The organism is Bradyrhizobium arachidis (assembly GCF_024758505.1).
Lineage (GTDB): Bacteria > Pseudomonadota > Alphaproteobacteria > Rhizobiales > Xanthobacteraceae > Bradyrhizobium > Bradyrhizobium manausense_C.
Genome location: NZ_CP077970.1, coordinates 6,987,343 through 7,045,013 on the forward strand (window position 1 = coordinate 6,987,343; position 57,671 = coordinate 7,045,013).

48 protein-coding genes and 7 pseudogenes (2 of these 55 only partly in view) are annotated in these 57,671 nt (G+C 58.1%); 20 read left to right on the top strand and 35 right to left on the bottom strand.

Annotated features, from left to right (window positions below):
- Positions 1-539: the 3' portion of a non-homologous end joining protein Ku gene (gene ku, locus KUF59_RS32435; RefSeq protein WP_212458695.1), read on the top strand. Its footprint begins 388 nt before the window's first position; the window shows 539 of its 927 coding nt (coding positions 389-927); its start codon lies beyond the left edge, outside the window; its stop codon occupies positions 537-539.
- Positions 540-571: 32 nt separating this feature from the next.
- Entirely contained in the window at positions 572-1,189 is a 618-nt protein-coding gene (locus KUF59_RS32440) for a cell envelope biogenesis protein TolA (protein ID WP_212458696.1), read from the top strand.
- A gap of 809 nt (positions 1,190-1,998) precedes the next feature.
- Here the strand turns inward: KUF59_RS32440 and KUF59_RS32445 are convergent.
- Both KUF59_RS32445 and KUF59_RS32450 read right to left on the bottom strand, forming a co-directional pair.
- Positions 1,999-2,247, bottom strand: a complete 249-nt coding sequence (locus KUF59_RS32445; protein WP_212458697.1) for a DUF6894 family protein — start codon at positions 2,245-2,247, stop codon at positions 1,999-2,001.
- An 825-nt stretch (positions 2,248-3,072) separates the two neighbouring features.
- Positions 3,073-3,279, bottom strand: a pseudogene (locus tag KUF59_RS32450) (ISL3 family transposase); the annotation flags it as partial.
- 118 nt (positions 3,280-3,397) lie between these two features.
- Between KUF59_RS32450 and KUF59_RS32455 the strand changes: the two are divergent.
- Together KUF59_RS32455 and KUF59_RS32460 are read left to right on the top strand one after the other, a co-directional pair.
- Positions 3,398-3,721: pseudogene (locus KUF59_RS32455) on the top strand (transposase); the annotation flags it as partial.
- A 61-nt stretch (positions 3,722-3,782) separates the two neighbouring features.
- Positions 3,783-5,126, top strand: coding sequence for an IS701 family transposase (locus KUF59_RS32460; protein ID WP_212458698.1), 1,344 nt, complete (start codon positions 3,783-3,785; stop codon positions 5,124-5,126).
- Between the two features lie 303 nt (positions 5,127-5,429).
- Here the strand turns inward: KUF59_RS32460 and KUF59_RS32465 are convergent, their stop codons facing one another.
- The 4 genes from KUF59_RS32465 to KUF59_RS32480 form a co-directional block, all read right to left on the bottom strand.
- Positions 5,430-5,591 (bottom strand): hypothetical protein, encoded by a 162-nt coding sequence (locus KUF59_RS32465; protein ID WP_258767429.1) that lies wholly within the window; start codon positions 5,589-5,591, stop codon positions 5,430-5,432.
- An 82-nt stretch (positions 5,592-5,673) separates the two neighbouring features.
- The gene (gene nhaA / locus KUF59_RS32470; RefSeq protein ID WP_212458700.1) at positions 5,674-7,014 is read right to left on the bottom strand and encodes a Na+/H+ antiporter NhaA; all 1,341 of its coding nucleotides are present in this window, start codon (positions 7,012-7,014) and stop codon (positions 5,674-5,676) included.
- Positions 7,015-8,453: 1,439 nt separating this feature from the next.
- Positions 8,454-8,771, bottom strand: a complete 318-nt coding sequence (locus tag KUF59_RS32475; protein WP_212458701.1) for a PilZ domain-containing protein — start codon at positions 8,769-8,771, stop codon at positions 8,454-8,456.
- Between the two features lie 17 nt (positions 8,772-8,788).
- Complete coding sequence (locus KUF59_RS32480; RefSeq protein WP_212458702.1) at positions 8,789-9,106, bottom strand: hypothetical protein; 318 nt, start codon at positions 9,104-9,106, stop codon at positions 8,789-8,791.
- A 590-nt stretch (positions 9,107-9,696) separates the two neighbouring features.
- Between KUF59_RS32480 and KUF59_RS32485 the strand changes: the two genes are divergently transcribed.
- Positions 9,697-10,401, top strand: a complete 705-nt coding sequence (locus KUF59_RS32485) for a helix-turn-helix domain-containing protein (RefSeq protein WP_249140358.1) — start codon at positions 9,697-9,699, stop codon at positions 10,399-10,401.
- Between the two features lie 103 nt (positions 10,402-10,504).
- On the opposite strand, the gene KUF59_RS32490 is transcribed toward KUF59_RS32485, so the two are convergent.
- Both KUF59_RS32490 and KUF59_RS44410 read right to left on the bottom strand, forming a co-directional pair.
- Entirely contained in the window at positions 10,505-11,422 is a 918-nt protein-coding gene (locus tag KUF59_RS32490; RefSeq protein ID WP_258767430.1) for an FAD-binding oxidoreductase, read from the bottom strand.
- A gap of 71 nt (positions 11,423-11,493) precedes the next feature.
- Positions 11,494-11,880: pseudogene (locus KUF59_RS44410) on the bottom strand (FAD-binding oxidoreductase); the annotation flags it as partial.
- Here KUF59_RS44410 and KUF59_RS32500 point away from each other — a divergent pair.
- Entirely contained in the window at positions 11,879-12,901 is a 1,023-nt protein-coding gene (locus KUF59_RS32500; RefSeq protein WP_258767432.1) for a LysR substrate-binding domain-containing protein, read from the top strand. The pseudogene KUF59_RS44410 and the gene KUF59_RS32500 sit on opposite strands and share 2 nt — an antisense overlap.
- A gap of 158 nt (positions 12,902-13,059) precedes the next feature.
- On the opposite strand, the pseudogene KUF59_RS32505 reads toward KUF59_RS32500, so the two are convergent.
- From KUF59_RS32505 to KUF59_RS32520, 4 genes and pseudogenes are all read right to left on the bottom strand, one after another.
- Positions 13,060-14,381 (bottom strand): annotated as a pseudogene (locus KUF59_RS32505) (IS1182 family transposase); the annotation flags it as partial.
- Between the two features lie 175 nt (positions 14,382-14,556).
- Entirely contained in the window at positions 14,557-16,419 is a 1,863-nt protein-coding gene (locus tag KUF59_RS32510; protein WP_212458705.1) for a caspase family protein, read from the bottom strand.
- Between the two features lie 368 nt (positions 16,420-16,787).
- Positions 16,788-17,075 (bottom strand): hypothetical protein, encoded by a 288-nt coding sequence (locus KUF59_RS32515; RefSeq protein ID WP_212458706.1) that lies wholly within the window; start codon positions 17,073-17,075, stop codon positions 16,788-16,790.
- Between the two features lie 713 nt (positions 17,076-17,788).
- On the bottom strand, positions 17,789-18,259 hold the full coding sequence (locus tag KUF59_RS32520; protein ID WP_212458707.1) for a primase-like DNA-binding domain-containing protein: 471 nt from the start codon (positions 18,257-18,259) through the stop codon (positions 17,789-17,791).
- Positions 18,260-18,394: 135 nt separating this feature from the next.
- Here KUF59_RS32520 and KUF59_RS32525 point away from each other — a divergent pair, with 135 nt between their 5' ends.
- Complete coding sequence (locus KUF59_RS32525) at positions 18,395-19,252, top strand: DNA primase family protein (protein ID WP_212458708.1); 858 nt, start codon at positions 18,395-18,397, stop codon at positions 19,250-19,252.
- A gap of 10 nt (positions 19,253-19,262) precedes the next feature.
- Here KUF59_RS32525 and KUF59_RS32530 read toward each other — a convergent pair whose 3' ends face one another.
- Together KUF59_RS32530 and KUF59_RS32535 are read right to left on the bottom strand one after the other, a co-directional pair.
- The gene (locus tag KUF59_RS32530) at positions 19,263-20,045 is read right to left on the bottom strand and encodes a hypothetical protein (protein WP_212458709.1); all 783 of its coding nucleotides are present in this window, start codon (positions 20,043-20,045) and stop codon (positions 19,263-19,265) included.
- A 733-nt stretch (positions 20,046-20,778) separates the two neighbouring features.
- Complete coding sequence (locus tag KUF59_RS32535) at positions 20,779-22,779, bottom strand: DUF6538 domain-containing protein (RefSeq protein WP_258767434.1); 2,001 nt, start codon at positions 22,777-22,779, stop codon at positions 20,779-20,781.
- Positions 22,780-23,037: 258 nt separating this feature from the next.
- On the opposite strand from KUF59_RS32535, the pseudogene KUF59_RS32540 reads away from it, so the two are divergent.
- The 3 genes and pseudogenes from KUF59_RS32540 to KUF59_RS32550 form a co-directional block, all read left to right on the top strand.
- Positions 23,038-23,157: pseudogene (locus KUF59_RS32540) on the top strand (DUF983 domain-containing protein); the annotation flags it as partial.
- 179 nt (positions 23,158-23,336) lie between these two features.
- A complete protein-coding gene (locus KUF59_RS32545; RefSeq protein ID WP_258767435.1) occupies positions 23,337-23,981 on the top strand; it encodes a flavodoxin family protein in 645 nt (214 codons plus the stop codon).
- Positions 23,982-24,465: 484 nt separating this feature from the next.
- A complete protein-coding gene (locus KUF59_RS32550; protein ID WP_258767436.1) occupies positions 24,466-24,771 on the top strand; it encodes an isochorismatase family protein in 306 nt (101 codons plus the stop codon).
- Between the two features lie 251 nt (positions 24,772-25,022).
- Here KUF59_RS32550 and KUF59_RS32555 read toward each other — a convergent pair whose 3' ends face one another.
- From KUF59_RS32555 to KUF59_RS32580, 7 genes and pseudogenes are all read right to left on the bottom strand, one after another.
- Positions 25,023-26,309, bottom strand: coding sequence for a cytochrome c (locus KUF59_RS32555; protein ID WP_258767437.1), 1,287 nt, complete (start codon positions 26,307-26,309; stop codon positions 25,023-25,025).
- A gap of 15 nt (positions 26,310-26,324) precedes the next feature.
- Complete coding sequence (locus tag KUF59_RS32560; protein ID WP_258767438.1) at positions 26,325-26,870, bottom strand: (2Fe-2S)-binding protein; 546 nt, start codon at positions 26,868-26,870, stop codon at positions 26,325-26,327.
- On the bottom strand, positions 26,867-29,692 hold the full coding sequence (locus tag KUF59_RS32565) for a xanthine dehydrogenase family protein molybdopterin-binding subunit (RefSeq protein WP_258767439.1): 2,826 nt from the start codon (positions 29,690-29,692) through the stop codon (positions 26,867-26,869). Before KUF59_RS32565 ends, KUF59_RS32560 begins: the two co-directional genes overlap by 4 nt.
- Before the next feature lie 101 nt (positions 29,693-29,793).
- Entirely contained in the window at positions 29,794-30,087 is a 294-nt protein-coding gene (locus tag KUF59_RS32570) for an acetamidase/formamidase family protein (RefSeq protein WP_258767440.1), read from the bottom strand.
- A gap of 547 nt (positions 30,088-30,634) precedes the next feature.
- Positions 30,635-31,760: pseudogene (locus KUF59_RS32575) on the bottom strand (hypothetical protein).
- A gap of 328 nt (positions 31,761-32,088) precedes the next feature.
- Positions 32,089-32,424 (bottom strand): twin-arginine translocation signal domain-containing protein, encoded by a 336-nt coding sequence (locus KUF59_RS44415; protein WP_408918043.1) that lies wholly within the window; start codon positions 32,422-32,424, stop codon positions 32,089-32,091.
- 120 nt (positions 32,425-32,544) lie between these two features.
- A complete protein-coding gene (locus tag KUF59_RS32580) occupies positions 32,545-32,766 on the bottom strand; it encodes a Rossmann-fold NAD(P)-binding domain-containing protein (RefSeq protein WP_258767441.1) in 222 nt (73 codons plus the stop codon).
- 49 nt (positions 32,767-32,815) lie between these two features.
- Between KUF59_RS32580 and KUF59_RS32585 the strand changes: the two genes are divergently transcribed.
- Positions 32,816-33,082 carry a hypothetical protein gene (locus KUF59_RS32585; RefSeq protein WP_258767442.1) on the top strand — a complete coding sequence of 89 codons (267 nt, stop codon included), beginning with the start codon at positions 32,816-32,818 and terminating at the stop codon, positions 33,080-33,082.
- A gap of 53 nt (positions 33,083-33,135) precedes the next feature.
- On the opposite strand, the gene KUF59_RS32590 is transcribed toward KUF59_RS32585, so the two are convergent.
- Positions 33,136-34,515 (bottom strand): aminotransferase-like domain-containing protein, encoded by a 1,380-nt coding sequence (locus tag KUF59_RS32590; protein WP_258767443.1) that lies wholly within the window; start codon positions 34,513-34,515, stop codon positions 33,136-33,138.
- An 81-nt stretch (positions 34,516-34,596) separates the two neighbouring features.
- Between KUF59_RS32590 and KUF59_RS32595 the strand changes: the two genes are divergently transcribed.
- Both KUF59_RS32595 and hemA read left to right on the top strand, forming a co-directional pair.
- A complete protein-coding gene (locus tag KUF59_RS32595; protein ID WP_258767444.1) occupies positions 34,597-35,031 on the top strand; it encodes a DUF983 domain-containing protein in 435 nt (144 codons plus the stop codon).
- A 66-nt stretch (positions 35,032-35,097) separates the two neighbouring features.
- Positions 35,098-36,321: a 5-aminolevulinate synthase gene (hemA, locus tag KUF59_RS32600; RefSeq protein WP_258767445.1), complete on the top strand. Its 1,224-nt coding sequence runs from the start codon at positions 35,098-35,100 to the stop codon at positions 36,319-36,321.
- 381 nt (positions 36,322-36,702) lie between these two features.
- Here the strand turns inward: hemA and KUF59_RS32605 are convergent, their stop codons facing one another.
- From KUF59_RS32605 to KUF59_RS32615, 3 genes are all read right to left on the bottom strand, one after another.
- The gene (locus KUF59_RS32605; protein WP_258767446.1) at positions 36,703-37,167 is read right to left on the bottom strand and encodes a nuclear transport factor 2 family protein; all 465 of its coding nucleotides are present in this window, start codon (positions 37,165-37,167) and stop codon (positions 36,703-36,705) included.
- 154 nt (positions 37,168-37,321) lie between these two features.
- Positions 37,322-38,152, bottom strand: coding sequence for a helix-turn-helix domain-containing protein (locus tag KUF59_RS32610; RefSeq protein ID WP_258767447.1), 831 nt, complete (start codon positions 38,150-38,152; stop codon positions 37,322-37,324).
- Between the two features lie 1,019 nt (positions 38,153-39,171).
- Complete coding sequence (locus KUF59_RS32615; RefSeq protein ID WP_258767448.1) at positions 39,172-40,164, bottom strand: catalase family peroxidase; 993 nt, start codon at positions 40,162-40,164, stop codon at positions 39,172-39,174.
- A 192-nt stretch (positions 40,165-40,356) separates the two neighbouring features.
- Between KUF59_RS32615 and KUF59_RS32620 the strand changes: the two genes are divergently transcribed.
- From KUF59_RS32620 to KUF59_RS32630, 3 genes and pseudogenes are all read left to right on the top strand, one after another.
- Positions 40,357-40,626, top strand: coding sequence for a hypothetical protein (locus KUF59_RS32620; RefSeq protein ID WP_258767449.1), 270 nt, complete (start codon positions 40,357-40,359; stop codon positions 40,624-40,626).
- Positions 40,627-40,946: 320 nt separating this feature from the next.
- A complete protein-coding gene (locus tag KUF59_RS32625) occupies positions 40,947-41,168 on the top strand; it encodes a hypothetical protein (RefSeq protein ID WP_258767450.1) in 222 nt (73 codons plus the stop codon).
- A gap of 70 nt (positions 41,169-41,238) precedes the next feature.
- Positions 41,239-41,900: pseudogene (locus KUF59_RS32630) on the top strand (SDR family NAD(P)-dependent oxidoreductase).
- 528 nt (positions 41,901-42,428) lie between these two features.
- On the opposite strand, the gene KUF59_RS32635 reads toward KUF59_RS32630, so the two are convergent.
- The 10 genes from KUF59_RS32635 to KUF59_RS32675 form a co-directional block, all read right to left on the bottom strand.
- The gene (locus KUF59_RS32635) at positions 42,429-43,256 is read right to left on the bottom strand and encodes an ABC transporter permease (RefSeq protein WP_258767451.1); all 828 of its coding nucleotides are present in this window, start codon (positions 43,254-43,256) and stop codon (positions 42,429-42,431) included.
- Between the two features lie 32 nt (positions 43,257-43,288).
- A complete protein-coding gene (locus tag KUF59_RS32640) occupies positions 43,289-44,476 on the bottom strand; it encodes an ABC transporter substrate-binding protein (RefSeq protein ID WP_258767452.1) in 1,188 nt (395 codons plus the stop codon).
- Positions 44,477-44,491: 15 nt separating this feature from the next.
- On the bottom strand, positions 44,492-45,262 hold the full coding sequence (locus tag KUF59_RS32645) for an ABC transporter ATP-binding protein (RefSeq protein ID WP_258767453.1): 771 nt from the start codon (positions 45,260-45,262) through the stop codon (positions 44,492-44,494).
- On the bottom strand, positions 45,259-46,362 hold the full coding sequence (locus KUF59_RS32650) for an acyl-CoA dehydrogenase family protein (RefSeq protein ID WP_258767454.1): 1,104 nt from the start codon (positions 46,360-46,362) through the stop codon (positions 45,259-45,261). The genes KUF59_RS32645 and KUF59_RS32650 overlap by 4 nt, the downstream gene beginning before the upstream one ends.
- Positions 46,363-46,371: 9 nt before the next feature.
- Positions 46,372-46,944 carry a carboxymuconolactone decarboxylase family protein gene (locus KUF59_RS32655; protein ID WP_258767455.1) on the bottom strand — a complete coding sequence of 191 codons (573 nt, stop codon included), beginning with the start codon at positions 46,942-46,944 and terminating at the stop codon, positions 46,372-46,374.
- Between the two features lie 811 nt (positions 46,945-47,755).
- Complete coding sequence (locus tag KUF59_RS32660; protein WP_258767456.1) at positions 47,756-48,517, bottom strand: alpha/beta fold hydrolase; 762 nt, start codon at positions 48,515-48,517, stop codon at positions 47,756-47,758.
- Positions 48,412-48,906, bottom strand: coding sequence for a thioesterase family protein (locus KUF59_RS44420; protein ID WP_408918044.1), 495 nt, complete (start codon positions 48,904-48,906; stop codon positions 48,412-48,414). The genes KUF59_RS32660 and KUF59_RS44420 overlap by 106 nt, the downstream gene beginning before the upstream one ends.
- 140 nt (positions 48,907-49,046) lie before the next feature.
- Entirely contained in the window at positions 49,047-49,193 is a 147-nt protein-coding gene (locus KUF59_RS44425) for a DUF2474 domain-containing protein (RefSeq protein ID WP_408918045.1), read from the bottom strand.
- Entirely contained in the window at positions 49,193-50,200 is a 1,008-nt protein-coding gene (gene cydB / locus KUF59_RS32670) for a cytochrome d ubiquinol oxidase subunit II (protein ID WP_258767458.1), read from the bottom strand. Before cydB ends, KUF59_RS44425 begins: the two co-directional genes overlap by 1 nt.
- A gap of 5 nt (positions 50,201-50,205) precedes the next feature.
- Positions 50,206-51,645: a cytochrome ubiquinol oxidase subunit I gene (locus tag KUF59_RS32675; protein WP_258770051.1), complete on the bottom strand. Its 1,440-nt coding sequence runs from the start codon at positions 51,643-51,645 to the stop codon at positions 50,206-50,208.
- Between the two features lie 1,201 nt (positions 51,646-52,846).
- Here KUF59_RS32675 and KUF59_RS32685 point away from each other — a divergent pair.
- The 4 genes from KUF59_RS32685 to KUF59_RS32700 form a co-directional block, all read left to right on the top strand.
- Positions 52,847-53,302: a carboxymuconolactone decarboxylase family protein gene (locus tag KUF59_RS32685; RefSeq protein ID WP_258767459.1), complete on the top strand. Its 456-nt coding sequence runs from the start codon at positions 52,847-52,849 to the stop codon at positions 53,300-53,302.
- A 166-nt stretch (positions 53,303-53,468) separates the two neighbouring features.
- A complete protein-coding gene (locus KUF59_RS32690; RefSeq protein WP_258767460.1) occupies positions 53,469-54,635 on the top strand; it encodes a phosphoserine transaminase in 1,167 nt (388 codons plus the stop codon).
- Positions 54,636-55,151: 516 nt separating this feature from the next.
- Complete coding sequence (locus KUF59_RS32695) at positions 55,152-56,192, top strand: cytochrome ubiquinol oxidase subunit II family protein (RefSeq protein ID WP_258767461.1); 1,041 nt, start codon at positions 55,152-55,154, stop codon at positions 56,190-56,192.
- Between the two features lie 10 nt (positions 56,193-56,202).
- Positions 56,203-57,671, top strand: partial view of a cbb3-type cytochrome c oxidase subunit I gene (locus KUF59_RS32700; protein WP_258767462.1) — the 5' portion only. The gene runs 634 nt beyond the window's last position; 1,469 of the gene's 2,103 nt are visible here — the first part of the coding sequence; the start codon lies at positions 56,203-56,205; its stop codon lies off the right edge, out of view.

Consider the following 57,671-nt stretch of genomic DNA (forward strand, 5'->3'; position numbering starts at 1 on the left):
GCGAGACTATCAAGGAGATGAATAAGGTCGCCATCGGCCGCGTGGTCCTAACCAACCGCGAGCACATCATCGCGCTCGAGCCTCTGGAAAAGGGCCTCGTAGGCACGCTGCTGCGTTACCCCTACGAAGTGCGCAACGAAGACGAGTACTTTGACGAGATCCAGAACGTCAAAGTCACCAAGGATATGCTCGACCTCGCCAGGCACATTGTAAATCAAAAGGCCGGCCGTTTCGAACCCGACAAGTTTGAGGACCAATACGAAACCGCCCTGATCGACCTCATCAACCAGAAGCGCGCGGGTAAGCCAATTACGCCGAAGGAGCGGCCTCGCGGTGAGAACGTTGTCGACCTTATGGAGGCCCTTCGTCGTAGCGTCGGCGGCGCATCTGCAGAATCCAAGGCTCCGAAGAAGTCCGCAAAGAAACCGCGAAAAGCGGCAGCCGGGCAAAAGGAACTGCTGATGCCAATCTCTGGTAAGAAGCAGGCGAAGGAGGCAACGAAAAAACCCGCAGCCAAGCCGCAACGCAAGTCCGCCTAATCGAAATCCAGCGAGGCCGTTAGACCACCCAGATGGCGAGGAAACTGAAAACCTACCAAACCTCGTTAGGCTTCTTTGACCTTGTAATAGCGGCGCCTTCCATGAAGGCGGCCCTGCAAGCCTGGGGCGCCGACAGCAATCTCTTTCACCAAGGCTTCGCGAAGGAAAGCGAGGATGCCGACGTGATAGAGGCGGCCATGGCTGTGCCGGGCGTCGTCCTCAAGCGCCCCGTTGGGTCAACCGGTCCCTACAAAGAGCAAGCCGAGTTGCCCACAAATCTTGCGGACGATGGCGATGCGACAAAGGCGCAGCCCAAGTCGAGGAACCACAAGCCACCGAAGCATTCAACGAGACCCAAGGATCCGAAAGCCGAGCGAAGGGCCGCACTTGCCTTCGAGAACGAAGAAAAGCGCCGCGCACAGGAGCGAGTTAAGGAAGCTGCCGTGCAGCAGAGGGAGCGAGAGCGTCGGCAGCGCGCCATTTCTAAAGCCCAGAACGCCTTGGATGCAGCCCGTCAGAAGTACCAAACGAAAGCTGCTGAAATAAAAGCGCAGATCAATGTTCTCGAAAGGAAGTCGCAAACCCAACAAGCCCGGTGGGAAAAGGAAAGGGTTAGGCTGGAGGCGGCATTGCAAAAAGTGCGAGGGTGAAAGCCGGCAGGTTTATGCCGTTCGGATATGAGATGCTACGGAAGAAATCGTCCACGGGCCGATGTCTGCTTTGACACGGTCATCGGACCATCAAACATCTAGGTTGGACATCAGCGACGGGCCAACAGGCGACATTCCAAATGATGGAAACCGCCAACCGAGGCGGCCTTACTTTCCTTCCGATTTCACGATATCCGCAAGGTTCTCAAGCTGATGCCCTAGTGCTGTCCAGCTCCGTGAAATGCTCATGAGCACGGCAGACCGGCGTGCTGAATTTTTCGGATCAGCTCCTCGGATTTTGCATTCCGCCGCATAGGCTCTGCATTGTTCGATTGACAGCATTTGCCGCTCCTCCGCCGAGATCCAGTGGTTAGCCCTTATTGAGGTTGCTTTCTTTGCTGCCCCACGCTAGCTCGCTTTCGAGCTAACCGCTTTGTTCTCGACTTCATTGGTCCCTCTGCCAGCGCCTTGTAGGTCAGTTCGCACGTTGGACATTCAAGTGTGCGCAAATTGGGACCACCAAAGCTGGGCTCGACACCGACCAGTATCATGCGAACCTCGCACTTGGGGCAGCGAGATTGCTCGATCTTCGGGTAGGAGCGAGATTCCGGCATGTGATGAACTCCCTTGGATCAGGCGGGAGCACAACACTCTCAGTCACCGATAACAGCCGAGGGCAGAGCGATGATGAGGCGAACCGTATCACCGTAGCGTGGTTCCCGACAGGGCAAACTGGGACACTGCCAGCTTGAAACTGTCGCGATCAAATGCCCGTCGTCGACGTGGAAAGTGCGCCCACCGAGGCGGCTCTACTGCTTGTGTCGTTCAATCTCGAACGTGAAACTTGCTTGGAGCACTGGTCCGACCGCGTCGCGAACTTCGACTGCCATCTGATGGCCTAGCTGAGATTTCGCTTTCGTCCATAAGGTCTGCTTAGTCATGCTGCCCAATGCTCGTGCGGCTTCGATTTGCACTGCTTTGAGATTGGGTAGTTCAAGTCCCTCCTCATCGGGAAAGAGGTCTGCCCCATCGCGCATGTCAAAGAAATAAAGGGTCATCTCGGCGCTCCAAACGCAGGCGGGAGCGCAAGCGGTCTCTCAGCCACCGACGCCTACAGATATAGTCTTGGCCGGTGATGCCTGGATAACGATCCCATTGCCCAGGAGTTGCTAGTGAGAGCTTTGGCGGCCGAAGTCCGGGGACGACAGCCACTCGCTTACACAGTCGCCTACAAGAAAGAGGTTGTCAGATGAGAGCTCCTTACCGCCAGAATACCGCGACGATCATAATGGCGACCGGAAGCATGCTAAGTGTGATGAAAAATGCAAGGCTGATGCGATCTCTCATGTCGCGCTCCTCCTATAGGGCGGGAGCGCAACGCGCGTTCTCATCACCGATAGTGGCCACGGTCCGGGCGGTGATGTTCTCAATGTACTTCCACGGAGCCGAAGGAGCCAGTGATTTACTTGTGCTTGGAACTATCAGGTCACTCGATGATCAGAATAGGCCAGCGCGACCGTCCAATTGGAAGCGCGATGGGTCACAAGCGGCAGTCGAGGCACGTACGCTCCCGCGTCCGGTCCACCGCCGATAACCGAAATCGCAATAGCCTCAGCCCTTTTTTCGACTAAAGGCCAACAGCGGGATGGCTCGCACCCTGTATAACGGAGGCCGCCAACCGAGGCGATACTAATTCATCTTGCGGCGCAACTTCCGAATAATCTCCCGCAGGTCATCTGCGTAGTCCGAAAGGATCCGCTGAGGTTCGTCCGTGCGGGAGGGCTTCGGCTCCTTCGCTTTGTTCTGATTGTCAATCGGCTTCCAAGTTTGACCCCTCATCGGCTTCCAATTTTGGCTCTGACGCAAGTTTGGTGCAGCGCCGACTATTCTGCACCGATTAGTCTGGCTTGAAGCAGATCGATCTTGCCGCGGCCGTACATTTGACGTCGGACGAGCTTGAGGCGCGTGATCTGACCTTCAGTCTGGCCGTTGGACCATGGTGAAGTGATCGCCGCCCGTACCGCCGCCTCATCCTTCGCGACGCCGCTGGAGAACGAGGCGACGAGACTGGCGCGGGCGCGCTCGATCCATGGGATGAGGCCCGCCTCGGTCTTGCGTCGGATCATCAGGTGGAATTCGGCGATGATGGACGCCGATCCCCCGGCTTAGGGGGTCAATATTGCAGGCCGAATAACACACGATGTTTGACTTGCCGGAAAACTGCTCTCTCGTCTGAAGTCTGGGTCAATGTTGCTTGCCGACCGTGGCTACGATGCCGATTGGATCAGAGAGCTTGCGATGAAAAAAGGCGCTTGGGTAAACATCCCGCCGAAAAGCAATCGCAGCGATCCGATCTGCTTCAGTCCGTATCTCTATCGTGCTCGCAACCAGGTCGAACGGTTCTTCAACAGGATCAAACAATGTCGTCGTGTGGCGACGCGCTACGATAGGCTTGCGGGAAACTACCTTGCCTTTGTCCAACTCGCATCTATTCGGCTATGGTTGGCCGCGCGTTATGAGTCCGCGCCCTAGCACTACTTTGGCAGATTGTTGATTTTGTCGCGTTTTATAGGATTCCCGAATCCATTTTTCAATGATTCATGGGTGGTCGGCTCTTGGAGGGCTGACCATGCCGGGATGGGAAGACGAACTCGAACGCTGGCTGATGCCGTTCTTGGACCGGCTGGGTCATAAGACCCGGCAGCGGATGTGTCCTCTGTATGTTGCGGGATTGATCGGTCCTGGCGATCGCAAGAGCGTTCAGCCGATGGCGGAGCGCCTTGCCACGAGCAACTACGACCAGTTGCACCATTTCATTGCGGACGGTGTCTGGGACGCGACGCCGCTGGAGACAGAGCTGCTCAACCAGGCGGACCGACTTGTCGGCGGCAGGGATGCGGTGCTGGTTATTGATGACACCTCACTGCCGAAGAAGGGTGAGCGCTCGGTCGGTGTTGCGGCTCAATACGCGTCGGCTCTCGGTAAAACGGCAAATTGCCAAACGCTGGTGTCTTTAACGCTTGCGCGCGGCGAAGTGCCAGTGATGGTCGCGTTACGTCTCTTTCTGCCTAACAGTTGGACAAGCGACATATCTCGTTTGAAGCGCGCTCGCGTGCCAGTCGAACACCGAACGCCACGGTCCAAGCCGGAGATTGCTTTGGCCGAGATTGACCGCGCGATGGCAGCCAACGTGCGCCTTGGATGTGTGCTGGCGGATGCAGGATACGGCCTTAGCGCACCGTTTCGACAAGGGCTAACAGAGCGCGGGCTGGCCTGGGCTGTCGGTATCCCTCGGCACCTGAAAGTGTATCCGGTCGATGTGAAGCTCATTTGGCCGATTACCAAAGTCCGCGGGAAACCACGAAAGCACCACGTGCCCGATATCTTATCGATTGCGGCAGAACAAATGCTGGCCAGCGCCAGATGGAAAACCGTGAGCTGGCGTAGCGGGACGAAAGGTCGGCTCAAAGCCCAATTTGCTGCTCTCCGTGTCCGGACCGCCGACGGCCCTCCGCAGCGGATATGGGATAAAGGTCAGCAGCATCTCCCAGGCGACGAAGCCTGGCTCATTGGCGAGCAACGTGCCTCCGGGGAGAAGAAATACTATCTTGCCAATCTTCCGGCGGCGACGGATCTGCGCACGCTGGCCGCCACCATCAAGGCACGGTGGATTTGTGAGCAGGCGCATCAGCAGTTGAAGGAGGAGCTTGGACTTGATCACTTCGAAGGGCGATCATGGCAAGGTCTTCATCGCCACGCCCTGATGACAATGATTGCCTACTCCTTCCTGCAACATCGTCGCCTCGCATACGCGGGGCGGAAAAAAAAGAATCAACGGGCCTCCGCCTCAACCAACCATGCCCGCCGTACGTCACGCCATCGTCGATCTCATCCTTCGGCCGCCGTCTCAGCAGTACTGCCGAAAACAAATCCTTGAAAAACAGTGGCGCAAACACATTCTGCCAAAGTAGTGCTAGCTAGGACGCTTCACAACTAATATCAGCGTTGCGACGCTTAATTTCTGCTGCGCGGACCTCGACCGACATCTTGGTGCGGTCGAGGAAGGCGGCGATTGCCTCCCATGATGCAGCAGCAGCTCGCATTTCTAGCAGTACGGCCTCGTCCTGTTTCGTCCAAGCCTTTTGTCGGCGCACCGAAATCCTCCCGTCTGAATGAAAGTCCTTTAAGCAAAGTTCCCTTACGAGGAGCTGACGGAACCCGCGACAGATGGCCGCTTGGCTCAAATTTCGCCGCTCCGCGTCGAAACAAGCCGCACGGCGAAAGCGCCTTCGATATTGGCCTTGGCATAGTCCTGCACGGCCGCAATGAGCTGGTGGACAGCCGTGCGGTTGTATGACGGATGCTTTGGATTCAAGTGAAGGTCTGTTTCGACGATCATCACTTGAGTTATTCCTGAGGATAAAACCTCGACGGCAAATGAAACAAACGAGACGTGGGGAGCTTTGAATGGCATTGCGGTGCCTTCACGAACGTCGCTGGGAACTGAATCCCCAGCCAAGACCAAGAGTTGCGGCGACAAGCGACCCTAGGAGGACGCCCAGTTTCGCGGCCCTCAACAATCCTTCGTCGGAGAAGGCGAGCATCGCGATGAAGATCGACATGGTGAAGCCGATCCCCGCAAGCAGGCCGACCAGCCAGACGCCGCCCCACGAAACTCCAGGCGGAAGCCGACACCATCCAAGACGTACCGCGACCCAGCTAAAGGCGACGATGCCAAAGGGTTTACCCAGCGCAAGTGCGAGGGCCGTGCCGAACAGAATGAACTGTGTCCCACCGTAGAGTCCGCTCGCCGTTAAACTCACGCCGGCATTTGCGAGTGCAAATAGAGGCATCACGCCGTAAGCGACCCACGGGTGCAACACCATTTGAACCCGCGACACCGGTGGCAACAACTCACGCTGGGCCACGTGAAGCTCGCGGAGTGGCTGCCCCAGCCGGTGCGGGTCCTTTGCCTCCACTGCATCAGTTCTTCGCAATTGCTTGAGTACGCGCGAAACCACCTCCAATGGGTGCTCCCGCATGGGAATCGACCGTGCTGGCGTCATCAGACCGAGCACGACCCCAGCCAGGGTCGGATGGATGCCGGCAACAAAGAAGCCCACCCACACCAACGCGCCGGGCAGGATGTAGGCGGGTGCGGAACCGACACCGATCCGCTGAAAGCCGAGCACCAGGAGAATACCAAGTGCTGCAACAACAAAACCACCAAAATGAAGAGTGTCGGTATAGAAGAAGGCGATGACCAAAACCGCGATGATGTCATCGATAATCGCGAGAGAAAGCAGGAACACCCGTATATTGACCGGGATTGATCGCCCCAGCAAGGTGAGCACGCCAACAGCAAAAGCAATGTCGGTCGCGGTGGGCACTGCCCATCCCTGGGCACGAACAGCATCGGTGTTAAAGCCGAGATAGATGCACGCTGGGACGATCACCCCACCGCTTGCGGCAATGAGGGGAAGAAGCGCGTAGTCTACTTTACTGAGTGCCCCTTCATGGATTTCGCGGCGGATCTCCATCCCGACAACCAAGAAGAAGGCAACCATCAACGCGTCGTTGACGAAGAAGTGCAACGATCGCGAAAAAGCGAACTCACCGATGCCGATGGTAAGAGGCAGGTCCCAGAGTGTGTGATAACTGTGGGCGAAGGGCGAGTTGGCCCATATGAGCGCTGCTGCGGCCGCGGCCATAAGCGCGCCGCCACTAACGGCCTCCACGTGTAGGAAGCGTTGCAGGGTATGGATAGCCTGCTCTGCTAAGCGCTGGGAGCGGGAGATGTCCTCGAAAGGCGGTCGGTTAAGCATGGGGCGCGCGTGCTCCGCGAGGCGGCCCGACCATCGCTTGACCTGTCGCTGCGGCACGCAGCGAGCACCCGAGCGCCGTTATACATCGCGATGGTAACAATTCAAGCTTGGAGGAATGATCCGCAAGCCAACTCAGCGCTTACAAATCACGCGCGTGGTTCGATAATCGCATTTGCCGCCCATAGACTGGAACTCGGGGGCTAACATGATCTCATAGCGGCGACAGTTCTTCGCTGCCACTGCCTCTAGACCGTCGGCGCAACTCACGAAATGGGTATGATAAGGGCAGTCATCCTCTTTTTCGCCCTGGCAGACTAAAAGATCCGTCGGCCGGTAAAGGTACGTGAGTCCGATCCAGATCATCAGACCGAAAAGGCCGACAAAGAACGCCCCTAGGGCCGCCCAAATGCTTTTCAAAGATCGAACTCCAGCATGGTAGGTCCAGCTAGACGGCCAGAGCGTCATTTCTTGGTAGTTTACATGAATGCTCGTGTCCAAGATTTTGAACGGCCGCAAGTCAGCTATGGTTCCAAAGACGGACCTTGATCAGTGGTGCAGACATGTGCTTCCGCCTAAGCACCACACATCATTCGCAAATGAGATTCTATGGAATAAGTCGTCCCTTGAACGAGTCGACGACACGATGCGCGCCTCCGGCTCCCCGTCAATTTCGATGATACTCATGTGAACTGTGTCTCTCCCTCCCAACTAACTTGCTTGGATAGCAACACTTGTCATGTCTTTCCTCGAACAGAGGCCAGCATGAAAATTTACACACGCCAACAGCTCTACGAATTGATCTAGTCGGAGCCGATGCGGGACGTTTTGCGCAGACGGTCGGGATATCTGATAGCGGGGACTGCGGAAACGCCGTTTAAATGCGTTATACCGTTCCCGCCCCAGGGACGCAGGAACCGAGCACGCGCTGGACATATCATCGAAGTTATTCCACTGACACCACGGCCACCAGGCGTTCCCGATGAGAGATTGACCTCGGTGCTTGGAGCGATCGTGCACGTGACCATCGGCTCAAGACGATTGAATTTTCTGCTCCGTCGTTCGAGCCAATTGAAGCCGTCGGGGAGCGAGTGGCGCGGAAGCTGGGTTTCGCGCAGCCTTAGCTCCAATTCCGATGCCGTCAGCGCCATTTACCTGTGCCGTGCGGCAGATGTAAAGGACGCCGCGGTGATTTCGCCTTCTTACGCAGAACGATCCTTGATCCTCTGGAGGCTCGTTGAGCCATATCAGCGCCTCTCGCGGTCCTAGAAACAAGACACGCTCTTCCGTGGCCGATGATGACTCACCGCTGGAGAGGTAAAGGATAAAGCCTTTGCGATGGTCGTGCAGTAGCGCTTCTCTGGCCTGACTGATTGAGAGAGAGTGGGTATCGATGAAGGGAATAATCCTAGAAGAAATAAGCTGCATATAAGTGGCTCTTCTTATTGTGAAGGAGCAAGGGGTCTCGGTGCGTTCGCTTTGCCCTTTGTCGTTGCGGTGACAAAGTGAACGCCGACGCGTGTGCCATCAACCCAAATCAGTTCGCACCGTCGAAATGCCAGGCCGGTGGAGGATAGAACCAGGAAGAATTCCTGTGCCTTCAGCGGCTCGGTCGAGCCCTCTACCTCAAGCTGGGCACCCGTTGTAGAAATGTCGAGCAGAATGCAGCTTCGCTGCCATGTTCCATCAACACCCATGATGTTGACATTATGCTTGTGATCGAACCGGACACGGTCGGCTTTTCGCTTGTTTGCGATCATCTGCAATTCTCAAGTGACTAATCATTTTTCAAAAAGATCGGTGCCTCCTTGCGCACAGCCTCAATAAGCTGCTCGATCCTCGCAGACCGAGCCACTAATGTCGTTCTGGCTGCCTCATCCATGTTGATCTGCCTGATGATCAATCGGATGGACGTACTCGCGAGATCTAGAATGAAGATGGCCTGGCGCAGGTCTTCTGTTGTTTCAATCTGTAGAGCTTCAACTTGTGCCACCAGAGCAACGACGGTCGTTAGAATGTCAGACGGCCCTGGGCGGGAGAGGCTTGGCTCGGACTTCCGCTGGCAGGGCGGCTGAAATTTCACAAGCTTAGGCATTCTCGCTGTGCTCCAGCGCTTTGCAATCACTGCCGTTACAGTTTCGTGTTTTCAAAAGCGAAAGATGAGAATGAAAAAGCAATAACTCGACGGACCACACGCGAGGGCCGCTTTGTGACAACCGGGGCTCCGCCAACTCGCTTTGGAACGACTAAGTTTAATGATTGGATTTCACGCTCAACTGGTTAACAAAGACTTATGGAGTTGCGGCAGTCGGTATTGCGGTATTAGGGTTGCGCAAGAATACGCGATCGAAATTCGGCAAACTTTGGGAGCCGTCGTTTCGTGGTCAAATGCTCAACCCGTAATATCCCGGGGTTTCTAAATGAGAGCGATGTCTGGCACCCTGACAGGGACAAATAGCGAAGCTCTCCCACGGCTGGCGCCAAAGATATATCGCTTTACCGATCTCGATCAGTATCGAACTGCCGTGCGAAATCTGGAGGTGGAGTTTACACCTCTGGTGCGAAAGGATTTCTGCTGAGCAAATCATCCTAAATCTCCCAGGATGCGGCATCAATTTCGCCAAGTCCTTTCCACGTATCGCCAATGGTCGGCTTGCCAAAAATTGCACCGCTATCGGCTTTTCGATGGACGACGGCGTCCCTATTCGCTTCAACGGGGTGGAAAGAGACCGTTCCGCTGTCGTGATTGGAAGCAGCGGCGCCGCATACACCACAGTCGAACTGGCCGAGCGGCAATTTGCGTCGATCATCTTTACGCAAGAGATACGGGATCGCGGCTGGCCGAAACCAGGTCCAAATTGGAACGTGTTTGAAACGAGCGCCACTGCGCAGCATCACTTGCGGGAGCTAGTGAGGCAGGTCTTAACGGTTTCCCCTACGTTCGACGCCAGCGAGACAGGCGATATTTCTTTTGCGATCAGGGAGTCCTTGCTTGCCGGCGTCGATGCCGCATTCGCCCACTTGGTTGACGCAAGCTGGGCCTCTCGTGCGAACTCCGTTCGGCATTTCCAGATCTATCGGGACATCCAGGCCGTATTGTCTGCTAACATTGGGCGTCCGATCTACAGCGAAGAACTTGCGCGCCAAGTTGATGTCTCTGTACGCAGCATGCACGCTGCGGTTCAGCGATACCAAGGAATGAGTCTGCATCGATATTTGCGCCTGAGGCGTCTTTGGCTCGTTCGGCAACGGCTGCTGGCCGGAGCGGATAGCGTAAAGGCGAGTGCGCTCGCTTTCGGGTTCTGGCACCTGGGTGATTTCGCCAGGAGCTATCGCCTTCACTTCGGTGAAACGCCCTCGGCCAGTCTGGCAAAATTGCGCCAGCTCTGATCGGCGGCATCGGAGAATCTTGTGGCTTTACCGCCTCCTTCGCGCGGTTTGAAGTCTCCCGCGCTAAGTCGCGCTATCCGGCACCACTAGCACACGATTTCAGTCAGACTAATGGCCTGATGTTTTGATTCATGCGGAAGAAGTTTTTGGGATCGTATTTGCTCTTCAGCTCACGAAGACGACGGTAATTCGATCCGTAGGCAGCGGGAACGGGATCGATGCCTTCATCGTCCCCGAGATAGTTCACATATCTGCCAGTCGCGGCGAAGGGCTCCAGCTGTGCGTAGGTATCGCGGGTCCAGGCGATGCATCGATCGGTCATCGCAGCATCCAACCATTGGGTCAGGATCAGGAAATTGTAGCCCTCTTGTCGATGCGGGAAAGCCGTTTCCTCGACGCCGACCCGCACTGCGGCCCCGTGGACGTGCTCGACAAGAATCTGCCCCATAGAGGTCGGGCAGCGCGCGAAGCAGGCGATCATTGTCCCGATCGCGTCATCGCTGAGTTCTCGCAGGAAGGTAGATTTCCAGTAGTTGAACGCGCCCTTGGGATATCCTGCGTCCAGCATGCTGTTGAGCTCGCAATAGTCCATGGGACCGATCCCGTCCAATGCCGGAGTGCCGAATTGCTTAAGCCGACGCACCGCCAATTCGCCAGCTGCGAGTGGACCGCAATGACACGTCACCATCGCCGCCAGTTTCATGCCTGATCCATCAGGTGCATGAGCCAACGTGGCGACAAGAATTTGTTCATCAGGAAGCGATGATGTGCTTTCGCGGAACAGCGACAGCACATCACGGCTACGATCGAACGGATGCGCGATCAGACCGCCCGTGATGGCGGGCCCTATTGGGTGAAGCTGATATTCCAGGGTGGTGGCGATACCAAAATTGCCGCCGCCACCACGAGCAGCCCAAAACAGGTCCGGCTCCTCCGTTTTGCTGGCGCGTACCAATTCGCCTTGGGCATTGACCAACTCGAGCGACGTAAGGTTGTCGAGTGCCAGACCATATTTGCCCATGAGCCAACCGAGACCCCGCCAAGGGTCAGCCCCGCGATGCCCGTGCTCGAAACAACTCCGCCTGTGACCGCCAGGCTGTGCCGCTGGGTTTCGCGATTGAGCTCTGCCCAAGTGACGCCGCCCTGCGCGCGCACCCTTCGGCGTTCGGTGTCGACGCGGATTCCTTTCATCTGCGAGAGATCGATCATCACGCCGCCGTCGATCGTTGCGCGTCCTGCTACATTGTGACCGCCACCACGGACCGCAACCTCGAGACCAAGTCGTTGGGCGAGCCTTATCGCATCGGTTACGTCGGAGGTATCGCGACATTGCGCGATGAGCGCTGGCCGTTTGTCGACAAGTCCATTGTGGACCTTTCTTGCCTCCTCGTAGCCCGCATCGCCTGGCTGCATAAGTGAGCCTCGGAAGGTTTTGCCAAACTCCGCCGCCTCGGCGGCAACCGATCGGACTGTCGTCATGGTGCGCTATCCCTTCGTTGTGCCTCGTCACTTGTCACACCCTCTGTGCGGGGAAGGCAAATTCAAAGAATTTGGCTTGAAGATGAATATAGTTCATCTAGGCTGGGGCATGAGCAAGTTGCCGCCGCTTATCGAACTACGGGCGTTTGAAGCTGCCGCACGGCACCTTAGCTTTAAGAAGGCTGCCTCCGAACTCGGAGTAACGCCGACTGCGATCAGCCACCAAGTCCGCTTGTTGGAGCAATATTGCGGGAGGGCACTATTCCGGCGCAGACCGAGACCACTATCATTGACAGATGCCGGCGCTCGGCTCTTTCCAGTCGTGCACGCCGGTCTCGAAGCCTTCGCCACCGCTCTCGGCACGATCAGGCGCAAGGACGATCGGCAGGCCCTTCGTATCACGACAACGAACGCATTTGCCGCTCGATGGCTCGTGCCGCGCCTGCCGCACTGGAGAAAACAGCGCCCCGATGCACCGCTTGATATCATCGGCACCGACAATGTTCTTGACTTACCTGCGGGAGACGCGGATGTCGCAATCCGCTATGCCACGTCCCGCCAAGCGCCGCGAGAGGGCATTGCAGAAGAGTTTTTGAGCGATACGTATTGGCCGGTGTGCAGCCCTGACTTGCTTTCCGCCAGAGGCCGGCTGAAGAATGTGGCCGATCTTCGAAAGCAGGTCCTCGTTCATTCCTATTGGTTTCCGTCTGACATAGACCCACCTAGCTGGCAGCGATGGCTCTCAGTCGCCAGGCGCAGGTGGCGCAACCTGCCCGATTTCACGGACATGCAACATCTGAGTTTCCGAGAGGAGCTTCACGCCATCGAGGCGGTCGTCGCAGGCCAAGGCGTCGGGATTTTTAGCGATGTGCTTGTGGCGGCTGAACTCGCATCCGGCGCGCTTGTAAAGGCGTTTGATCTCAGTTTACCCGGCTACCAGTTCTACGTCGTCCGCAGGCCAAGCCATCCCCGCGAAAGGATCATTCGCGCATTCTCCGCCTGGTTGCGATCGGTTCGATAGGCTCGGATCGACACCGCACACGAAGGCGCAGAGGCAGGTTCGCTCTGGGGTCAAATACGGACCTTGAGCAATGGTTCGGACACGTCCGCTTCTGGCAGAGCACCGGACTTCATTCGCAAATGAGATGTTATGGAAGAAGCAGGCAATGGCTAGGCGAGCGTCAGGAAGTGCGTGGCACCCATCCAGGCCTTTATGGTTCCGAAGGGATGCTCGGCCGTCTGACGGCGTAAGGTCATCTTGTTGGGGTCTTGGTCGAGCCGCCGCTGAACCTTCTCCAGCACGGCCTCGTGCTCCCAGCGCGCGATGCGCCGCTCAGGGCCGGTCGTGCACTGAGCTTTGAGCGCGCAGCTTTGGCAGGCGGTCGTCCAGTAACGGCGCAGCATCTTACCATCCTCTTGGCCGGTGAAGCGGTACGTCAGCCGTTCGCCAGCAGGGCAGCGATAGACGTCCTCGGCCGCAACATAGACGAAGTCCTGCTTGCCAAAACGACCTGCGGCTTTCGCGCCTGAGGTCAGCGGTTTCGGCAATGTGACCGTGATGCCGGCCTGCTCACAGGCGCGAAGCTCTTCGCCGTCGTAGTAGCCGCGATCAGCAACGACCTCGAGCGTCTCGACAGCCATCTCGGCACGGGCCTGTCCGGCCATGTCGGCGAGCTGGTGGCGATCTGTGCCCACGTTGGTCACATCGTGAGCCACGATAAGATGATGCTGCGTATCAACGGCAATCTGCACGTTGTAGCCAACGATGCCGGTATCCTTGCCACTTGTCGCCATCGAGCGTGCGTCAGGATCGGAGAGCGAGATCTGCCTGTCCTCGCTCTTCATCATCTCCGCGTTGATCGCGTTGAGACGGACGATCTCCTCCTTGAGCTTCTCGATCTTGCCCTTCAACCGCTCAACCTTCGCCTCCGGCACCGCATCGCCATGCCGATCGGCGGTTTCAAGCTGAGAGAGGTAGCCGGCGATGCTCTCATCGATCCTCTCAAAGCGCCTCTTCATCTTGGCCTCGGTGAAGTTCTTATCCCGTGCATTGCAGCCTTGAACTTTGATCCGTCAATGGCGACGCTCGCGGTACTGAGCAGCTCAAGCTTGCGGCACAGCGCGACGAACTCGCGACAGACCTCACGAATGGCCTTGCCATTGTCCTTGCGGAAGTCCGCGATCGTCTTGAAGTCCGGCGCCAGCTGCCCGGTTAACCAGATCATCTCGATATTGCGCAGGCATTCCCGCTCCAGGCATCGGCTCGACGGAACCCGATTCAGATAGCCGTAGATGTAGAGCTTGAGCATAGTGCCCGGGTGATAGCTGGGTCGGCCCGTGTCAAATGGCTGGACCCCGATGAACCCGAGCTTGTCGAGATCGAGACCATCGACGAACACGTCGACCGCTCGCACCGGATTATCCTCGGTCACATAGTCATCGAGCGATGCCGGGAACAGCGTGCTCTGCCCGCGGTTCACCCCTTCAACAAAGCGCTTCATTAGATGCAGGGAATCTTATCGCGCGAATCACGGCAAACAGAGCGTTTTCACACAGCCTGGGCCAACAGCAGAAATCCAGGACCCGGCTTGCTATGAGGAGACCTTCGACTGAAAATCTTGATCGGGACTTCCTCGCGCTAATCCTCAGTCACAACGCCGCTTTCCCAGCGCCTCCTCAGTTGCAGACTTCGACGCTGCCAGTAGAGCCGCCCGCGTTATTAGCGCCCCGCTGGGCCGCTGCCGCTCCACTCAAGATTTCGATGTGACACCCCGGCCGGACCGGCCGACAGCCCGCATTGCTACAATAGATTTGCCCAGTCGCCTGCGGCTTCGAGGGCGCAGCTTCGGTTTTCTTCCTCTCGTCGTCCCGCGGCTTGGCATCGTCGCGGGTCGCAACCGGCTTCTTGTCCTGGACCCTCTCGCACTCGTTGTCGTCGTTGACGCGATAGCCCGCGCGGCAGGTGATTTTCACGCAAGCGTCGCCATCAGCTTTGAAGCCGCGGTCGCAGACCAGCGGGCAGACGCGTCCCTGCTTCCTCTTGATCGCATCGAGGGCGTCGAAGCTCGCGAGATTGGTGTCCAACTTCGTTCCTGCATGTTTGTTGAACAGCGTCAGCGACCGCTGCGACGTCGCATTCCACTCTCCATCCGATGCACCGGTCAGGCATCCAACGCGGCGAAGTTCCGACTGCACCAGTTTGGCCGTCTCCTGCGGCGAGAGACTGGACGGCGACTGCGTTGGAGCAACGGCTGCAACTTTCTGCTCGCCGTCACGCTGCGCCTTTTCGGCCGCCTGTCTTGCGGCAAGCTCGGCAGCCGCCTTGTCGTTCGCGATCTTGTCGGCGAGCGCCTTCTCGGCGGCCTGCTTGTCGGCCAGCGCCTTGGCCACGGCGGTCTCGGCATCCTTCCTGCGCTGTTCGGCTGCGGCGGCCTTGGCTTCCTCGATCTGCTTGGCCTTCTCGGCGGCGAGCCGCGCGTCCTCGGCAGCCTTGGCAGCGGCGGCGGCCTTGTCCTGCTCGGCCTTCTTGGCCTTCTCAGCCATAAGCCGCGCCTTCTCCTCTTCGGCTTGGCGGGCCTTCTCGACGGCGGCGGCGCGGGTCTCTTCCGCGGCGATCCGGTTCAACTGCCCCTTGGCCAAGCTGGCGTAGAATCCGTCTGCGTACTTTGCGAGGAATGCGGTCCAGACCTCGCGAGTGCCGATTTGCAGGGCCAGCTCATAGTCGCGACGGATCGCCTCATCGGGGTTCGCCTGTGGTCCCGTGGCAACCGGCTTCGCTACGACCAACGGTACGTCGTCGCCGCCGAGCGAGCCGTAGACATAGGGCTCCTGCTTGTTGCCGGTATTTTTCAAGACATCGTCGCGGACGAAGCGGAAGGCCTTCCCCAGGTCGAGCCCCGGGGTCGGGAGGCGATCGACCAAGGCCGCCGCGAACGGACTGTTTCTGGAATCGCCATCTGACGCTGTCGAGCCCGCCTTCGCTGCGAAAGCAATCATGGTGTTCGGGCTCGTCGGCTCGATCTTGGCGAGGCCGCGCCCGATGGCGCGCGAGGCGATCGTCCGCTTCATCGTCTTGGCGAACGGATTGTCACGGCAAGCATCGAGAATGATAAGGCGGAGCTTCTTCGCGGGATCGACCGCGAATAGCGCGCGGTCCAGAGCAATCGTCTCGTCGAGAACGTCGCTATCCCTCTCCAGCGTTGCGTCGGTGGGGATCAGATAGTTGATGCCATCAAGTTCGATGCCGTGACCGGCGTAATAGATCACGGCGACCTCGGCATCCCTGGTCTTGTCGCCAAAGTCACGCAGTGCCCTTCGCATCTCCGCTACATTGAGGTCGAGCTTGATGTCGACAGCATCGAAACCGGCCTTCTTGAACATGCCCCCGACCAAGGTGGCATCGTTCGCCGGGTTGGTGAGACGGGCCACGCTCTTGTAGGCCGAATTGCCGATCACCAGCGCCACGCGCCGCTCGGCCATCGCCGGTTCACATCCCAGCCACACACCAAAAATGATCAAGAGAAACCGAAGCGCGCCCATTACAGCCCCAAATCAAACGTGAGCAGCGTATTCGCAGCCTGCCCAAAGGCAAGCCTAGGTTATGTGAGGTCGGTCACAAAGACGCTGTCAGCCAACGCGATCAGGATTGGCACTTTGTCTATGTCAGCCAAGGGTCCATTCGCGTCGGTTTGGTATGCCTGCAACCGCGTCCGGATTTCCCCGAACAGCCGACTCCGAAGTGAGGGTTGCGGCTCGACGCGAAGGGCCAAGACTGACCCTGCTCCCGTCGAGCCGGCCACCTGAGTGCGAAAGGTAACCGCAAGAAGCCAGCGGATGAGGCCACCGATCAGTCTGCCGCGCAAAGGCTAGTGGGCCGCGCGGTGCGGACTGTGACGACGACAGCGACGCTACATACTGAGCGTATGTGCCTCGAACGCGGTTTCCTGCGGCGGCCCGGCCAATCCCCCTGCGATGCCTTGCTTCAAGCGCGGCATGAGAATCTGTTCGCGGAACCGTTCCCAGCTCTCCTTCGTGTCATGCACCGCGATCACGGTCCAACCACCCGGCGTGGGCCCGGCGGTGTGGAAGATCTGACCCGTCGGAAGGCCGCCCGAACTCGGATGTACAGCGGCAATCGACTTCTCGTACTGATCCTTCGTGCCGCCGGGGAAGTAATGAATGATCGCGTAGGCCATGGTTTCTCTCCAACGGATCAAGTGGCCCCCTGCTGTATCGTAGTTCGCGAATGTTGGTGCGTCACGCGAAACGTTCAATCGCTTCTAGCCCGCCGCCCCTCGGATCAACGGTCGCAACGATCATGAGCCGAGGCGATCCCGCTGGGTAGCTTCGCCTGCCCTATGGCGCTTTGGGTCAAAGACGGACTTTGGAGCACCGGTGCCGGCATGTCTGCTTCAGTCTGAGCACCGGACATTATGGCAGAGCCCGTGAAACTATCGCCGCAGGGTTCGATGCTCCGGCTTCAATCGCTGAAGGTCAAGGCGACCCAGAACCACTGCACCACCGACGTAGATAGTCCTGCTGCATATGCAGGACGGCCACGGGTCCCTCTGGCACTTGGATTCGGCTGCGGGTAATTCGCACCCCTCGATCTCGCTAGCTGGAGCACTCCAAAAGTTAGGTTGACACGGTTGACAAAGTTGACGTCGGTTGACACGCGCCCGGCCCCTTACCAGCTAGCAGACCAAACTTTCGAGGTTAACGCGGTTAACACGTCGGTTAACACCCCGACACTTCCTGTCCGAAACCAAGCCTTCCTGCGCGCGCGGGCGCGCGCCTAAGGAGTTATGTGCAAAGAAGTGTCGAAAGTGTCGCAACTGTCGGGAGGGGCCATTTTTCCCGAGCTTTTCGGCCCCCGACAGTTTCTGGGGTCTCGTAATTTCCGACACTTTCAACCGTCGTTTTCCGCCTCATCGTCCCCCAAATCGTCTTCGGCGGGGGCGGCATCTGCAAAGTCACTCACCGCCTTGGTGGCTGCGATGTCCTTCCAATAGCGTTCCTCCCCGCGAGACTGCTCGTAATCTCGCTCTTTCATCGCACTCGTCAAACTTTTCTTTTTCCACGGCCGTTCGCCGTTCTTCCTGCTCCAAACTATGAATAAGTTATGGAGTTCTCCGTTGGACATCCGCTGCCCCTCCGCCCGCGTCGTACATTCTTGGAGGAAGCGACCAAGAACGTCGCTATCGCTGCGGTATTCTTCCGTCGTCTCCTTGATCTCATCGGGGACGAGAAGGCCATGGTCGATCCAATCGCGGAGGCCATCGAGCAATCGATTCAAAATGCCCGAAGCCTCCGCCTTTAGCTTTGCCGATAACTGCCTATCAATGTCCTGCTCCGGAATCGTGATTGCCCACCGGACCATGATCAGGCGGCGCCACGTCCCCTGAGAAGCCTCACCGTCGTCGAAGTTCGATCTCCTGGTGCCAAGTGCGAGCGGGAAATCAGGTTATCCGACAAGCTAAGGGATTGGGGCCGAGAGACAGAAAACGATCGGCATTTGACGGCGCTGCGTAAGCAGGCCGAACCGATGATGGCGGTCGACCAGGCTCGGCTTGATGCTGATCCGATGAAGATCAACACAAAGAACGGGACCCTACAGGTCAATCGCAAATGCGGTGATGATGATCCGGTCAGCTTTTGCCCTCACGATCCTGCCGATCTGATCACGAAGGTCATCGATGCCGAATACGACCCTAGTTCGACGTGTCCGGTGTACGATGCCTTCCTGAAAAAAGTGCAGCCCTCATCTAAAGTACAGCGCTTCCTGCACCAATGGGCTGGACTCGGGCTGACCGGTGACACGTCAGAACAGAAGCTGGTGTTCTTTTGGGGAAAGGGACGCAACGGCAAAACCACGCTGGTCGAGGCGTGGGCCTCGATCTATGGCGACTACGCGTGCTCGCTTGCCGTTGAGACCTTCATGGACAATGGCAGGGGGCGGAGCGGAGGTCAGGCAACGCCAGATCTCGCGCTCCTGCCGGGGATCAGGTTCGTTCATACCGATGAGCCGGCGCGGAATGCGCGGTTATCGGAAAGCCATGTGAAGTTGCTGACAGGCGGCGACACCATCCAGGCCCGCGAGCTGAACAAGGGCTTTTTCAGTTTCAAGCCGCAGTTCAAGTTGACGATGTCGGGCAACTATCGGCCAAAGGTGGATGGCGGTGATTCGAACTCGCGACACGGCACTAAGCATGTTCAGGTGCGCCGATCAAAAGGCGACGCCAATTCGCAGAAAGATCGCAGATTTCAGCGTGGCGACTCGGTGGCGATTCCGGACAAACAAAAAGCCGCTCGTCAGAGTGGCTTTTTGAATTTACGCTGCAAATTCAGCGGCTTGTTTGATTGCAGGAATTGAACCTATGACCTTATGAGCCTGACGAGCTATGAGCGTATTCCTCCGGTCTCTCGGAGCTTTCAATAAGCAAAATCCTAACTCCAACAGCCGAGCGGGCGTGCCCTATAAGCCTTGCAACATCCTCTTGCCAATGAGGCGCGTAGACAAGCACCGTCTCATAAAGGCCGGCGGCGACCAGAACGTTGCGCAGGAATTCCTTGCGCTGCCTCATGAACGAGGCAGCCGTCCCCCCGACTTTCCGGCCATCCATGGCCACCATCGGCGGCTTTCCAGGAAGTCTGATGACGAGGGAAGGCTTGGTCTGGGAATCGAAGTATCGGGCGTCGCCGTCGTCATCGAAGCTCAAGATCGACAGGCCTTTGAGATCGACCTGTCTCTCCTTGAGCTCCTCGATCACCAAGTCCTCCAACCCCACGAAAGAAGTATTCCTACGCCGCTTGGCACTCTTCCTGGTCGTCTCCAGTTCGGCCGCAACTTCATCGATCGTCATGTTGCCGGCCGCGACCTTGTCGAGCAGTATCCGCCGGCGTGAGGGATCGTGGGCGGCGATGCGCGCAATATTCTCGACCGCCCCGAGCGGCAGACGGCCGCCGGGAGGAAGATCGGTGATCCCCTCCGCCTCGAGGAACTGCGCGGCCGCGATGTACCGGCGCAGGCTGTTGTCTGAGAGCTTGGTCTGCTTCGAGAGCTTCTCGATGTATTTGCGACGCTCGCCGCGGCCCAGTGCCAGATAGGGTTTGATGTGCGGCCGGATGTAGACCAGCCAGTTCGGGAGGGTGGGTTTGCCGACCATGATCGTTCATGAGGCGGGAATCGATTGCGTCATGATGCCTAACTGATGTGTTGCTTGCAATGGGCAGCAACCCGGCTATAGTTATTGACTTCAGGAAGCTACTTCCGATGCTGGGGACTCGGGGCGCGTTAGGGAGCAGAAGAAGTTCATAGCTGTCGGCGTTACCATCGGAGTAACGTGGGGCCAGCAGGGCTTTGCTTCGGAATCCGATCAGGAACGCGCAATGTCCTACGCGCAGCGGCTGGTGTCGTTCACAAAGCTGCAGACGGCTCACGTGACGTCGACGGCTCTCGTGGAAAGTTCGTGGAAATCACCTCCCCTCCGACCGACAGCACGATGGTTAAGTCGTTGGAGAAGATGACGGGCCCGAGAGGGGTCGAACCTGCGTCTCTTCCCATGTCAATGTCGGTCCAGTGGCCGAAGCTTGTATCGGGAGAAGCTTCGCTCGAACCGCAACGACCATAGCTGGTCCCTGCCTTTTTGATCTCCCATCGCAACCAGACTTGACGGCGCCTCCCAGCGCCGGGAGCGGCTCGAGCGCACGCTAAGCGCTGCTGCAATTCCCTGCATTCGATCGCAGCGCCATGCATGTCACTGCATGTCCATGCAGGAACTCGATCGCAGCATCCACTGATGTTCGCGTCTCTTCGAGCCAGTCTTGCCTCCGCTCGGAAGCGATCGGAAACTTCCTATCCTGTCACCGGCTAATTATGGACAGCCTTCAAAACGGCTCTCAGCCGCCCGCGCTGACAGTTCCGGCCGAACGCTTCGCCCGCGACGGCTGCGAAAAAGGCGCCACCTCCCTGTTTTCGACCCAGGGAATGAGGTTCGTGGCGTGCGGTTCGAGATGGCCGGTGACCACGTCGAGCTTCGTGATGAACTCGAACAAGGTATCGAGCTCGTGGGGCTCACAGTAGCGCTCGCTGGTTTCGCTGTCGCCGCCGTGTCCCAAGAGGTCCGCACGATCTTCCTTCGTTAGCAGCTTCTTTTTCAATTGCGCGCCGAAGAGATGACGCACGGCGTGGGCGCCCAACCCCTTTTCCGTGATCTTGGCGGCCGTGAGAATCGGCTTGAACAGCTTGTAGAACCGGTTGCCGAGCGGAGAGCGGCTGCTGGGGGAGTACAGGTCCGGGAAGAGCAGCTTGTATCCGAGCGCCTTGATCTTGCTGACGTAGTCGAGGAAGCCCAATCGGATCAACTCCGGATGGATGGGAATGTTGCGCTTGGATTGAGCGTTCTTGATGCGCCGCTGCTCGTTGGCCGCAATATGAATGTACGGCCTGCAGCCTTCGCGATCGAAGATGATGTCGTCCACCATCGCGCCGCAAAGCTCCTCGCGCCTCGCGCCCGTATAGTAGATGAGGATCGGAACGAAATAGAGCGCGCAGTGGAAAACCTGTGAGCCCCCCTCCATGCCCCACTCCCCCAGGTCGTCCCAGCCGGCGCAGTTGATGAACGGCGCGGTCATGAACATCGCCTTGGCGCTATCGATCGGCAGCTTCGCCCTCGCGTCGCGGGCACGCTTGTTCTTGCCGCGGCTTCTTGCACGCAGCTTCGTGAGGTTGATGCCCTCCAGGCTCTTCGAGCCCCGCGCGATGGCATAATCGAATATCTGCCCAAGGAAGGTCAGATGCCGGTTGAGGGTGTCGCCACCGATGCCGCGCTTGGCCTGTACGACAGAACGCCCCTTGTCGCGCAGCTGCTCGATCGACAGATCCTCGTCCCGCACCGATTTTCCGTAGTGCTTGTAGATGTCGAAACGGAGGAAATCGACGAACTTGCCGACGTGCTCCTGACGCAACAGGCTGAAATCAAGAATGCGCTGATCCTGGACCACGAACTTGACGAACAGACTTGCAATGCTCTTGGCCTGCCGCTGCGTCTTTGCATCCCAGTGATTGTCGGCGGCATTCTGCTGGGCCACGCGATCCGCAAACTGCGAGAAGTCGGCCATGGGAATGAATTGCGGGACGGTCGGCGCGTCGCTCCTCGGTAGCTCGTCAGAGCGATCCACCGCCGCGCTCGGCGCATGAGAAACCGGTTTCGGTGGATCGTTCTTCGCAAGCAGCAGGCGATCCACCAACCCCTCATCTTCGATCCTCACCCCACCATAGCGGCGCTCGGATTGGGCCAGCGCGAGTCTCATTCCACGGAAGTACGTGCCTTGCGCCACGTCCATGTTCATGGCGGTCGGCACGGCCTGCACGCCGTCAATCATTTGCCGAAGGACGTGGTATTTCGTCGGCACCATGTCGTTGGCCCGAAGCAGGGCCAGGTGACGCTTCACGGCCTCGATGTCGACTTCCGAGAGGCCTTCCGCGATCATACGGTCCCGATCCTCCGGACGCACGGCAGCGCCGTGTCCTTGGGCGTCCAGCAGCGTGTAGGTCCACAAGGCACGCCTGTCGTCCGACCGCGCCTGGTCGACGTCGAAACCCGGCGCGTTCTTGGCAGCGAACGCCACTCGATCGAGCTTGGCGACCTGCTTCTCGACGACAGCATGGAGCATTGTCTCAATTTGAGACCGCGTCAGATGCGGGTCGGCGCCATCGGCAAGCATCGCAACATCATCCAAGAACAGGTTGACCTGGGTAGCCAGACGCCGAGCCGCCGCGCGGTTCGTCGTGTGCAGGCTCATGGAAAGATGCTGGCGGCCAAGCACCTTGGCAAGCGCACGAGGGGTACGGCGGCGCCAGTAATAGACCGCTTGGCGGCGAAAGATGTGGAAAGCCATTGCGAGCGACACCCTGTGCAGCAGTGATGTGTCGCAGCGCTGTGCAGCAGCGCCCCAGCCAGGCCGGTTTCGTCAGCAATTTCAGGAAAAACGGAGCGTCTGGCTGGGGCGGGAGGGATCGAACGTTGCAGTAATCCGTTGCTGTACAAGGACTTTTCCTTTCCGGCCCGCCTGATTGATTCCATCTTTGATTCCAAAGCCCTCGCCGCTACCCTCCCGTCGCTTTAAAACGGCAATCGCGGGCGGATACACGCGCTGATCTGGCTACCACTGACTCTCGTGAGTTCGCTCGGCCTTCTGCAACCTACGAAGGGCGCAATCGTCGGTCTGCAGTGGCAGACAGGCATGCATGGTTTCGAAGCGGCCAGGACGCGCAGGCTGGAGCAGCTTGCCATCATCGCTTGGGTAACATCCGAGCCGGCGTTGATCGGTCCAGCACAGCAGGTCGTGCATTCTCGACATTGGTCGGACAACATGAAAGACGATCGCGCATTGTTCGGACTAAGCACTGACCGAGCCCAAAAGGCGACAAAACACATTTCCGATCGGTGTCAACCATGAACCACGAAGTACCAGCCATTCCAATAACGGTTGCCGTGCTATTTCACAGCGGCTTTGGCCACACTGCTCGGCAGGCAGAAGCCGTGCGGCGTGGTGTCGAACGGGTCGCGGGCGCATCTGTCCTCTTTTTGACGTCAGACGAGGCTCAGGGCCGCTTGGATGACCTTAAACTCGTAGACGCAATCATCTTCGGCGCCCCGACCTACATGGGAAGCGTGTCCGGACGGTTCAAAACCTTCATGGATTCGACGTCAAAACCCTACGCTACGGGCGCGTGGAAGGACAAGATCGCGGCAGGCTTCACAAACTCAGGGTCAAAGTCGGGTGACAAGCTCGCTACACTGACCCAATTCGCCATCTTCGCGGCGCAACACCGCATGCATTGGGTCAATCTCGGTCTTCCGTCCGGCAACAACAGTACGTACGGCTCAGATCACGACCTCAATCGGCTTGGCTTCTGGCTAGGCGCCGCGGCACAGTCGAACAACGATCAAGGGCCTGACTTTGCCCCACCCGAATCCGATCTTCTGACCGCCGAATACCTCGGCGAGCGCGTGGCAAGGGTCACGCAGCAATTTGTACGCGGTCGTTTGCCTGCAGTCGAAGGCTTGTTGCCAGACATCCTCGAGAGCACATCATGACCGAGTCCGGCTTCGTTGGCGAGCTCCCCGCCGAAACTGAAATATCGTGCACGCATCAAAGATTTGCTTCACTAGGTTCATCATACTGCGTTCCGTACACCTCCCGCTTTTTTTCGGCGCGAACCGGAGTTGCTGCATAGGCTCATCGTCGTGCGACAAGCCGACGTCGCATTCGTGTCACGACCTAGTGTGGTGCGATCGAGATGGCTTTCAACAAAAGCCTTTTTGTAAACCAATCTTGAAAACGAAATTTGCGGGAGAAAACGTGATGCATCGATCGTGTGTTCCGCGTCATAAGCGGACTTGGCCGATAAGCCTCAGGACGTCTGCTTCGGCCACTCGACCCAAACGAAACCGGAGGATAATGTGTCAAAGGCACTCAAGGCCCAGGATAGTGCCCTGATCCTGATCGATCATCAGATCATCTCGATGTCCATGAAAAACCCAAGCCCTTGAAATCGCCAAGCACAACAACATCGCCCTGGTGAAGGCGGCTAAAATCCTCGGCATTCCCAGTGTCTGGACCAGCAGCAACGAGGACGCCAACAAGGACTGGTGGATGCCAGGTCTGGAAGAGATCAACCGCGATGCCTATGCGCACCGGATCAAGCGCACCGGCATTATCGATTCCTGGAACGATCCGGACTTTGTCCGTGCCGTCGAGGCAACGGGACGCCATAGCTTGATCATGGCTGGGACCACCAATGACGGCTGCCTGCTCTATACCGCCCTCAGCGCTCGGCGGGCTGGCTACGAAGTTCACGCGGTCCTCGATGCTGGCGGGCGGTGAGCTGAGCTCGCCAGCCGTTGCGTCGCGACGCTGGGGCCCTCCAGGCAAAGGCCAATCTCGAGGATTCTCCGGCAGACCAGATTGGGAGGTCCCAATACTGCTCACGACGGGCGAGCACAAGCTCCCCAGCACTCCCCCCTCGCAGGCCTCAGCGATCCTTTATTCATCCCCGCAGCTGAAGAGTTGGAGCTCAACCCTGCGCAGGTTGACGTTGCGGCGATCGAGGTGAGATCGCCTTTTGGGACCGTCACCTATTTGCCCTGGCGGATCGATGCGACACCCTCCGGCTTGAACGTCGGTTCCCGACCGCCCCAAACCGCCCGCATCCAGTTGGCAAGATCGGCGACCTCTTGATCGGTAAGCTTGTCCTTGAAAGAAGGCATAGGCTCCATGCGCTCAAGCCCCGGGAATTTCTGAGCAGGAACACCGTGAAGCACCGTATGCACCAGGTTACGCGCATCGTTCAACCGAAGCGAAACATTGGTTGACAGCGGTACAACCACGTGGGGGATGCCCTGCCCTTCGGCTCCATGGCAAGCAGAACACAGATTGCGATATGTGGTATGGGCTGAGGCTGCAAGCGCCGGAGCGAGCTCGACAGGTTTCGGCGCTGGCGGCGGTACGGACGTATCGTGTGCCGCGTCCAGATCGAACAGATAGGCAGACAATGCGCTCAAATCTTCGTCGGTCATGTACTGCGTGGAAAAGTGCACGACGTCGAACATTTGGTAGGCCATTGCCCCTTGGGCGGAAATGCCGGATTTCATGAACCCTGCAAGAAGCGGGGCATCGAACCCCATGCGGACGAGCCCCTCCTTTGTGATGTCCGGCGCGATAATTCCCTCCAGCAGTGCACCCTTGAGATATTTGTTGTGCTGCATCCCCTGCATCAAGTTGCGCGGCGTATGGCACTCGCCACAATGGCCCAGCGCATCGACCAGATACTGCCCGCGAATCCAGATGGCGGACTTGGCATTGTCCGCGGCCTTTTCCTCGCCCGGCAGGCTCAGGAGGTTCCAGAACGTCAAGCTCTGGCGGATGTTGAACGGGAAAGTCAGCGCATTCTTGCGGTTCGCGATCCGCATCGGCTCGCGTGACATCAGATATGCATAGACCGCGTCCACATCGTCCGGCGTCATCTTGCGATAGGATGCATAGGGCATGGCCGGATAGAGATGCGAGCCGCCCTTGCCCACGCCATCGCGTAACGCGCGGTGGAAGTCGGCGCGCGTCCAGTTGCCGATGCCATTTTCCTTGTCGGGAGAAATATTGGTCGAATAGACCGTGCCGAACGGCGTCGCGATTGGCAGACCACCAGCCCAGGCAGCTCCGCCCTTCGCCGTATGGCAGGCATAGCAGTCCGCTGTCACCGCAACATAGGCACCTTTTGCCGCAAGCGCCTTCATCCGGTCCGGGCTCAGCGGCTGCTCGATACCTTTCGCCACCACGCTCTTTTCAAAAAGTCCGGCAAAGATGGCGCCTGCAATGAGCGCGCAACAGCCCGCCACAATCGCTACACCCCAGATCAGCTTGTGCATTCTCATGAACGACCCCTAACCGTTCAACAGGCCCGGTGTCTTCAACACCAGATCGCGCACCGCCTCGTGATATCGGACATAGCCCGTACATCGACATATGTGTTTGTCCAACGCATCGATGATTGCCTGTTCGAGTTCTGCCCTGGCGATCGGCTTGCGTTTCAACTGATCCATGAAGACAGTCGCACCCGTGACGAAGCCCGGCGTGCAATAGCCGCACTGGAACGAAAAATGTTCGATAAATGCCTGCTGGAGAGGTGAAAGCTTTGTGATGGCGCCCGATGCATCGTGGCTGCCATGCCCTTCCACGGTCCGGACCCTCTTGCCCTCGAACCAGTGTGCGCCGATGGTGCAGGTTTGCACTTCCTCAAGCGAGCCATCATCCTTTTCGACAATCACCGTGCAGGCATTGCAGATGCCCTGGCCGCAGCCCATGCGCGATCCGGTCAGGTTGAGATACTCGTAAAGGAAATCCTGCATCATCATCGTATAGGGAACATCGATCCGATCGATTACCCGGTCATTGATGGTCAACGACAATTTCTTGGTGGCAAGTGTCATGCCAGCGCCCCCCGTATTTTCTCCGGTGTTATCGGCAGTTGGTAGAAGCGTTTGCCTATCGCATGCGAAACCGCATTGGCGAGTGCCGGCACGACGGCGATCATGACGACTTCGGCGATACCTTTTGGCGGATCGGTTTCGGAAAGCGGCGCAAGAACTTCCGCGGTCTGTGACCAGACTGCGACATCCTTGCTGCGCGGCAGTTCGTAACGATTCCAGTTCCAAGTGCCATCGCCCGGACCGCCCTCGTAAAGCGGCAGATATTCTTTCAGCGCATGACCGATTCCCATGGCGATGCCGCCCTGAATCTGCCCCGAAACCAGTTCCGGCACGATCTGGGTTCCGCATTCCATGATCGAATGATGCGAGAGGATCGTCACATCACCCGTGGCCGTATCGACAGCGATTTCGGCAAGCGTGGCCATAGGTGCGTAATAAGTGACTCCGGCATTGTTTCGCTGGACCGGCGGATAGTAAACGGCTGCCCGCTCGACGAAATGCCAGCCATCCAACGTCATCAGCGACTTGCTTTCGGCGCAAGCACCATCGCCATATTTCAGCGCCAGTGCGTCGGCTGACAGCTTCACCTTGCCATATTCTGGAATGTTGAACTCGGCTTCCGTCCATTGCCAGCGATTAAAGGTATGCACCGAAACACCCGTGACGAGGCCAAGACGATGCGCCTCCGCAGCCACCTTTTCGAACGGCAATGGCGGGAGGCCACCGGCATTGACGAATCCACGCGCGAGACGGAGGTCTTCACGCCGCACCGAAAACGGCGCCATTACGCCGCCACCGATACCCTGCGACCACAGAGATCTTGCTGCTGGCCATATGGCAAGATCGCGCAGCGCGCGTGATGCCTCGCGCGTGGCGTGGCCAAGATAGTAAACGCTGTTGGTGGCGCTCATGGGAGAGGTGAACCGCGGGGTCCAGCGCGGGTCCTGCTTGCGCTTGTCCTCTTCTTCCTGCGACAGCGTATATGGCTCGTCCGTGGTTTTGAGCGGCAGTTGCGGCCAACGCACCTTGCCAAACTCGGTCTCGTCAGGAACGCGGCCGAGAATATCGCCAACCATGACCGCCTGTGACGTGGTGGTGCCCGTCCCCATCTCATGCGCCACATGGCCAAATTTGATTCGCCCCGCCGCGTCGAATTCGAGCGCGGCAAGAGCCGCTTCCGCCCCGGTCCCGTAATCCTTCTGTACATGGCCGTAGCCGACGCCGTACTTCTTGCCCGGATTGGCGGCATCGAAGGCCGCCTTCCTTTCGGTCCGCCGTGCCCAGAGAGGATGAGCCCTGGCCTTGAGAAGTATTTCCTCGTTGCGCTGGGCACCCCCAGGAATGGCGCCTTGAGAGTTCTTCATGCCTGATTTGAAGAGGTTCTTCAGCCTCAGATCTATGGCGTCCATATGCAGAAGTTCGGCCGCTTCATCGACCATCATCTCCGTTGCGGACATAGATTGCAGCGTTCCATAACCACGCGTCGAACCCGCATCGACTGCCCGCGATGCGATTGCCGCAGCGGAAAAATCGCTTCTTGGCAGATAGTAAATCGACTGGGCGGCGGTGGCCGCGACGAATCCCACGGAAAAGGAAAAATTGGCACGCCCGCCGCCATCATTCCTGAAGTGACCTGTCATGATGCGGAACAGGCCCGTCGTGCGGTCAACAACGAGCGTATTGTCCATCCAGAACGCGTGACGCTTCATCCCCATCTGGAACTGCTCATAGCGATCATTGGCCAGTCGCACCGGACGCCCCTCGCCATAGATGCCGGCAACCACGCAAAAGAATGGAAAGATCGAATGATCCTTGGTCCCGTAGCCGACGGTATATCCGACCTTGAGATCGACTTCCTTGAGCGGAAATCTGGACTTTGAAACAAGGATTGCCGTAACCTCGGCTACTTCATAGGGCGACTGCGTCGCCACCATCACATGCAAGACACCCGAGGTGGCATCGTACCAGACATTGCCATTATCGGCTTCCATGGCGGAAGCATCCACCGACTGCGAGAAGTAATCTCGCTTTAGTACAAGCGCGTCTTCGCCCGCAGCAGCGATGTCGTTCTCGATCTCGGCAGCAGCGGCCATGCCGCGCGCCATACCATCGCCCTGCCCGGCAGCGGGCCATACCGGTTCATCTCCAGCAAAACTGCCATAGATCACGCTATCCTTAAACGGCGAAAAGCGGTCTTCCGCGTCCGGCGTACCACCACCGATACGGACGTAACGCGCCGCCCCATAGTGCTGCGGATGGGTATAGGGACCCTTCTTGCCATAGCGAACGATTGTGTCATCGAAACGCAGTAGGCGTTTGGCTGCATCATAACGGGCAAAATCCCAATAGATCAGCAGTGCCACCGGCTGCCCGAGTAGCCTTGGCACTTCCCCCTTAGGAACGAGAAACACGTCGCCGTAAAAGCCGGGAACGGGAATGGCAATTCCATCTCTCAATAGATCTTCATGCAGCACGAGCCTGTCGGGCTTCAGCTCCTCGCCAAGCGCGCTTAGATCGATCCCATCATAGGTCTGATCGGCCTTGGTGGCATGTATGAGAAACGCATGAGCCTGCTGTTGTGGCCATCCGTCGAGATCGCGGGCACGGTAGTCGCGCGAAAAGGTCTTTGCCCCTGTCACCTTGGCGATGGAATCGAGTCGGTATTTCGGGCGGCCGTCGGCTTTCAGCCAATCGGGGCCAGGCAGTGGCGGAGTTTCAATCAGGCGAGCCTGGGTCGGAGAAGTCAGAAAGGATACTTTAATGCCGATTCCCGCTACAGCGCTTGCCTTCAGGAAGTCTCTGCGCGAAACACCTGGCTTCATGTTGTCCTCCCTCGAACGAACAGAGTAAGATCGCGGACGCGGACGCTACCCGAATCGCAAAAGATGCTTTCATGCTTTTGCTTCGCCGCAGTTGGCACCACTCAAACAGACCTGTTGATCGACACTATGAGACGGCGAGGCAAACGGCCTGTCAGCGGATGGCAGAGGTTCAGGTTGATGGCCGCCACATCCTGGCGCGTCGAATTGAAGTCGAGGTCAGAATCGAGCCCGTCGCGCGTCTCGAGTACGAATGGCTGCCCAGGTTTTACATGGGCGACTGGCTTGATCGCGTGATGAATCCGGTTGAAGCAGTTTGGATCATCTTTGCAGTGCTTGCCTGATTTTGCCACGATCAATGGCGTTGGACCTTTGACGTCGCTGGTATCGGCCGACACGATGCTCACGCTCCCGATAAGACACACGGCGACCACTGGCATAGTCCGAACAAATCTGGATTTCATTGGATGTCCTCTCTCAAAAACCGACTGGTGCTGGGTGCACAATGACAGTTAAGAGCGGTGGCATCCTTCAAAGACGGTCGATCTTTCTGAAACGCACGGTTGTCAACGATAGACGATTTCGCCACGTCGGCGCGTATAGGGAACTTGACGTTTGTCATCCCTTGCCTCGCCTTCCGACTATGAAGCGTTACGACCGCTGCTGCCCGGCTGAGCGCTGCGATTTCTCGCGCCATATTTGGTCGCGGCGGTCGGGCTATGTCCGATGTGGCGGATACGGCTCAGGTCAGGCATCGCACTAGATCCGAAAGGCGCCATGAGGAGACGCGCATCACCAACTTCCTAGCTCATCGACTCAATTAAACTCACCGAATAAAGTTGAAGGGCGGCGGCGATCCGCACGTAGCTCGCCGCTGCACAAAGTAAGACGGCGCCGCGAGGTTCATCGCGGCGCCGTCGCTTTCACCTGGAGACGGTCGGACCGTTAGAACTTCACAGTGACACCGGAGAAGAGCGAGGACTCGGTGCAGCTCTTGTTGCTTTGGCCCGAGATGTTAGTAAAGCAAGTCGGACTTGCATTGGCGTCGAGACCGTACTTGTTCTGCCAATAGCGATACGCAACCCAGACATCGACCAGGTGCGAATATTTGGGCCGGCGAACGCCTTACTGGCATCGAAGGTCAGACGAATCGGCTCGCTGTTTATTTCCACCTTGGTACCAGTTCCACCCGACGCGATTCCGAGAGGTGCGTGCTGGTTGCCCTTCGGCCCATAAAAGCCCGCACGACCGCTGATCGAGAGTACTGCATTTTCTCGGGCAGGAAGCCCAGGTCCATATTGTAGTTAATTTCAACCGCCCAAGTTGGCTTGTAACTTTTGTTGCCGTCGGGGCTGCAGTTCACCCCTGGAACGGTCGGAGCCGGAAGATTCCATCCGGCACCGCATTGCAGGAAGCCGCTATGGTTGGAGAATTCGTAGTACATCAACGGCGCGACGTTGAATAAACCGTTGTAAGGCAGGTCGAAGGCGAACTGCAGGCCGGCGACGACGACGCGTTTGGCAGCCGCGTTGTAGTCGTTCTCGTAGTTTGCGTCCATGCCGACTTCGAACGAAATGTCATGCAGCGGCCCCACGGTGAAGGCCTTGGTATTGAAGATCTGATTCCATCCGAAAGTCGAACGGAACAGGCCGTAAACCTCGGTTGCGCCGGGACAGTTGGCGTTTACCGTGGCAAAGGGAGGCGTGCCAAGAGGATCGGTGATTGCCCTCGGACTGGTGCAAGGCGCGGCCGGATCGTTATGGCCCGACTTGTACATCGAGATGGAGAAAAAGTTGGTGCCGTAGGCCCAAGCATCGAAATGCGTGAACGAGTGAAGCTGCTTTCCGGTCTTGCCGTTGATGCTGCCATTGGGGTTGCGCGACCAATGCCCCGGCCCTGTCCCCTGGAAGATGTAGGAAAAAGTGACCCGGTTATCGACCAACAGGAAGAATGGGAGATTGGCGATCGCCTTGGCCTTGACCGGCAGGTCGGCAGCGCTGGCGAAGCTGGCTGGAGCCAGAGTGGCAAGTGACAGCGCGGCTACTGCAAATGCTCGGCGATAGCAAAACATTGGATTGCCCCAAGAGTGACAGCCGATTCCCCGCAGTTTTGACCGGTCCCATTCTAAGGAAGAAGCCCGATGACTTTTCAGCCATCGGGCAAGTCTAGGGAGGAAACGCCCACGGGTGGGCCTCGGGACGGCGCGAGCGCCGAATTAGAAGCAACAAGCTCTTTCATCAAACACGCCTCCTTTTACTGGAAGCCGTCAGTCGCGTATTTCAACGAGACTCGCACAATTTTGAAAGTACACGAATGTCATATCCGATGGCGAGTTGAGGGGCGGAATGAGAAGCCGCCGGAATCCCGAGAACAACGGCGGTCAGATTTCGGGGGCGTCTCTAGGAGGCGCCAGTCACCGTGCAGCGCCATGCCGATGCCCCACACGACACCGGCGGGTGAACGCAGCTAATCCTAATGCGGTTTCCTGGTCGCTCGATCTTTCCGGCGGTATCCAGCGCGTGGCGATTAACTGTCGCACCCGCCGGAGGTGGCGGACCAGCCTCCGCTTTGCGTAAGCCGCCGAGCGGCAAATTGCCGAGCGCTGCCAGCGCGCCGGCGGCGACACCGGAGCGCTTGAGGAACGTGCGGCGACCGAAGTATATCCATGTCGTGTCCCAAACTGGGCCGCTGTAGGCAGCCCGAAACCCGGGCTGTGCCGCGGCCAGCGGCACCACCGAGGCCTGATAGGCAAGAAAACCGGCTTCTTTCCCCGGAATGATCTTGAACGCGGCTTAAGGGACTGCGAGCGGACCTGTCGCTTTCGTCGCTGTCATAGTATGTGCTCCTATTGGGGCTTATTGAGTTCTTTCCGCGATAACCTGATCATGATGCGTTAAGTTCGTGACATCGCCACGGATCGAAAAGGCCGCATTGCCGATGTCTGCAACAGCCACATCCAGAGCTTCTTGTCTGCGCCGGGTGACAATCACTTGTGCACCGTTGGCGCAGCGAGGCACTGCTTCTTTGTCAGGTGGTGTTCGAGGCGAGAGCGTCCATAACACCATGGTGTCGGTCATCGATTCATCGATCGCCGACAAGACGCCTGCGCCGCTGTAGGAGATATTCTTGCGTTCGGAATTGCCAATGCTACGGAGGGATCGCCAGACCCTGTTCAGGAAAGCGCGGGCACGTCCGTCAACGATCTTCGCGTTCGCCCCCGATACCGCGGGAGAGGTCGGCATCGCGCTTGGCGCTCTAAAGTACCCTACGAAGGTTGGCGGCAGGGAGATCTACAGCGCCGCCATGGCGAGGCAGCAATTCGTGACCGATCAGATTGTCATCGATGCGTCGGTTTACAGTCACGAGCGGTTGTCATGTTCGTTCGCCAGATGACCTCTACATCCCCCGGGAATGACCTGCTTGGAGAAAATCAGAGGTCATAGGCCTTAGACAACCTGCATTGCTGCAGTGGAACTCTTTAGCGCTGCCGCCAGGAGATGCAGTGCAGTGCTAAGTTCAGTGCGATTGCGGGCCGCCCCGAGAGAAACACGCACCGCGTGAGGAGCGGCAACCTGATCCACAGCGAAAGCCTCGCTTGCTACCACGGTTAACCCCTCGCGCAGGACGTGCGCGACGAAATCCCCTCTGTTCCAGTGGCGCGGCAAGGACAGCCAGAGGTGATGTCCCTTGGGATAAGCAGCGAACGACTGCCCCTTTAATAGCTTTGCGGCCAGTTGCTGGCGTCCGATTGCTTCGTTACGGATCGCAGTAACGATCTGATCGGCGACGCCGGAACGAAGCCAATGCATCACGAGGGCTACCATTAGCGGCGGTGCCATCTGAGTGGTAGCCTGAAGATTATTCCGGAGTATCTGATCGGCCGCAACATCTGGCGCGAGCAAGAATGAGAGACGCAGCGCAGGCGCGATGCACTTCGACAGGCTCACCGCGAGATACGTCCGCTCAGGGATTAAGTTGGCGATCGGCGAAACGGAGGGGTCGAGTGAGCCATATGCGTCGTCTTCGATTAGAATCGCTCCGGCCTTGCGAATAATCTCGGCAATCGCTTTTCGGCGAGATGGGCTCAGCGTCACGGTCGTGGGATTGTGCATGGTGGGAACAAGATAGACGGCTTTCGGCTTATGTTGCCTGCATGCGCTGCCAAGCGCGTCCGGTAGAATACCCTGTTCGTCCATTGGCACGCCGACGAGACGCACGCCCAGCTTTCCCGCAGCGGCCTTGATGCCGGGGTAAGTCAGCGCTTCTGTTAGCACCACATCCCCCGGCGAAGTGAGGGACAGGAGCACATTGAATATCGCCGCCTGGCTGCCCGGATAAATAGCGAGCCGATCGGTTTGCGCTTTCGGAATCCGTACTCGAAGCCAATTGGCGGCTGTATCGCGATCCTCCTCACCACCTCCCGGCCGTTGATAGTTGAGGAAGGCAGAAAAGCCTGCCTCCTTCTGAATCGAAGCAAACCCTTGTGCAATGCGAGTGTCGAGATTGGCCTCGATCGGCTGGGGCGGCACGTTCATGGAAAGATCAATCTTGACCGGATGGGGAATATCGACGGTCGCACGCGTTGTCGTCTCGGAAACGAAGGTGCCCTGCCCCACTCGCGCATCGAGCAAGCCGCGGCGGCGCGCCTCTCCGTACGCGCGGGTCACGGTCGTAAGATCAATTCTCAGGGCCTGCGCCAGCGCGCGATGGGTCGGCAGTTGTTGGCCGCGCCTCAGCCGCCCGCTCGCAATATCGTTCGAGAGGGCGTCGACAATCCGCCTGTAAACCGGACCCGATCCCTCGGACAATGTAGGGAGCCAATCCATGCAATATGGTCCCTTTTGTTTTGTTTGTATGCAACCGAGGCGTTATTGTACGGGAAATCCACACCGTCAAGGAATTTCGCGATGGCCTGCCTTGTAGAAACGACTTCGCTTTACCAGGCCATATGGCGCGGCTTTCGTTGCAGGTGCCCGAACTGCGGGAAAGGCCATCTATTCGGCAAGTATCTAAAGGTTGCTGATCACTGCGAAGAATGTGGCGAGGATTTTCATCACCACCGCGCCGACGACTTTCCGGCCTATCTCGTCATCCTCGTGGTTGGCCACGTCATCGTTCCGGTCGTTCTGGCGGTCGAGACTGCCTACTCGCCACCGTACTGGCTACACTTTCTGATCTGGCTACCACTGATTGTCGTGAGTACGCTTGGTCTTCTGCAGCCCACGAAGGGTGCAATCGTCGGCCTGCAGTGGCAGACGGGCATGCATGGTTTCGAAGCGGCCAAGAGGCGCAGGCTGGAGCAACTCGCTATCACAACTTCGGGAACATCCGCGCCGGCGTAGATTGGGCCGCGATGCATTGCCCGATTGCAATCAGACTATACGCAAGTGAGAAGAGAGCGCTCTGCCATGGACTACAGCTCAAAGTTCGATTCCTTGCTGTATGATCTCAAGCGAGATGGCAGGTACCGAACCTTCATCGACCTCGAAAGGCAAGTCGGAGCGTTGCCCACAGCGATCTGGCGGCGGCCCGACGGCACGGAAAGAATCGTCACCGTGTGGTGCAGCAATGACTACCTTGGCATGGGTCAGCATCCTGACGTGCTCGCCGCCATGCAACGGACTATCGCCCAAACCGGCGGCGGAACGGGCGGAACCCGCAATATCTCCGGCCATCACCACGCGCATGTCCTGCTGGAGAAGGAGCTCGCGGAGCTGCATGGCAAGGCAGCGGCGTTGGTTTTCACGTCGGGCTGGATATCGAATCTCGCAACGCTCGGCGTGATCGGCAAGGTCCTCCCAGACTGTGTCATCTTCTCGGATGCGCTCAACCACAATTCGATGATCGAGGGAATCCGTCGCTCCGGCGCTGAGCGGGTCATCTTTCCGCATAACGACGTCGCCTATCTCGACGAGCGGATGGCGCGCTATGATCGGGACCGGCCGAAGCTCGTGGCTTTCGAGAGCGTCTACAGCATGGATGGCGACGTGGCTCCGATTGCCGCGATCTGCGATGTCGCCGATAAACATAACGCCCTCACCTATCTGGACGAGGTCCACGGCGTCGGCCTTTACGGTCCGCATGGCGGCGGGATCGCCGAGCGCGACGGCGTTGCCGATCGCATAACCATCATTGAGGGCACACTTGCCAAAGCATTCGGCGTGATGGGCGGATATATAGCCGCGCCCGGTAATCTGGTCGATGTCATCCGAAGTTTTGCGGACAGTTTCATCTTCACCACTTCCATCGGCCCCCACCTCGCGGCCGGCGCGCAGGCGGCGATCCGCCATCTGAGGTACAGCTCCACCGAGCGCGAGGCGCAACAGCGCAACATCGCACAACTGAAGTCCATGCTCGGCGCGGCGGGACTTCCCGTTCCGCTCAGCGACAGCCACATCCTGCCGATCATGATCGGCGACGCTCATCTGTGCCGCCGCATCAGCGACGAGTTGCTGGAACGGCATTCGATCTACATTCAGCCGATCAACTTTCCAACGGTTCCGCGCGGTCAGGAGCGACTTCGGCTGACCCCAGGTCCGTTTCACACCGAACGGCATATCAGCCGTCTCGTCGGAGCGCTGATCGATGTGGGCGAGCAATTGGGCTGGTCGTGGTCGAAGATTGCAGCTTGAGGACTTCGAACGGAAGCCGCCATGCCATCACGACCAATCGTCTGATCGACGGAGTCGCGATCTGTAGGCCCAACGACTGACCGGACGGCAACGCCCTCCGCTGGTAGACCGCCGTGGGCGGCCAATGACGCGCTCTGGCAGATCGCTCATGTTGGACTCTTTGACGGTGAATGGAGCCACCAGGTTGCCGTGTTCAAGGAATGGACGAGCGACGACGCCTATTCTGGTCGCCCGACCATGTAGTGCCCAAGATAGTTTGGACGGCATTGTTCGGAGGGCTCAGCGACTACACAGGCTTCGTACAACAGTGTTTCGACCCGGGCGAGATCGGTTTGCTGTTGAACTCCGCTATCCCCGCCCTGCCCGATTGGAACGCCCTCATCAGAATCCCAAATCGCTGAGCTTCGGGTGGTTGTCTGGTCTGCGCCCCAAAGGCCAGTGAAACTTGCGGTCCGCCCCGGCAATGGGATGTTCGTTGGTGCTTGCGATGCGCCGGCGCATCAAGCCATCGGCCTCGAATTCCCAATTCTCGTTGCCATAAGCGCGAAACCACTGCGCGCTGTCGTCGCGGTATTCGTAGGCGAAGCGGACGGCGATGCGATTGGAGGTAAAGGCCCACAATTCTTTGATCAGCCGGTAATCAAGCTCCCGCGTCCACTTGCGGGCGAGAAAGGCCTCTATGGCTGCGCGGCCGGAGAGGAACTCAGCCCGATTTCGCCATTGGCTGTCGGGGGTGTAGGCAAGGGCGACTTTGGCGGGATCGCGGGTATTCCAGCCATCCTCGGCGAGGCGGACCTTCTCGATCGCAGTCTGCTCGGTAAACGGTGGTAAAGGCGGACGAAACATATGCTTTCCTCCAGCTTGAAGTAGGTGCCATTTGTGGGGTATGCCGCGCTTGAAAGAAGAGGAGCGCATCTTCTCTACGATGGCCTTTTGCAATCTCCTGCGCACGCGCGCGAGATGGTAAGGAGTTTTCGATGTGTCGCGACTTGGTCCAATGTCACGGCTGGGACGAAAGTTGAGTGGCCTTTACCGCGGCGCGCGTGTGCGTATGACCCTCGGTGGTAGCTTCGATAACTCCAATCTCAGGAGCCGCGCACACGCCAGGACGAAACTGGTTCGCCACACCATCCTGGATAGAGCTGTCCGAATCTTCTCGGGAGTACACAAACGCGTCGGGGAATTGGCGTTCGCTCCTGATAGCACGCCGCCAGCGCGCTGGGCTTTGGCCCGTAAAACGCTTGAAGACGGTCGAGAAGTGCGCCTGAGCTTGGAAGCCGACGCTAAGCGCCACCTCTGCCAGCGGCATATCCGTGCTCGACAGCATCGACTTCGCACTTTCGATACGCTGGTAAAGCAGATAATCGTGGGGACGATATCCCGTCGCAGCTCGAAACTGTCCAGCGAAGTACATCCGCGACAAACCGGCCACCGCGGCTAAATCCGCCAGACTCAAGGCTTCATCAAGGTGCGCGTTAACGTACTCCTGCACGCGCTTCAGTCGCCACTTGGGTAGAGCACTAGCCGTCGGCTGCGACAATTCCATCCTTGCGATATGCATCACAAGAGTTTGGCCCACGCTCTCTGCATAGAGCCCGTCCCTTGTGTTGCTGCTCTCGACTAGCGTCCGGCCCAGCAATTCCGCCAATGGGTCACGAATAATAAGGTCGTTCAGATCTGAACTCGGCTGAGTTAGTCCGACCCCTTCAGCATCTTGGCGCTGGCGGAGGTAATCGCTCGATACGTGGAAGTGAATGAAGTCGCACGGCGCATAAAACTCCGCGCTCAATAACTGGGATGGGCCAGTGACATGCAACGTTCCTGCGCGCATGATACCGTCAAATATAGTATGTGGGCCCCTCGTGAACTTGAGTCGCGTTGTCTTCAGCGCAACACCAATAATGTACCGGTCGGACGGCGAGACCGCTTTTTCGCAACGGCGGAAACTCCTGGGATCTACCCACCGCGATATCAAGATGTCGGCGTCGGTTTGCGGCGGTCCGTCGACTACAAGGCAGCGCCAAGTTCGCTCCTCATAGAGGTCCCGATGATCTGTGTCATATCCGGCGCCAACAGTCCGCAAGGAGCGATGGGCAGCACCGTACCGGATCTTCGGTTTTGTCCTAAATGTCTGGAAACGCATCCTATCCGCCTATGTAACGAGGAGCGAGCACGAGCTAATGTAATGTAGGGGCCTCTCCGCTATCGTACTCGTCGCGTCGGATTTTCTAGATGTTCGTCCTAGGCCGCGTCGTAGTTGCGGCGCTGCAAAAGTATGTGCCTCGCTTTGTAAGAACGTTTGGCGGTTAACCCACGTCGTTTCGAACGCGCGGAGCCTTTCGCGTTGGGCGTCATGAGAAAGTTCCCGAGACGCTTTTGACCTATCCATACAATAAGCGTCCTGCAGACGTACAATCAAAGCTAAATCGTCAAATTGCATGGAGCGGGTCCAGACAATATCTAAGTGCCTCGTCGGCTCAGCCTCCGGCGGAAACCCAGGAGGACCGCGAAATTGCCGCGAACCTGCATTGATCGCTTTGAACATTTACCGCTCCTCCTACTTCCTCACGATGACATTGGACTGGGTCTTCCCAACCAGATCGATGACTAGCAACTTTATACGACTGCGGGCTTTTTCCTCTGGAGGCCTGGATAGGCAACGCAATCAAACAGCACCGCTATCATGCAAATTTGCTTCATTTCTCTTCCGCTCAAGTAAGCAGATGAGGAAATTATCTAGCTCTCCGACTGGCTGGTCTTCCGATCCCTCCAAGTCTCGCTGGTGCGCCTTCGCTTAAAGTTCGCCGGCCGGTGGGATTTCCCGAATTCCATGAAGATGTTTGGTTTACGTCACTGGCGCTCGCCAAAAGAGACCGAATACGCAGCGTTGCGAACGGCGAACATTGGATCGGCAGCTTCGATGCCGTTCGGGAAAGCCCCCGGCATGAACAACAGGCTCCTGTCTGCCGTCGTCTGATCGGGAGCTATACGCTCCACTCTGATCGTTCCAAGCTTCACCAAGGTTCGGGTTTCGGGCCATGCAATCGACGGATCTTCGACCTTATCGCCGGATTCAGCCAGTTGAGCAAACCAATCAAATCGGATCGGCGTCGTAGCGATGCGTTTGGCAATTTCCTCGCTCAGGTAATTCGGACCCTTTGAGTTACGAGTCGCCTCGTCGAGGTAGTGCTCGCCGGCCTCCGGGACAAAGCGATATCTTAAGAAGTGCCGTTCGCTTTTTGCGTCGATGAAAGCAACCGAATTTACTCCGAAGTAGGCCGTGGTGGCATAACTCACTGGCGGTGGGTTCTGTGTCGTAAGGAATTTCTTGGCGATAGGGTGACTCTCCAGAAACTTGTCGAGCGCCGTGGGCTTTGCTACTCCGGGCCCGCTTGAGCCGATCGCACGGAGTAGCATCCCAAGCCCATCCGCTGTCGCCGTCGGAAACCCATTGAAACTGTGGGTGACGACATCTAGGTCCGCATCGCTACCGGACCGGAATTTAATGGCAAGACCGCGTGGATTGGCCTCGCCAATATTGTCGGGGATATCCGGAATACCGCCGAAGTCGGAGAATCTGATCGTCACCGGAACGGGGGGGCCGGCGAACACAGCGGCTTTGCTAAGAGCGCTTGCGTCATCCGTCGGAACAAAACTGCCTTCCAATATCACACCTTTTGCGTGATTTGCTCTTGCACGGTGTTTTCCGAAGGCTGCATGGAAGTCATCGACCAATTGCGCGCCATCCTCAGCGCGAAATGTAGTCGGTTGGATTGAGGCGAGAGAGCCGGCTGCCAGAGCCCCCAACACGCGCGGGCTCGCTTGCTTGACATCTATCGACATGCCTGCACTCCTTTTGGTAACAAGTTGGGTTAACATGACTTTCGCGTGTGATATTGGGTATTTGCTTTCCGCTCGCGCCACCGTTTGGCTATCACGTATTTCTGCTGCGGATGAGACACAGATGACACCAAGCTGAAAACGAATCTATTCCACCATGGTGTCGCCGACACTTTGGGATCGATCGGCGCAATTATGCCGGCGACCGTCAGTCGCGAATTCGAGAGCAATTCGGTGTGCCCGCTCGACAGCTACGAGAAGGCCTTGTACGACGCGGCAACAGCGGCCCAGGCCCGCGAGCCGCCCGGCATCCAGGAATTGCACAACGAATCCGAATGGCGTTCACTTTGCCGCTTTGATCAGAGGATCGTAGATCTTTTGATCGAGCTCTTTCGCCACCGCCGTCACTCTTTCGTTGCCATGTGTGCGATCGATCAACAGGCTGAGCAGTTCCGACGACTATAATGCCCGCGCGTATCCATCACTTGCTCACGCCTGTCGATCACGGCAAGCGGCTCTCGCTGCAACACCAAGTGACTCTCGCTGCAACCGTTGTCAGGCGGCTTGAAACCGGCCTAACCATCTGCGGTCAGCCTCCCGGCGGGCCTTGAAGCGATCAGCGCACTTCCGTGAACAGAGGGCGGTTCGCCAGGAGTAGTAGCGGACGAGACCAAACTTTCCGTCACAGATGGCGCAGCGCTTCGCTGCGCCATCCCGAAGATACTGGGGACTGCTGCACATTTTCGCCTCCTGCGGGTCTCGCGTGGGTAGTACACGAGGCACAGATGACACCCGATCTGAAGACAAATCCATTGCACCATGGTGTCGCCGATACTTTGGAATCGATCAGCGCAATCATGCCAGCGACCCTCAGTCGCGAATTTGAAGACCAATTCGATGCGCCGCTCTACGGCCACGGGATCGCCGATAGGCTCTGCAAGCACAGCGAGGCAGCGGCACAGGGCCGCTGCATCCAGCAGCGTCTGACGTTATTCGTATCGTCGTAATGGAACGCGTATACCTGCCTCTTCTTATGGCCGGACTGGAAGTTGCCGCAGCGCGAGGCCGGATGACGTTCTGCTCGCCGGCGTTGACTGTCGCTTAGACGAACTCCTTGTCGATGCGGCAGTTGCAGACATTGGCAATGCGGTCTTTGCGATCCGGGGCGACGTCTCGGACCTCACGCATCATGATCAGATTGTTACGGAGGTTCGGCAGCGTTTTGGCCGACTGGACATCTATTTTGTCAATGCGGGAATGATCGTCCTCACACCTTCGCGTCGCGTCGGCATTGAGGAATTCGCCGCCCAGTTCGCGACCAATACGCGTGGCGTATTCTTCGGTGTGCAGAAGGTCGCGCCGCTGCTCCGTAACGGCGGATCGATCATCCTGACTAGCTCTATCGCAAGCGATAAGGTCCTTGAAGGCCATGCCGTCTATGCCGGTAGCAAGGCAGCGATCGAGGCATTTGCAAGAAGTTGGGCGCTTGAATTCGAGGAGCGCGGCATCAGAGTCAATGTGTTGAGCCCCGGGCCGATCGACACGCCTATCCTCGCCAAGCTGGGTATTACAGAAGAGGCAAGACCCTCGTTCGAGGTGAAACTGGCTGAGGCCATTCCACCGGCCGACTCGGCCGCCCCGAAGAACTGGCGCGCGCCGCGCTGTTCCTGACGTCCGACGCCAGCAGCTTTGTTACCGGCACCAATATTCGCGTCGACGGCGGGATGGCCCTGACGTGATACTCTCCCAACCAACAAGCAAACGATGAATGCAAAAGAACTACGCCCCCACGATCGATGCCTTCATCGAAGGCCTGGTCCAGTTTGGCAGCCACTAAACATTCCGACAAGATGAACGCTCGATACAACTGATCAGTCACTCCTGTTCCCGATCGGTGACCGGACCGCTACCCGGTGTGCCACGTGACGCGATGACGGAGGAGTTCGTCTCGCGTCGCGACGTGTGCGTTCCACCTTTCTTAGCTGAGCATCGGGCTCCTTCGCGTCGAGCAGCAGCCGATCACGCGCTACGGCGCATCTCTACGTCCGAGGCGCCGCCTGCGGTAGATGAGTCCCGCGTGCACGGAGGGCGCCAGCCAATTATCGGTGAAACTGCGCTGCCTTTGCACCGTAAGGAAGATGTCGGCATCGTCGATGATGCGATGATGCAGCGGCGGTGACGAAAGCAAACCGAGTCTTGGGCGTCCTCACAGGCCATACGGGCCTGGATTACAAATCTTTTGTCAATTTCACACACAGCCACTGGCGCTAACGATCGCGACCGGACATACGATATAACTCGCGTGCACCGGCATCGAGCAGGAAGCCGAGCAAGCCAATAATCAGTACTGTCGCCGTCAGTTCGGAATAGGCGAGACGATCGCGCGTATCGAGGATGAAATATCCAAGCCCGGCGGATACGCCGAGCATTTCGCAGGGTACCAAAACGATCCAGACGATGCCGATCGCCAGCCGCAGCCCGGTGAGAACGTGACCGAGCACGCCGGGGACAATGATATGGCGCAGCGTTTCCCAGCGCGTCGCGGACAGGCTGGAGGCAAGGCGGAGCCAGTTCGGCTCAAGATTTTTCACGCCCTCAGCGGTGTTCAGAAGGATCGGCCATATAGCTGCGAAGGTGAGCAGGAAATAGATCGGTCGGTCACCGACTCCGAACACCATCACCGCGATTGGCATCCACGACAATGGCGAGATCATGCGCAGGAATTGGAATGCCGGAGATGTGGCAGCGTTCAGGTGGCTGTAGCTGCCCACGGCAAGGCCAAGTGGCACTCCTATCAGAAGCGCCAGGCCCAATCCAACCGCCACGCGGCGCAGACTGACCAAAATGTGGACTGGCAGATCGGACTGCGTGACGAGTTGTGCCAGAGTCGCGAACGCGCTTGTAGGGGAGAAGTGACCGACGAAACTGAGCGGCGTGGCGATAACATCGGTGCCGACCCACCACAGAATCAATAAAACTGCGAGCCCGCTGGTGCCCAGCACGGTTTTGGTGAGCGAGGCCCGCCCATGGACAATCTGCCCGGCCGCCGCTTTCCTCGCCTGACTTTGTCGGACGGGAGATGTGGATTTGCCCACGGCAGGAAGCCCATCAGATGGCCACCTGGCAGTCATGCGACGATGACCTCCGTGCGCGTAAACGATTCCGGCAGGCCGAATGCAGCCATTCCGCCCGCGGCTGTCACCGCGGCCTTCACGAACCTATCGTCGACCAGTTCTCGTGCCGCTGTGGCAGGGTCGAGGGCGTCGAGGAACGTCCCGTTTCCTTCGATAAGCGTATCCTTCAAACGTCGGACCAATTCTTCAGTGTAACTTGGATAGGGATAGGGTTGGAAATCGATACGCCGTTCGCGCCAAGAAGCGTTGCGGATCGCACCGGATTTCAAGTATGCGGCGTGGTCGGCCTCCGGCGGGGCTAGCACTTTCTCGAGCACAGCGACGGTGTGCGGGGTGTATCTATTGACATTCTCTTTGGACAGCAGGGAAGCGGTCTCGAGGCGGTTTTCGCGGGTCCAGAGCTGCGCTTTGACCATGGCACTGATCACCTTTTGCGACCATTCGGGACGCTGCTGCAGATCACGCTCGTGCATGAAGACGACGCAGCAGGCGTGATCCTTCCAAACATCGCCGGTAAAGCGCAGAATTTTTCCGATTCCGAGTGTTTCGGCCGTGGCGTTGAAAGGTTCCGCAACGATGTAACCGGCGATCTGGCCGGTGGCGAGGGCCGGCACCATATCGGCAGGCGCCATCACAATAAGATTGACTTCTTTCGCTGCCGGATCGCCGGTCCGTTTAGACACTGCGGTCAAGCCGTTCTCGCGCAGCAAGATTTGCAACACGACGTTATGGATCGAATACCAGAATGGAATTGCGACGGTCTTGCCGCCAAGTTCCTTGACGCTGTTGATCTGAGGACCGACGCTGAGGCCGGAGCCACAGGTATGATTCCACGCGACAACCTTCGCGGCCGCCTTGCTGCCGAAGCGCGCCCACACAGTCATCGGTGAAAGCAAATGAACGACATTGACCTGCCCCGAGATGAAGGCTTCCAGCACCTGCGCCCAGCTCCGCAGCATCACCGGCTTTTCGGCGCTAAGACCCTCGGCTTCGAAGTATCCTCTGCCATGAGCGACCAGCAGCGGCGTGGCATCCGTAATAGGGAGATAGCCAATCCGCACCGGCGCATCGGTTTCCTGCGCGCGCGCCTCATAGCTGCGGAGCAGCGGGAGGGCGCCGGACGCGGTAAACAGGGCAGCGAGTTTCATTATCTCGCGGCGGGAAACGGCATCGATGGACATGGATTAGCGCCTCGATCAGTTGCGGCGAGCCGCGTTTCGTAGCGTCGTCAGTATTTCGACCCGGATTGCTCCAAGTTCGGCAACGTAGTCTTCCCTTGGCTTCGCCAGGTCGATCGTCCACTCGCCGATCTGGTGGGCCGGAGCGCCGCCCAGCAGAAGAAGGCGATCGGAGACAAGGAGAGCTTCGTCGATATCGTGGGTGATCAGGACAGCCGCCGTTCGGGAATCGTGCACGATCTTCAACAGCAAATGCTGCATTTCACTGCGCGTTACTTCGTCAAGTGCGCCAAACGGCTCATCGAGCAGAAGAATTTCGGGTTTTCGGGCGAGGCACCGCGCCAGCGCCGTTCGCTGCGCCATGCCGCCCGACAACTGATCCGGAAAAAGCCGACGTGCATGCGACAAGCCTACCGCATTAATCGCCGCATCCACACGTGCGCGGCTTTCCTCGCGCGACAGATGCGGCTGACGCTTGAAGCTGAGACCAAAGGCGACGTTCCTCTCGAGCGACAACCACGGCAAGAGGCTCGGGTCCTGGAATGCGATGGACACACGCGGGTTCATGCCGTGCAGCGGCACGCCATTCATACGCACGATTCCATCGGTCGGTTGCTGCAACCCCGCCAGCACGCGCAGCAGGCTCGACTTGCCGACACCACTCGAGCCGAGAATGCTGATAGTCTCCCCGGCCCCAAGCACGAAATCGAAGCTTTGAAGCACACCATGGCTCTCGCCCGGATAGCGAAGGCCAATATTGCTCGCTTCGAGCACCGGCTTCGCGGTCATGCGATCTCGCTGATGAGTTGTGGCTGTTGCCGCGCGTCTAGAGCGCTTTTGAGTTGGACCAGGCTCGGCGTGATGATCGGAATGAAGGCGACTTCACGCAGCCGTCGTTGAAAGCCCTCACCCGGCTGAGTGAGATACGCCCTGCCGCCGGTAGCCGAGAGTTCAATCTGCACAGCTTTCGCCGCCATCGCGGCGAAGCCAATGCGTAGCTCGAACAGCTTCTCCGGTGACCGTTCGAACGACTTGCTGCACAGCCCCTCTTGTAACTGAGTCTCGGCTTCCACGAGAGCATTCGTGAGCGCCTCAGACGGCTCGCGGAGAATATCGCGGCCTTTCTTCAGCCTGCTAGTGGTTTCGGCAATGGAGCGGTGCGCAAGGCCAATCGCCATCGCGCATTGCAAGCCTAGAAAGGCCGGACGCACCTTCGGAAGCCATTCGCTGGCATTGTGGTGAAGGATGCGGTCAACGCCGATCCGCACGTTATTGATCTTGACCGCAGCAGTACTGGTCGCGCGCATGGCCATAAGGTCTAGATCGCCAGATCGCTCAAGACCGATGTCCTCCGATGACAGGCTGGCGACGAACGCGGGGTTGTTGCCGTCGGCCTGAATGGCTGCTGCCACATCGAATCCAGACGCACGAAGGTTAGTGACCCATGGAAGCTCGCCATCCACGCGCAGCGACCCGTCGGTCTTAGTCGACTTGATCTGAAGTCCCTCGATGCCTGCGAGAAACTTCATCGCGTTTGAAAGGCCGGTCGCGCCGGCGCGACGCCCTGCTAGAACATCGGGCAACAGTCTGTCACGCAGAGCCTCGTTGGGACTCTGCAACAGATATTCGATGAACGTGCGCTGGCCCCAAAATACGAAGCCCGCCGCAAGCGAGTGCTCAGAAACGGCTGCGACCCCTGCAATAGCATCGTTCACATGACCGCCGTGACCGCCAAGCACAGCGGGCACGCCGAGCCGGAAAAGACCGGCTTCGGCGAGCTTCGGCAACAACGCCGCTGCGTTATCTGACGTCGTGTCGATGTTTTGTGCCGTAGCGTCGAGCCACGTCCTCAAGCTGGTCGGGAGTATTACCACTTTGAGTTTTCGCATTTGACCGGATTACTCTGCTGCAGCCGCGGTCGGATTGGTCCAGGCATACGGCAGGTATTCCGGGTTTAATTCGGAGCGGCCGAGATTGTTGGCGAAATTGCACAGCGTGGCGAGGCTGACACCAAGCACGACTTCCAGCGCGTTTGCATCGGTAAATCCGGCCTCCCGGAACGCTTTCAATTCGTTGTCGTTGACGTTGCCCCGGCCGCGAATCACAGCGCGCGTAAACTCCGCGATAGCGTTCAGCCGCTCGTTCGGAACGTGATCGTTGTTCCTCAGCGCATTGACCACGTCTTCAGACAGGCCAGCGCGCTCGTAAGCCACGATCGTGTGGCCCGCCACGCAGAATCCACAGCCATGCGTGGCGGCCGCCGTAATTTGAACGGCCTCGCGCTCGGCGAGCCTCAGTCCGCTGCGCGCATTGATTCCAGACAATGTCTGATAGGCTTCGAGAGCGATGGGAGCATTGGCAAGGAGCCGCACGAGGTTCGGCAGAAAGCCATTGGCCTTCTGCGAGAGTTCAAGACCATTCTTTGCGCCGTCAGGTGCGTCGTCTAGGGTGCGAAGGGGAAGTCGGGACATGTTGTAGCTCCGGAAACCTGAGTGATCGGGGATACGCCAAGATGGCATCCGCATCATCGGTTGACGTCATTAAGTTAGTGCGAGTCTCGCGAACTTTCATCAGCGTTGGGCTGCCAACGGGGAAAAGAAGTGAATTCTTCGCTGGTGCGCGTAGCATTTGGGATAATGTTTTGTTGTAGCTCGCGCGTGAAGGTGATGATCGCTGCAATTGCATGGAGGCTATCCCTACAATAGTGAAGGCGATCGCGCCGGCGCGCTCGGGGCTGCGTGCAACCGTGCCGCATTGGGCCGACCGCTGTATGTTGTTGCCGCAGTTAAGTCTCCCCGTTGTACCGCAATCCCTCCTCGTCGAACCAACGCGCATAGATGCGTTACGGCTCAGATCGTTTGGCATCTGTTTCAACCCGGCTAAGAACCGCAGCGCTTTCTCGCGCTAAAACGAAGGAAACCGCCCGGGCCTCACGCCGTACGGTTTTCCTGCGGCTGCCGGTTCGACCTCCGGTTCCGCCGCATTCTCAGGAAAAATGCCCGATAGCTTTTGAGCCATCGGGCAAGTCCAGGGAGGAAACGCCCATGGGAAGGGCCTCGGGACGGCGCGAGCGCCGAATTAGAAACGTCACAATCTCTTTCATCAGACACGCCTCCTTCTACCGGATCCAATCGATCGCGTATTTCGCAGGAGTCGCACAATTCTAAAAAAACACGATGCCGTATGCGGTGACGAGTTGAAGGTGGCGGAAGAATAAAGTCGACGGCATCCTTAGCCGACGGCGGTCTACGGTGTACCTGCATGCGACCGTCGGACCTTCGATCAAGCGACGAAATCAGAAACGAGGATATTGAATCCTGTGGGATCTTCCAGGTAGGGAAGATGGCCGCAGGCCGGCAGCCGCACTACTTGACTGTTCGTTAGACCGTGATGAAGTTCTTCAATGCAATAGGACGGGACGAACCCGTCCTCTTCTCCACGGACCAGAAGCGCCGGACAGGAGACATCCTTTAGTTCGGGACGCTGGTCGTAGGTGATCAGCTCCCGAAAGATCGACTGTATATGCTCCGGATCGATTGCATCGAGGGACTTCAGGAATCCGCGGACGATCGCTGGCCGGTTGGCAACACCCATACTGTCGAGCAACTGGTTGGCCCACGACCTCGCGCCATCTTTCTGCGCCAGGATATCGTAGAGCGCTAACCGCTTCGCCTCGTCGTCAGGCGCCAGATGCATGAACGCACTGACGACAATGATGCGATCGACGCGCATCGGCCGCCTGGCGGCGAGCGCGAGGCCAGCGCGCGCACCTTTCGAAAGGCCACAAATCACAGTAGAAGATAGGCCAACATGTTCGAGCAGCCCTTCGATGACGTGCCAGTAACTACGAAAGCCCACGTCGCGGCCTTCGGACTGACCGTGGCCGGGAAAATCGAGACTCAACACTCGACGCGTGCGCGCGAAAAAGCGACGTTGGTTCAGCCAGTTGTCGGCGTTGCCGCCGAGGCCATGAAGAAACACAAGTGCAGGGCCGGAGCCCTCGTCCACAAAATGGATTCGCCGGTCATTCCACACGAAGAACATCTTCTTTGTACCGTCCGCGGCTGAGGCCCAGGGCAGGAAATTATTGGGGCCCTCACACTGTCCAGGTCGCGCTGTTGACGCTTGCTTTTCCTAGCAAGGCGACCGTTGAACGAGTGAAGATTGATCACCGTTCTCTCATGTGTTCCGTTGCCGATCTCTTCCATCTCGTCGCTCGCCGACACCTTGAATTCAATTCGCGTTCCGTCGACCTTGATCACCTCGGCTTCGGCACGAGCATCATAACCTACGGGCGTCGCGGCAAGATGCCGTGCATTTATCGCGGTACCGACAGCGCTCTCACCAATATCGAGGAAAGGCCTTATGGCGTTGAGGGCGGCATTCTCCATGATCAGGATCATCACTGGGGTGGCCAACACCTGCGACAACACCGATTGGCGAGATGCTCCGGCAGTACGCGCAGCGTGAACGTTCCTTTTGTTCCCAGTGGTATCTGGCGCATTTAGTCATCCTCCATGTCTGGCGTCCCGCGTGCGCGCAAGGAAAACCGTGGAGTGGCAACATCGTGCAGTCAGACAGTCATACCTGCGACCGACATGATCGCACGCAAAACCAACGCAAATGCTCCGAGAGCGGCGACGCTTGCCGCCCAGATCAATATTAACCAGCCAACGCGGCTCAGCCATTTCCGGCTATCGGAAAGAGACCGGCCTGTCATCAATGATAACCCTCACCCGTCCTCACCTTGCCGCGAAAGACATAATAGGACCAAGCGGTGTAGCCGAGAATGAATGGGATAATGAAGAGTGCACCCACCAAGGTGAAGCCCATACTTTGAGGAGGCGCGGCCGCGTCCCAGATGGAAATCGACGGCGGGATGATATTCGGCCACAGACTGATGGCGAGACCGCTATAGCCCAGGAATAAGAGGAACAGCGCGAACAGGAACGGCGCTGAATGGCTGTCCCGCCGAAGCGTGCGCAGGATCGCCCACGTGGACAACAGCACGAGTATAGGAACGGGTGCGAAGAAGACAATGTTCGGCAGGGAGAACCAGCGCGCGGCTACGGCTGGATGTGCCAACGGTGTCCAAAGGCTGACGATCGCGATCATCGCCAGCATGGCCATTGTCACTGGCTGCGCGAGTAATCTCATGCGGTGCTGCAGCGCGCCTTCGGTTTTCATAACCAGCCACGTCGAGCCGAGCAGCGCATAGGCCACAACAAGCCCGAGACCCGTGAAAAGACTAAACGGAGTCAACCAGTCAAGACCACCGCCTGAGTAAGCGCCGTCGGCCACCTTGAAGCCGTTGATGAAAGCACCGATCGCGAAACCCTGCGATAGGGTCGCGACATATGAACCCAAGGCAAAGGCCTTGTCCCAGAACGGCTTGTGCGCCTCGTCCGCCTTAAACCGGAATTCGAACGCAACGCCGCGCCAGATCAACCCGCCGAGCATCAGGACGATCGGCAGATAGAGCGCGCTCAAGATCACGGAATAAGCGAGTGGGAACACAGCCAACAACGCCGCGCCGCCCAAGACCAACCAGGTCTCGTTGCCGTCCCATACTGGGGCGACGCTATTGACCATCGTATCGCGGTCATGGCGGTCGTGAACGAACGGGAATAAAATGCCGATCCCGAGATCAAAGCCATCCATGATCACGTACATCATCAGTCCAAAGCCGATGATGATGGCCCAGATCAAAGGAAGATCGATGCCCATACTGCTCACTCCTTCCCAGTCGGGGTTTCTCCAACGCCCGGATCGAACAAGTCCGGCACTGCTGAAAGCGGTCGCGCCGGCCGCCTGTTCTGCGCATCGCTTTCATCGCGCGCATCCTTGGAGCCAGGTTCTTCCGGACCTTTGGCAACCAGCTTCAGCATATAGCTGACGCCGGTCCCGAACACAGCAAAGTACATAACGAGGATCACGATCAGGGTTGTGGAGAGCGCAAGCGCGGAATGATTCGAGACAGCATCCTTCGTTCGCATGACGCCGTACACCACCCACGGCTGCCGACCGATCTCGGTCGTGTACCAACCTGTGAGAATGGCGATCAAGCCTGAAGGTCCCATCATGACGGCGAAACGCAGGAACAGTTTTGAGCGAAACAAGCGCTGGTGCCAGCGCAGCCACAAGCTCCACATGCCCAACAATAGCATGAGCGCTCCCAAGCCGACCATGACGCGGAAGCTCCAGAAAACAATGGTAGAGTCCGGCCGATCCTCTGGGGCAAATTCCTTCAGGCCGGGGATCCGCCCATTCCAATCATGGGTCAGGATCAGACTCCCGAGATAGGGGATCTCGACGCCGTAGCGGGTCGTTTCAGATGCCATGTCCGGCCAGCCGAAGAGGATGAGTGGAACGGTCGCACCCGGCTTGTTTTCCCAGTGTCCTTCGACCGCAGCGATCTTCGCGGGCTGATGCTTGAGTGTATTGAGACCAAGCGCATCGCCAATGGCGATCTGCAGCGGAGCAACGACGAGCACCATCCACATCGCCATCGAAAGCATGGTCCGAGCCGTCCGCGTATGGCGCCGTTTCAATAGATGCCAGGCTCCCGACGCCCCTACAAACAGCGCAGTCGCGAGGTACGCCGCCACGACCATATGTGAAAGCCTGTAAGGATAGGATGGATTGAAGATCACCTTCAACCAATCCACCGGCACAACTCGACCGTTGATGATCTCGAATCCGTCGGGTGTATGCATCCAGCTATTTGAAGCTACAATCCAACTCGCCGAAATCAGCGTGCCGGTCGCCACCATGACGGTTGCGAAGAAGTGCAGTCCCGGTCCGACCTTATTCCATCCGAACAGAGCAACACCGAGAAAACCGGCCTCGAGGAAGAAGGCGGTGAGTACTTCGTAGGTGAGTAGCGGACCAGTAATGCTGCCCGCGAAAGCCGAAAAATAGCTCCAATTCGTACCGAATTGATAAGCCATGACGAGGCCGGAGACGACGCCCATGGCAAAATTCACCGCGAATATCTTCGACCAGAAATGATAGAGGTCGCGGTAGACGGTATCGTTCGACCAGAGCCAGAGGCCCTCGAGAACGGCGAGATAGCTCGCCAGCCCGATCGTGATCGCTGGAAAGACAATATGAAACGAGACCGTGAAGCCGAACTGGATGCGTGCCAATTCGAGCGCCGTTAATCCTAACATCTTGCTCTCTTTCAGGCGCCTTATCTCGGCGCTTCGGGCTTTGTCTATTTGCCCCGGGCGATGATGCAGGGCGTTCATGTGAGCCGCCGATGGCTCTATTTCCTTTGAGATTTCGTCACCCAGGCCACTCGAGGAGGCGGCGCTGCGGCACCGGAAATATGCGCAATCTCTCCGCTTCTGTCTTTCGAGAGACACGACGAATTGAGAAAAAGAACGATCCACCTCTCGCAGTGTGTTGCGGAACAGCGGTCCGAAGAGAACTACGACGCCTCAGGGTCATTTCGATCAATTCTACGTTCGATTTCGTAATCGGGTTCACATTCGAAAGATGGATGCCGAAAAATATTCCATGTTCCAGCGACGCCAAGTGAACCAAAGGTTCTGGTCGCGTGGTTTCATACTCTAAATGCACAGGAGATTGTCTTGAGAGCGATTACATCGTCTGGGCATTCAATCGCAAAAGAGCGATTGCTGTTGCGAGAAATCACATACAGCATCAACAACAAGTGTGCGTCCGTTACACAAGCAGACAAGTCTTACGGCGAGGCCAGTGTTTTCCCCTTACCGCCAAATCGGCGGTCGTACGAGAGGATGGGTTCCTACGTTTTCGGAACCTTTGCTTCATTTGTGGCGCGAGGACGCGTGCTCCGAACTCTATTTGCGACTGCGCTACTCGGCACCAGCTTGGCTCCCACCTTGGGAGCGGAGCTGATCTCCCCACTCGATGGCTTTCAGACCGCGCTGGAGCGAGTGGCGGTTAGCATTTATTACGAGCCGACTCATGCTGAACACCGAGTCGTAATAACGGCCGGAACGGAAGAGCCGGGCAGCGTTATTCGGTTTGTATCTAATCTGGCTCCGGGCCAAGGTGTTGTCGTATCCGTGCCGCGCGGGGCGGGCCAGCCAGCGCGAGAGCTTTACCTGCACCGGGTTGGTAATCAGCTTGAGCTGGAGCGCTCGTCCAACAATGATTGACCAGTGATCTGTCTCGAGCCCGGCACTGCGAGGCCCATGACCTTGAGAGCGCGATCGAAGCCTCTGCCCCGGCCGTCGGTAATGAGACGCTGATTTTACCATTGTTGAACGGAATCCGACACCTTGAGTGTTGGACAGACGAGCCAGGGCCCCCACTCAATCACGACGTAACCTGTCTCAAATTGTCTGACGATCAACGATCCAATCAAACCTTGAGGAATCTCGAATGGCCCTACGCTTGGACTACACAACCATCGCAGCGGCCGGCGCAAAGGCGCTCGGTGGCGTCTACGGCTACATCGTACAGTCGGGCCTGCCCGGACCGCTGGTGAACCTGGTTTATCTGCGCGTTTCGCAGATCAATGGCTGTGCCTATTGCATCGACATGCACTCGCGTGACCTGATCAAAGAAGGCCTTGCCATCGAAAAACTGGTGCTGGTCCAGGCCTGGCGCGATGCCGGTGGCCTATTTGACACACGCGAACGCGCTGCGCTCGCCTGGACCGAAACCGTCACCCGCGTTGCTGACACCACCGTGCCGGAGGCCGAGTTCCAGGCCGCCTCAGCTGTGTTCTCCGAGAAGGAGCTGGCCGATCTGACAATCGCGATCGGCCTGATGAACACCTACAATCGGTTGGCCACCGGATTTCGGATTCCGCCGGCGGCGGCAAAGGACGCCTGAGGAAGCAATTTGGGCCAACTGTCATGTGCAAGTTTGCCAGCGTTCAGGATTTCGAAAAAAGGAGGCTGCGCATTAAACTTTCTACGCAAACTCCTGTTCCGGAAGATCTTTCTCCGGCGACTATTCAGGGTCTACATCCTGTCAAGATTCAAGGCGGACAACGTCCATGAGCGACACGACAAATCCTCCGAGCCGCAAGCCCTCGAATTCCAATTTTTCGTCGGGCCCATGCGCAAAGCGTCCCGGCTGGACGCTTCCTGCGCTGGAGGGAGCCGTCCTGGGACGCTCGCATCGCTCGAGACCGGCAAAGGCGAAGCTGAAAGAAGCGATCGAACTCACGCGGTCGGTGTTGGGAATTCCCGCCGACTACCGCATCGGCATTGTTCCGGGCTCGGATACCGGCGCGGTGGAAATGGCGCTGTGGGGACTTCTGGGCCCGCGCGGGGTCGATCTCCTCGCTTGGGACAGCTTTGGGCAGGACTGGGTGACCGACGTTACGTCGCAACTGAAGCTTGATGACCGGCGGGTGTTTCAGGCGCCCTACGGAGAATTGCCGGATCTCAGCCAGACCGATGCTGATCGCGACATCATCTTCACGTGGAACGGCACCACGTCCGGAGTCCGTGTGCCTGACGCGGACTGGATCTCGGACTCTCGCAAGGGATTGACGATTTGCGATGCGACCTCGGCAGCCTTCGCAATGAAATTGCCGTGGCAAAAACTCGATGTCACGACCTGGTCCTGGCAGAAAGTGCTGGGCGGTGAGGGAGCGCACGGGATCATCGTGCTCAGTCCCCGTGCGCTCACCCGTCTCGTCGATCACACGCCGCGTTGGCCGATGCCCAAAATATTTCGAATGGTCGCGCGCGGGGCTGTCAACGAGGGTATTTTCGAAGGCGAGACCATCAACACGCCATCGATGCTGGTCGTGGAAGATGCGATCGACGGTCTTAAATGGGCTCAATCGATCGGCGGTCTGCCAGCCCTCGTCGAGCGTTGTGAAGGCAACCTCGCGTTGGTCACGGAGTGGCAGCGTAAAAGCTCATGGTGCGATTTCCTCGCCGTCCAGCCGGAGATCCGATCATGTACTTCCATCTGCCTCAAGATTGGCGATCCGCAAATCGCCTACGAGGAGCAGGCACATTTCGTCAAGAAAATGGTGGATCTTCTGGACAGGAATGGCGTCGCCTACGACATTGCCGCATATCGAAGTGCACCGCCCGGTCTGCGGATCTGGGCGGGAGCAACAGTGATGAAAGATGATCTTTCCATTCTGCTGGAATGGCTTGACTTCGCCTACAGCGAAGCACGGCGAGGGAATTCTCATGCTTGATGTGTGTTGACGTATCCCCGGTCGGAGCGCCATCCTAGTCCCGAACGCATCGCGCCTTCGTATGTTTAACGACAAAGCCACGCCATCGTCACGACCGACCCATTTGGCGTCGATGAGGCCGCGCCCCACGCCGTTCGGATTTCGCTCGGCGCCGCGAGCAGTCAGTGCGAATCGTGAGAGCGTTGGAAGTCGTCGCTGCCGCATTGAAATCGTCGGTCGCGCGAACCCGCGTCGTCTAGGCCCGCCAATACAAACCCAGCGGAAACGCTTGAGCGCCTCACGTGCCATAGACTTGCGTTAATCTCAGCAACGTTGCGCCGTTGTCTAACCGGCGGGCGCGCTTTTCCCGCGCGGCTGTACGGACGCGATCCCGACAATATGCTCCGAGGCCGGTTGGCTGCCGACAGCGTAATGCCTATCTCCGTCTTTGCAAACGCGACTGAACGTTTCCATTCGCGCCTGAGATTTATATGTGCCCGCGCGTACCTTCTTCGGTCGCGCGACGTAGGTGCTACTATGTCTGACAAAGATCGTCGCTCAATTTCTTGCGTAAAGCCCGCCAAGGAAGATGGCACTTGGAGCGGACCGAATTGCCGGACGCCGCGGCTTCAGTTTGGCCCCAGTTCGTTGCGTCTGCTGCTTTCAGGATCAGCCGTCCTGCTGGTGGGCTGCTCCGACAAGAGTCAGAGCTTCCTGACGCCAAGCGGGCCCGTCTCCGCCCTCGAGTATCATCATTTGTGGCTGATCACGCTGGTCACGCTGATCGTCGTGGCGCCGGTGATCGTGGGCGTGCCGCTTCTGGCCTGGCACTATCGATACGGCAACACCCGTGCGCGCTACGCCCCACACTGGGACTTTTCGTCCGCGCTGGAATGGCCGATGTGGCTCGTCCCCGTCGCGATCGTCGTCGTTCTTTCCCTGTATTTGTGGAGCTACACCCACGAGCTTGACCCCTATCGCGCGCTCGCCGCGGACAAACCCCCGCTGCGCGTTGAGGTCGTCGGGCTCGACTGGAAATGGCTGTTCATCTACCCCGATTACGGCATTGCCACAGTGGGCGAGATGGCTTTTCCGCAGGAGCGCCCGGTGTCCATGAAGCTGACCACCGACACGGTGATGCAATCGTTCATGATCCCGGCGCTCGGCGGGCAAATCTACGCGATGCCGGGGATGGTCACACAACTGAATCTGAAAGCTAACCGAACTGGCGATTTCGAGGGGATGAACACCCAGTACAACGGCGACGGTTTTCACGCGCAGCACTTCCAGGCTGTTGCAATGACGTCGCAGGACTTCGACAGCTGGGTCAAAGCCGTACGGCAAAACACCGTGGCACTGAATGGGGCGAACTACAGGATTTTGGCTGAGAGTTCGACGCCGGCCGAGGTCCAAAAGCAGTTCGGCGAGGCCGCGATGCCAAAGGACGTCACGTTCTTCAACGAGGTCGTCCCCAAGCTTTTCGCAACAATCGTGAGCCGCTATCACACCGGCAAATCGGTTTCCCCATCTGAGCAGCCCGGTACGGCCGCCTACAATGCCAAGGTGGCAAGCAAGTGAGACCGCCGAAATGTCACATGGCTTCTGTAGTCTGATATTTGGACGACTCGATGTCGAATCGCTCGACTTTCTGAAGGCGTTCTTTCATCCGGGGTTGAACGACATCATCCTGTCAGGTGCGGCTTGGGTGGTGATCGTTGGTGCGGCCGTCACGGCGGCGCTGCTGACCTGGTTCCGACTCTGGGGTCCCATGTGGTCGAAATGGCTGATCAGCGTCGATCACAAGCGCATCGGTGTGATGTATATCGTGCTCGCGCTGATCATGCTGGTACGGGGCGCGCTTGAGGGCGTGGTGATGCGTGCCCAGCAGGCCGACGGACTGCATGGCGGATTCCTTTCCGCCGACCACTTCGCCCAGCTCTTTTCGACACACGGCACCATCATGATCTTTTTCATGGCGATGCCGTTCCTCACCGGGTTGATCAACATCGTCGTCCCGCTGCAGATCGGCGCGCGAGATGTCAGCTTTCCGATGTTGAATTCGCTCAGCCTCGGCCTGACCGTTTCCGGCGCCATGCTGGTGATGATCTCGCTCGTCATCGGCGATTTCTCGACCGGCGGCTGGAGCGCCTATCCGCCCTACACGGAGCCCAATTTCCAGCCCGGCGTTGGGCCCGACTACTGGATATGGGCAGTAACGCTGGCCGGATTGGGCTCGACGCTCACCGGGATCAACTTTGTCGTCACGATTTTCAAGGAACGGGCGCCGGGAATGAGCTTTCTTCGGATGCCCATATTCACCTGGAACGCGCTCTGCACCTCGCTGTTGCTGGTGTTCGCGATGCCACCGCTGACCGTGGCGGCGTTGATGCTGGCAGCCGACCGCTACCTCGGTTTCCATTTCTTCACCAACGCCCTCGGCGGCAACATGATGAACTATGCCAACCTGTTTTGGCAGTTCGGCCATCCCGAGGTCTATATCCTCGTCCTGCCATCCTTCGGCATCTATGGCGAGGTCATCTCGACCTACTCGGGAAAGCGACTTTACGGCTACGTCACATTGGTGATCGCCACCATGGCAATCGGCTTCCTGTCGTTTGGCGTGTGGCTGCATCACTTCTTCACGATGGGGCAGGATGCCGACGTCAATGCCGTCTTCGGCATCGCCACAATGCTCATCGGCATTCCGACGGGTGTCAAAGTCTATGATTGGATGGCCACCATGTTCCGCGGCCGGATCCGCTTCAGCGTACCGATGGTCTATGCGCTGGCTTTCATGGTGCTGTTCGTTCTTGGTGGGCTGACAGGTATCCTGCTTGCCAACCCGCCCGTTGATTTCCAGGTCCACAATACGCTCTTCCTTGTCGCGCATTTCCATAACATGCTGATTCCCGGCACGCTGTTTGGATTGTTCGCGGGTTACACCTACTGGTTTCCGAAGGTATTCGGTTTTCGGCTCAACGACCGCTGGGGCTATATCGCAGCCTTTAACTGGATCGTCGGCTTTGTCCTGTCTTTCATGCCGCTTTATGCCGTCGG

What these genes read in the sequence shown, in the direction of transcription:
- KUF59_RS32685 (WP_258767459.1), top strand. Translation starts at nt 52,847, where the DNA reads ATGGCCCTACGCTTGGACTACACAACCATCGCAGCGGCCGGCGCAAAG.
- KUF59_RS32545 (WP_258767435.1), top strand. Translation starts at nt 23,337, where the DNA reads ATGAACCACGAAGTACCAGCCATTCCAATAACGGTTGCCGTGCTATTT.
- KUF59_RS32625 (WP_258767450.1), top strand. Translation starts at nt 40,947, where the DNA reads ATGACACCCGATCTGAAGACAAATCCATTGCACCATGGTGTCGCCGAT.
- KUF59_RS32475 (WP_212458701.1), bottom strand. Translation starts at nt 8,771, where the DNA reads ATGATCGCAAACAAGCGAAAAGCCGACCGTGTCCGGTTCGATCACAAG.
- KUF59_RS32695 (WP_258767461.1), top strand. Translation starts at nt 55,152, where the DNA reads ATGTCTGACAAAGATCGTCGCTCAATTTCTTGCGTAAAGCCCGCCAAG.
- KUF59_RS32555 (WP_258767437.1), bottom strand. Translation starts at nt 26,309, where the DNA reads ATGCACAAGCTGATCTGGGGTGTAGCGATTGTGGCGGGCTGTTGCGCG.
- KUF59_RS32445 (WP_212458697.1), bottom strand. Translation starts at nt 2,247, where the DNA reads ATGACCCTTTATTTCTTTGACATGCGCGATGGGGCAGACCTCTTTCCC.
- KUF59_RS32515 (WP_212458706.1), bottom strand. Translation starts at nt 17,075, where the DNA reads ATGGCCTACGCGATCATTCATTACTTCCCCGGCGGCACGAAGGATCAG.
- KUF59_RS32520 (WP_212458707.1), bottom strand. Translation starts at nt 18,259, where the DNA reads ATGGTCCGGTGGGCAATCACGATTCCGGAGCAGGACATTGATAGGCAG.
- KUF59_RS32645 (WP_258767453.1), bottom strand. Translation starts at nt 45,262, where the DNA reads ATGACCGCGAAGCCGGTGCTCGAAGCGAGCAATATTGGCCTTCGCTAT.
- KUF59_RS32565 (WP_258767439.1), bottom strand. Translation starts at nt 29,692, where the DNA reads ATGAAGCCAGGTGTTTCGCGCAGAGACTTCCTGAAGGCAAGCGCTGTA.
- KUF59_RS32490 (WP_258767430.1), bottom strand. Translation starts at nt 11,422, where the DNA reads ATGGGCAAATATGGTCTGGCACTCGACAACCTTACGTCGCTCGAGTTG.
- KUF59_RS32460 (WP_212458698.1), top strand. Translation starts at nt 3,783, where the DNA reads ATGATTCATGGGTGGTCGGCTCTTGGAGGGCTGACCATGCCGGGATGG.
- KUF59_RS32500 (WP_258767432.1), top strand. Translation starts at nt 11,879, where the DNA reads ATGGTGCGCTATCCCTTCGTTGTGCCTCGTCACTTGTCACACCCTCTG.
- KUF59_RS32560 (WP_258767438.1), bottom strand. Translation starts at nt 26,870, where the DNA reads ATGACACTTGCCACCAAGAAATTGTCGTTGACCATCAATGACCGGGTA.
- KUF59_RS32655 (WP_258767455.1), bottom strand. Translation starts at nt 46,944, where the DNA reads ATGTCCCGACTTCCCCTTCGCACCCTAGACGACGCACCTGACGGCGCA.
- KUF59_RS32530 (WP_212458709.1), bottom strand. Translation starts at nt 20,045, where the DNA reads ATGGTCGGCAAACCCACCCTCCCGAACTGGCTGGTCTACATCCGGCCG.
- KUF59_RS32595 (WP_258767444.1), top strand. Translation starts at nt 34,597, where the DNA reads ATGGCCTGCCTTGTAGAAACGACTTCGCTTTACCAGGCCATATGGCGC.
- KUF59_RS32615 (WP_258767448.1), bottom strand. Translation starts at nt 40,164, where the DNA reads ATGTCGATAGATGTCAAGCAAGCGAGCCCGCGCGTGTTGGGGGCTCTG.
- KUF59_RS32580 (WP_258767441.1), bottom strand. Translation starts at nt 32,766, where the DNA reads ATGACCGACACCATGGTGTTATGGACGCTCTCGCCTCGAACACCACCT.
- KUF59_RS32690 (WP_258767460.1), top strand. Translation starts at nt 53,469, where the DNA reads ATGAGCGACACGACAAATCCTCCGAGCCGCAAGCCCTCGAATTCCAAT.
- KUF59_RS32510 (WP_212458705.1), bottom strand. Translation starts at nt 16,419, where the DNA reads ATGGGCGCGCTTCGGTTTCTCTTGATCATTTTTGGTGTGTGGCTGGGA.
- KUF59_RS32640 (WP_258767452.1), bottom strand. Translation starts at nt 44,476, where the DNA reads ATGTCCATCGATGCCGTTTCCCGCCGCGAGATAATGAAACTCGCTGCC.
- KUF59_RS32485 (WP_249140358.1), top strand. Translation starts at nt 9,697, where the DNA reads ATGGACGACGGCGTCCCTATTCGCTTCAACGGGGTGGAAAGAGACCGT.
- cydB (WP_258767458.1), bottom strand. Translation starts at nt 50,200, where the DNA reads ATGGGCATCGATCTTCCTTTGATCTGGGCCATCATCATCGGCTTTGGA.
- KUF59_RS32610 (WP_258767447.1), bottom strand. Translation starts at nt 38,152, where the DNA reads ATGCGCGCAGGAACGTTGCATGTCACTGGCCCATCCCAGTTATTGAGC.
- KUF59_RS32535 (WP_258767434.1), bottom strand. Translation starts at nt 22,779, where the DNA reads ATGGCTTTCCACATCTTTCGCCGCCAAGCGGTCTATTACTGGCGCCGC.
- KUF59_RS32620 (WP_258767449.1), top strand. Translation starts at nt 40,357, where the DNA reads ATGCCGGCGACCGTCAGTCGCGAATTCGAGAGCAATTCGGTGTGCCCG.
- KUF59_RS32590 (WP_258767443.1), bottom strand. Translation starts at nt 34,515, where the DNA reads ATGGATTGGCTCCCTACATTGTCCGAGGGATCGGGTCCGGTTTACAGG.
- KUF59_RS32440 (WP_212458696.1), top strand. Translation starts at nt 572, where the DNA reads ATGGCGAGGAAACTGAAAACCTACCAAACCTCGTTAGGCTTCTTTGAC.
- KUF59_RS32605 (WP_258767446.1), bottom strand. Translation starts at nt 37,167, where the DNA reads ATGTTTCGTCCGCCTTTACCACCGTTTACCGAGCAGACTGCGATCGAG.
- hemA (WP_258767445.1), top strand. Translation starts at nt 35,098, where the DNA reads ATGGACTACAGCTCAAAGTTCGATTCCTTGCTGTATGATCTCAAGCGA.
- KUF59_RS44425 (WP_408918045.1), bottom strand. Translation starts at nt 49,193, where the DNA reads ATGACAGGCCGGTCTCTTTCCGATAGCCGGAAATGGCTGAGCCGCGTT.
- nhaA (WP_212458700.1), bottom strand. Translation starts at nt 7,014, where the DNA reads ATGCTTAACCGACCGCCTTTCGAGGACATCTCCCGCTCCCAGCGCTTA.
- KUF59_RS32650 (WP_258767454.1), bottom strand. Translation starts at nt 46,362, where the DNA reads ATGCGAAAACTCAAAGTGGTAATACTCCCGACCAGCTTGAGGACGTGG.
- KUF59_RS32675 (WP_258770051.1), bottom strand. Translation starts at nt 51,645, where the DNA reads ATGTTAGGATTAACGGCGCTCGAATTGGCACGCATCCAGTTCGGCTTC.
- KUF59_RS32660 (WP_258767456.1), bottom strand. Translation starts at nt 48,517, where the DNA reads ATGTTCTTCGTGTGGAATGACCGGCGAATCCATTTTGTGGACGAGGGC.
- KUF59_RS32480 (WP_212458702.1), bottom strand. Translation starts at nt 9,106, where the DNA reads ATGCCTAAGCTTGTGAAATTTCAGCCGCCCTGCCAGCGGAAGTCCGAG.